This window comes from Parasphingorhabdus marina DSM 22363, assembly GCF_900128895.1.
In the GTDB taxonomy this organism is placed as follows: Bacteria; Pseudomonadota; Alphaproteobacteria; order Sphingomonadales; family Sphingomonadaceae; genus Parasphingorhabdus; species Parasphingorhabdus marina.
This window is the reverse complement of sequence record NZ_FSQW01000001.1, coordinates 1,756,925-1,814,595: the sequence shown is the minus strand read 5'-3', so window position 1 is coordinate 1,814,595 and position 57,671 is coordinate 1,756,925. Positions and strand designations below refer to the sequence as shown.

49 protein-coding genes (2 of these 49 running past the window's edge) are annotated in these 57,671 nt (G+C 54.4%); 18 read left to right on the top strand and 31 right to left on the bottom strand.

Annotated features, from left to right (window positions below; all coding sequences use genetic code 11):
• From BUQ90_RS08955 to BUQ90_RS08935, 5 genes are all read left to right on the top strand, one after another.
• Positions 1-1,709, top strand: the 3' portion of a protein-coding gene (locus BUQ90_RS08955; protein ID WP_074204651.1) for a S9 family peptidase. 247 nt of this gene lie to the left of the window's left edge; the window shows 1,709 of its 1,956 coding nt (coding positions 248-1,956); its start codon lies off the left edge, out of view; it ends in the stop codon at positions 1,707-1,709.
• Positions 1,709-4,348 carry a DUF2339 domain-containing protein gene (locus BUQ90_RS08950; protein WP_074204650.1) on the top strand — a complete coding sequence of 880 codons (2,640 nt, stop codon included), beginning with the start codon at positions 1,709-1,711 and terminating at the stop codon, positions 4,346-4,348. The genes BUQ90_RS08955 and BUQ90_RS08950 overlap by 1 nt, the downstream gene beginning before the upstream one ends.
• Before the next feature lie 21 nt (positions 4,349-4,369).
• Positions 4,370-4,780 (top strand): response regulator transcription factor, encoded by a 411-nt coding sequence (locus BUQ90_RS08945; RefSeq protein WP_074205005.1) that lies wholly within the window; start codon positions 4,370-4,372, stop codon positions 4,778-4,780.
• 93 nt (positions 4,781-4,873) lie between these two features.
• Positions 4,874-5,404, top strand: coding sequence for a DUF4199 domain-containing protein (locus tag BUQ90_RS08940; protein ID WP_074205004.1), 531 nt, complete (start codon positions 4,874-4,876; stop codon positions 5,402-5,404).
• A gap of 34 nt (positions 5,405-5,438) precedes the next feature.
• Entirely contained in the window at positions 5,439-5,816 is a 378-nt protein-coding gene (locus tag BUQ90_RS08935; RefSeq protein ID WP_074204649.1) for a VOC family protein, read from the top strand.
• Between the two features lie 16 nt (positions 5,817-5,832).
• On the opposite strand, the gene BUQ90_RS08930 is transcribed toward BUQ90_RS08935, so the two are convergent.
• Entirely contained in the window at positions 5,833-6,285 is a 453-nt protein-coding gene (locus BUQ90_RS08930; protein ID WP_074204648.1) for an Lrp/AsnC family transcriptional regulator, read from the bottom strand.
• A gap of 100 nt (positions 6,286-6,385) precedes the next feature.
• On the opposite strand from BUQ90_RS08930, the gene BUQ90_RS08925 reads away from it, so the two are divergent.
• On the top strand, positions 6,386-7,558 hold the full coding sequence (locus BUQ90_RS08925; RefSeq protein ID WP_074204647.1) for a PrnB family protein: 1,173 nt from the start codon (positions 6,386-6,388) through the stop codon (positions 7,556-7,558).
• A gap of 63 nt (positions 7,559-7,621) precedes the next feature.
• Here BUQ90_RS08925 and BUQ90_RS08920 read toward each other — a convergent pair whose 3' ends face one another.
• From BUQ90_RS08920 to BUQ90_RS08890, 7 genes are all read right to left on the bottom strand, one after another.
• Positions 7,622-8,314, bottom strand: a complete 693-nt coding sequence (locus BUQ90_RS08920; protein ID WP_074204646.1) for a PEPxxWA-CTERM sorting domain-containing protein — start codon at positions 8,312-8,314, stop codon at positions 7,622-7,624.
• A 316-nt stretch (positions 8,315-8,630) separates the two neighbouring features.
• Positions 8,631-9,797, bottom strand: a complete 1,167-nt coding sequence (locus BUQ90_RS08915; RefSeq protein ID WP_074204645.1) for an alanine racemase — start codon at positions 9,795-9,797, stop codon at positions 8,631-8,633.
• A gap of 83 nt (positions 9,798-9,880) precedes the next feature.
• On the bottom strand, positions 9,881-11,113 hold the full coding sequence (locus tag BUQ90_RS08910; protein WP_074204644.1) for a DUF819 family protein: 1,233 nt from the start codon (positions 11,111-11,113) through the stop codon (positions 9,881-9,883).
• A 2-nt stretch (positions 11,114-11,115) separates the two neighbouring features.
• Positions 11,116-13,239, bottom strand: coding sequence for a prolyl oligopeptidase family serine peptidase (locus BUQ90_RS08905; protein ID WP_084192582.1), 2,124 nt, complete (start codon positions 13,237-13,239; stop codon positions 11,116-11,118).
• 315 nt (positions 13,240-13,554) lie between these two features.
• A complete protein-coding gene (locus BUQ90_RS08900) occupies positions 13,555-15,171 on the bottom strand; it encodes an alpha/beta hydrolase (protein ID WP_074204642.1) in 1,617 nt (538 codons plus the stop codon).
• Positions 15,172-15,216: 45 nt separating this feature from the next.
• Positions 15,217-16,227 carry an NADP-dependent oxidoreductase gene (locus BUQ90_RS08895; RefSeq protein WP_204244756.1) on the bottom strand — a complete coding sequence of 337 codons (1,011 nt, stop codon included), beginning with the start codon at positions 16,225-16,227 and terminating at the stop codon, positions 15,217-15,219.
• Positions 16,228-16,330: 103 nt separating this feature from the next.
• Positions 16,331-17,164, bottom strand: a complete 834-nt coding sequence (locus tag BUQ90_RS08890) for an enoyl-CoA hydratase/isomerase family protein (RefSeq protein ID WP_074204641.1) — start codon at positions 17,162-17,164, stop codon at positions 16,331-16,333.
• An 88-nt stretch (positions 17,165-17,252) separates the two neighbouring features.
• Between BUQ90_RS08890 and BUQ90_RS08885 the strand changes: the two genes are divergently transcribed.
• Positions 17,253-18,416, top strand: a complete 1,164-nt coding sequence (locus BUQ90_RS08885; protein WP_074204640.1) for a lipocalin-like domain-containing protein — start codon at positions 17,253-17,255, stop codon at positions 18,414-18,416.
• A gap of 27 nt (positions 18,417-18,443) precedes the next feature.
• Here BUQ90_RS08885 and BUQ90_RS08880 read toward each other — a convergent pair whose 3' ends face one another.
• Positions 18,444-19,610: a cupin domain-containing protein gene (locus BUQ90_RS08880; protein ID WP_074205002.1), complete on the bottom strand. Its 1,167-nt coding sequence runs from the start codon at positions 19,608-19,610 to the stop codon at positions 18,444-18,446.
• 93 nt (positions 19,611-19,703) lie between these two features.
• Between BUQ90_RS08880 and BUQ90_RS08875 the strand changes: the two genes are divergently transcribed.
• Together BUQ90_RS08875 and BUQ90_RS08870 are read left to right on the top strand one after the other, a co-directional pair.
• Positions 19,704-20,249, top strand: coding sequence for a pseudouridine synthase (locus BUQ90_RS08875; protein WP_074204639.1), 546 nt, complete (start codon positions 19,704-19,706; stop codon positions 20,247-20,249).
• Between the two features lie 337 nt (positions 20,250-20,586).
• Positions 20,587-21,804: an FAD-dependent oxidoreductase gene (locus tag BUQ90_RS08870; RefSeq protein ID WP_074205001.1), complete on the top strand. Its 1,218-nt coding sequence runs from the start codon at positions 20,587-20,589 to the stop codon at positions 21,802-21,804.
• Here the strand turns inward: BUQ90_RS08870 and BUQ90_RS08865 are convergent.
• From BUQ90_RS08865 to BUQ90_RS08840, 6 genes are all read right to left on the bottom strand, one after another.
• The gene (locus BUQ90_RS08865; protein ID WP_074204638.1) at positions 21,801-23,039 is read right to left on the bottom strand and encodes a dicarboxylate/amino acid:cation symporter; all 1,239 of its coding nucleotides are present in this window, start codon (positions 23,037-23,039) and stop codon (positions 21,801-21,803) included. The genes BUQ90_RS08870 and BUQ90_RS08865 overlap by 4 nt on opposite strands.
• A complete protein-coding gene (locus tag BUQ90_RS08860; RefSeq protein WP_074204637.1) occupies positions 23,033-24,616 on the bottom strand; it encodes an N-acyl-D-amino-acid deacylase family protein in 1,584 nt (527 codons plus the stop codon). The genes BUQ90_RS08865 and BUQ90_RS08860 overlap by 7 nt, the downstream gene beginning before the upstream one ends.
• A gap of 19 nt (positions 24,617-24,635) precedes the next feature.
• Complete coding sequence (locus BUQ90_RS08855) at positions 24,636-25,886, bottom strand: M14 family metallopeptidase (RefSeq protein ID WP_159437078.1); 1,251 nt, start codon at positions 25,884-25,886, stop codon at positions 24,636-24,638.
• 52 nt (positions 25,887-25,938) lie between these two features.
• Positions 25,939-29,046, bottom strand: a complete 3,108-nt coding sequence (locus tag BUQ90_RS08850) for a TonB-dependent receptor domain-containing protein (protein ID WP_074204635.1) — start codon at positions 29,044-29,046, stop codon at positions 25,939-25,941.
• Positions 29,047-29,223: 177 nt separating this feature from the next.
• Positions 29,224-30,195 (bottom strand): LysR family transcriptional regulator, encoded by a 972-nt coding sequence (locus BUQ90_RS08845; RefSeq protein ID WP_159437077.1) that lies wholly within the window; start codon positions 30,193-30,195, stop codon positions 29,224-29,226.
• A 161-nt stretch (positions 30,196-30,356) separates the two neighbouring features.
• Positions 30,357-32,588 (bottom strand): TonB-dependent receptor, encoded by a 2,232-nt coding sequence (locus tag BUQ90_RS08840; RefSeq protein ID WP_074204633.1) that lies wholly within the window; start codon positions 32,586-32,588, stop codon positions 30,357-30,359.
• 177 nt (positions 32,589-32,765) lie between these two features.
• Here BUQ90_RS08840 and BUQ90_RS08835 point away from each other — a divergent pair, with 177 nt between their 5' ends.
• From BUQ90_RS08835 to BUQ90_RS08820, 4 genes are all read left to right on the top strand, one after another.
• On the top strand, positions 32,766-34,577 hold the full coding sequence (locus tag BUQ90_RS08835; RefSeq protein WP_074204632.1) for a DUF3604 domain-containing protein: 1,812 nt from the start codon (positions 32,766-32,768) through the stop codon (positions 34,575-34,577).
• Between the two features lie 70 nt (positions 34,578-34,647).
• Positions 34,648-35,241, top strand: a complete 594-nt coding sequence (locus tag BUQ90_RS08830; protein WP_074204631.1) for a TetR/AcrR family transcriptional regulator — start codon at positions 34,648-34,650, stop codon at positions 35,239-35,241.
• Positions 35,242-35,932: 691 nt separating this feature from the next.
• Positions 35,933-37,264 carry a site-specific DNA-methyltransferase gene (locus BUQ90_RS08825; RefSeq protein ID WP_159437076.1) on the top strand — a complete coding sequence of 444 codons (1,332 nt, stop codon included), beginning with the start codon at positions 35,933-35,935 and terminating at the stop codon, positions 37,262-37,264.
• Positions 37,264-37,983, top strand: coding sequence for a DUF5681 domain-containing protein (locus BUQ90_RS08820; protein WP_143182771.1), 720 nt, complete (start codon positions 37,264-37,266; stop codon positions 37,981-37,983). Before BUQ90_RS08825 ends, BUQ90_RS08820 begins: the two co-directional genes overlap by 1 nt.
• 8 nt (positions 37,984-37,991) lie before the next feature.
• Here the strand turns inward: BUQ90_RS08820 and BUQ90_RS08815 are convergent, their stop codons facing one another.
• A complete protein-coding gene (locus tag BUQ90_RS08815) occupies positions 37,992-38,336 on the bottom strand; it encodes a hypothetical protein (RefSeq protein ID WP_143182770.1) in 345 nt (114 codons plus the stop codon).
• A 64-nt stretch (positions 38,337-38,400) separates the two neighbouring features.
• Between BUQ90_RS08815 and BUQ90_RS08810 the strand changes: the two genes are divergently transcribed.
• On the top strand, positions 38,401-38,619 hold the full coding sequence (locus tag BUQ90_RS08810; RefSeq protein ID WP_338044524.1) for a helix-turn-helix transcriptional regulator: 219 nt from the start codon (positions 38,401-38,403) through the stop codon (positions 38,617-38,619).
• A gap of 351 nt (positions 38,620-38,970) precedes the next feature.
• Here BUQ90_RS08810 and BUQ90_RS08805 read toward each other — a convergent pair whose 3' ends face one another.
• The 3 genes from BUQ90_RS08805 to BUQ90_RS08795 all read right to left on the bottom strand — a co-directional run bounded on the left by BUQ90_RS08805 (position 38,971) and on the right by BUQ90_RS08795 (position 44,595).
• Entirely contained in the window at positions 38,971-41,337 is a 2,367-nt protein-coding gene (locus tag BUQ90_RS08805) for a TonB-dependent receptor (protein ID WP_074204627.1), read from the bottom strand.
• A gap of 156 nt (positions 41,338-41,493) precedes the next feature.
• Positions 41,494-43,305, bottom strand: coding sequence for an FAD-dependent oxidoreductase (locus BUQ90_RS08800; protein WP_074204626.1), 1,812 nt, complete (start codon positions 43,303-43,305; stop codon positions 41,494-41,496).
• Positions 43,306-43,692: 387 nt separating this feature from the next.
• Positions 43,693-44,595, bottom strand: coding sequence for a LysR substrate-binding domain-containing protein (locus BUQ90_RS08795; protein ID WP_074204625.1), 903 nt, complete (start codon positions 44,593-44,595; stop codon positions 43,693-43,695).
• A 179-nt stretch (positions 44,596-44,774) separates the two neighbouring features.
• On the opposite strand from BUQ90_RS08795, the gene BUQ90_RS08790 reads away from it, so the two are divergent.
• The 3 genes from BUQ90_RS08790 (at position 44,775) to BUQ90_RS08780 (ending at position 46,978) form a co-directional block, all read left to right on the top strand.
• Positions 44,775-45,926 (top strand): muconate cycloisomerase family protein, encoded by a 1,152-nt coding sequence (locus BUQ90_RS08790; RefSeq protein ID WP_074204999.1) that lies wholly within the window; start codon positions 44,775-44,777, stop codon positions 45,924-45,926.
• Positions 45,927-46,017: 91 nt separating this feature from the next.
• Positions 46,018-46,548: a redoxin domain-containing protein gene (locus tag BUQ90_RS08785; RefSeq protein WP_074204624.1), complete on the top strand. Its 531-nt coding sequence runs from the start codon at positions 46,018-46,020 to the stop codon at positions 46,546-46,548.
• A gap of 124 nt (positions 46,549-46,672) precedes the next feature.
• Positions 46,673-46,978, top strand: a complete 306-nt coding sequence (locus BUQ90_RS08780; protein WP_143182769.1) for a YciI family protein — start codon at positions 46,673-46,675, stop codon at positions 46,976-46,978.
• Between the two features lie 157 nt (positions 46,979-47,135).
• On the opposite strand, the gene BUQ90_RS08775 is transcribed toward BUQ90_RS08780, so the two are convergent.
• The 11 genes from BUQ90_RS08775 to BUQ90_RS08725 form a co-directional block, all read right to left on the bottom strand.
• Positions 47,136-47,762: a CoA transferase subunit B gene (locus tag BUQ90_RS08775; RefSeq protein WP_074204622.1), complete on the bottom strand. Its 627-nt coding sequence runs from the start codon at positions 47,760-47,762 to the stop codon at positions 47,136-47,138.
• Positions 47,763-47,767: 5 nt separating this feature from the next.
• A complete protein-coding gene (locus tag BUQ90_RS08770; protein ID WP_074204621.1) occupies positions 47,768-48,469 on the bottom strand; it encodes a CoA transferase subunit A in 702 nt (233 codons plus the stop codon).
• 1 nt (position 48,470) lies between these two features.
• Positions 48,471-48,716, bottom strand: a complete 246-nt coding sequence (gene nrtS / locus BUQ90_RS17985; RefSeq protein ID WP_074204620.1) for a nitrate/nitrite transporter NrtS — start codon at positions 48,714-48,716, stop codon at positions 48,471-48,473.
• 17 nt (positions 48,717-48,733) lie between these two features.
• The gene (gene pcaF, locus BUQ90_RS08760) at positions 48,734-49,966 is read right to left on the bottom strand and encodes a 3-oxoadipyl-CoA thiolase (RefSeq protein WP_239447374.1); all 1,233 of its coding nucleotides are present in this window, start codon (positions 49,964-49,966) and stop codon (positions 48,734-48,736) included.
• The gene (locus BUQ90_RS08755) at positions 49,942-51,024 is read right to left on the bottom strand and encodes a maleylacetate reductase (protein ID WP_074204619.1); all 1,083 of its coding nucleotides are present in this window, start codon (positions 51,022-51,024) and stop codon (positions 49,942-49,944) included. Before BUQ90_RS08755 ends, pcaF begins: the two co-directional genes overlap by 25 nt.
• Positions 51,021-51,716, bottom strand: a complete 696-nt coding sequence (locus BUQ90_RS08750) for a dienelactone hydrolase family protein (protein WP_074204618.1) — start codon at positions 51,714-51,716, stop codon at positions 51,021-51,023. The genes BUQ90_RS08755 and BUQ90_RS08750 overlap by 4 nt, the downstream gene beginning before the upstream one ends.
• A 52-nt stretch (positions 51,717-51,768) precedes the next feature.
• Positions 51,769-52,548 (bottom strand): dioxygenase family protein, encoded by a 780-nt coding sequence (locus tag BUQ90_RS08745; RefSeq protein WP_074204617.1) that lies wholly within the window; start codon positions 52,546-52,548, stop codon positions 51,769-51,771.
• Positions 52,549-52,885: 337 nt separating this feature from the next.
• Positions 52,886-53,206 (bottom strand): 2Fe-2S iron-sulfur cluster-binding protein, encoded by a 321-nt coding sequence (locus BUQ90_RS08740; protein ID WP_074204616.1) that lies wholly within the window; start codon positions 53,204-53,206, stop codon positions 52,886-52,888.
• A 124-nt stretch (positions 53,207-53,330) separates the two neighbouring features.
• The gene (fghA, locus tag BUQ90_RS08735; RefSeq protein WP_074204997.1) at positions 53,331-54,167 is read right to left on the bottom strand and encodes an S-formylglutathione hydrolase; all 837 of its coding nucleotides are present in this window, start codon (positions 54,165-54,167) and stop codon (positions 53,331-53,333) included.
• A 12-nt stretch (positions 54,168-54,179) separates the two neighbouring features.
• Positions 54,180-55,430, bottom strand: a complete 1,251-nt coding sequence (locus tag BUQ90_RS08730; RefSeq protein ID WP_074204615.1) for an NAD(P)/FAD-dependent oxidoreductase — start codon at positions 55,428-55,430, stop codon at positions 54,180-54,182.
• Between the two features lie 15 nt (positions 55,431-55,445).
• Positions 55,446-56,552 (bottom strand): S-(hydroxymethyl)glutathione dehydrogenase/class III alcohol dehydrogenase, encoded by a 1,107-nt coding sequence (locus BUQ90_RS08725; RefSeq protein ID WP_074204614.1) that lies wholly within the window; start codon positions 56,550-56,552, stop codon positions 55,446-55,448.
• A gap of 104 nt (positions 56,553-56,656) precedes the next feature.
• On the opposite strand from BUQ90_RS08725, the gene BUQ90_RS08720 reads away from it, so the two are divergent.
• The gene (locus tag BUQ90_RS08720) at positions 56,657-57,562 is read left to right on the top strand and encodes a LysR family transcriptional regulator (protein WP_074204613.1); all 906 of its coding nucleotides are present in this window, start codon (positions 56,657-56,659) and stop codon (positions 57,560-57,562) included.
• 93 nt (positions 57,563-57,655) lie between these two features.
• On the opposite strand, the gene BUQ90_RS08715 is transcribed toward BUQ90_RS08720, so the two are convergent.
• Positions 57,656-57,671, bottom strand: the 3' portion of a protein-coding gene (locus BUQ90_RS08715) for an aromatic ring-hydroxylating oxygenase subunit alpha (RefSeq protein WP_074204612.1). 1,103 nt of this gene lie beyond the right edge of the window; only the last 16 of its 1,119 coding nucleotides appear in the window; the start codon falls outside the window, past its right edge; it ends in the stop codon at positions 57,656-57,658.

The following is a 57,671-nucleotide window of genomic DNA, read 5'->3' as shown; positions in this document are numbered from 1 at the left end:
TGCACCGGGTGCGGAAACCCATGTCCACGCGCGAACAGCTGACTTTTGCCAGCGAACCGGTGCGATCCGCGAGCTATGCGCCTGACGGTTCATCACTGCTGTTTCAGAAAGACAGCGGCGGCAACGAGGTCAACCAGATCTTTGCTCTGAAAGACGGCCGTCCGAAATTGTTGACCGATGGCGAAAGCCGCAACAGCCTGGGTCCCTGGGCGAGCAACGGGAAAATTGTCGCCTTTGGTTCGAACAAGCGCACCGGGCTGTACAACGATATCTACCTGATGAACCCGGAAAATCCGGAAGGTGCGGTGATGCTGGTAGCATCGACCGGTGGCGGCTGGTTCCCGATTGATTTTTCCCCCGACAACAAGAAGCTGCTGGTGTTCAATTATGTCTCGATCACGGACAATCAGCTCTATCTCATCAATATTTTTGACGGCACCTCGACCAAGCTGACCAACAGCACCGAACCTGTCGCCTATAATGGCCTCAGCTTTGCGCCGGATGGTCAGCTTTGGGCAGCATCCGACTTTGGCAGCGATGTCCAGCGGGTCGGCGTGGTGGATCAGAAAACCGGCACGTTCACACCGGTTCTGGATGAGGAAAAATGGGATATCGCCGATTTCGATATCAACCCGGATGGCCGCTGGCTGGCCTATGAAGTCAATCAGGCCGGACGGTCGATGCTCAAAATCTATGACATGAAAAGAGGCCGTGTCCGGACCGTGAAGGCACTGCCTGCAGGGGTGATCAGCGATCTCAAATTTGCCCCCTGGGGCGAGCTCGGTTTCACGCTCAATGCCAACCGGACCGGCACAGATGCCTATAGTGTCGATCCGAAATCCCTCGACATCACCCGCTGGACGCGGAGCGAAACGGGCGGGCTGGATGCGGCGCGCAATGTTGCGCCCGAACTGATTGAGATTACGAGCTTCGATGGCGAAAAAATGTCGGGATATCTCTATCGTCCCGATCCGGATCGCCATTCCGGCCGGCGCCCGCTGATCATCAACATCCATGGCGGTCCGGAGGGACAGGCCACGCCCCGCTTTCTTGGCCGGAACAATTATCTGATCAACGAGCTGGGTGTCGCCATATTTTATCCCAATGTCCGCGGTTCGACCGGGTTCGGGAAACGGTTTGTGGCACTCGACAACGGGCCGTTCCTCCGGGAAAACAGCGTGCTCGACATCGGCGCGTTCCTGGAAAGACTGCAAAAGGACCGGCGCATTGACCGGAAGCGTATCGCGGTCACCGGCGGCAGCTATGGCGGCTACATGACGCTGGCGTCGATGTTGCGATACGGGGACCAGCTGAAAGCCGGACTGGAAGTCGTTGGTATCACCAATTTCGTCACCTTCCTGGAAAACACCCAGGCCTATCGCCGGAACCTGCGCCGCCGCGAATATGGCGACGAGCGGGATCCTGAACAGCGCGCGAAACTCGAGGAGATCAGCCCGCTGGGCCGCGCCGGTGAAATCGACCTGCCGCTAATGGTCGTGACCGGTGCCAATGATCCGCGGGTCCCCGCCAGTGAAGCGGACCAGCTCATTGAAGCGGTCCGCGCAAATGGCCGACCGGCCTGGCATCTGCTCGCAAAAAATGAGGGGCACGGTTTTCGCAAGAAGGCCAATGCCGATTATCAGTTCTGGGCCAGCCTGCTATTCTGGCAAAAGCATCTTCTCAATGACTCAGACGGAAAGGGGCGCTGATGGAACTGCTGCTGATTGGCGGGCTGCTTGCTCTCATCATCCTCGTCATCGACACCCGGCAAAAGCTCGCGGCGCTCAAGGATGAGATCATCCGGATGAAAAGCGAGACGCTGGACCGGCCCCGAGCCGACAGCGCTCCACCGCCCGAGCCGAAACCGGAGCCCGAAGTGCAGCCCCGGCCGACGGAAAAGCCTCGCCCTGTTGCCGTTCCGAAAGTTGCAAAACCGGCTCCCACCGCAAGAAAAGCGGCCGAACCGCTGCCCGACATTGTCCGCGAGAGCCCGCCGCCACCAGAAGAAATTGAACCGGAACCGCGCCCAAGTGCCGCCAAGCGCTTTGAGGAGCTGATCGGCGGCAAGCTGCCAATCTGGATTGGCGGAATTGCCCTGATCTTCGCGGGGTTTTTCCTCGTGCGCTTTTCGATTGAAGCCGGTCTGTTCGGTCCGACGGCGCGCTGCATCACCGCAACCCTGTTCGGAATCCTGCTGATCAGCCTCAGCGAATTCGGCTATCGCATCCCGCGTTTTGGCCAGATATTCCGTGACGACGCGCGCATTGGTCATTCCCTCGCCGGGGCCGGCATCGCCGTACTCTATGCGACATTGTACATGGCCAGCGAACTCTATGGTTTGCTGGGTCTGACCGGTGCCCTTGCCGGCGTGGTTGTCATCACCATCCTGGCTTTTGCGCTGTCGCAGAAACACGGTCCGCCGACGGCAATCATGGGGCTTATCGGCGGCTTTGCGGCGCCCTATGTTGCCGGACTCGGCGCTGAATCTGTTGCGCCGCTGTTGATCTATCTGGCCGTTTTCACGGCCGGGCTGTTCGGGCTCGCCATTTATCGCGGCTGGGCGTGGCTGGCGCTGCTGGCAACTGGCGGCAGCGTTATCTGGACCACCTTGCTGCTGTTTCTTGAAGTCAGCAGCACCGCGCCCTTCATCGGTGCATTCATTGTGCTGCTTGCCATTGGCGGCGTCCTGACCCTCGCCCGGACCGGCACCAGCTTTGCAATCGCACGCCCGGTCATGCAGTCCGTCCCTCTGGTGGTTGGCTTGCTGCAACTGATACTCCTCGCGCCGCTGATTGAGTTTTCACTATTGAGCTGGGCCTTTTTTGGAGTGCTGTCGGTCTTCAGCATTGCTCTGGCCTGGAAAGATCACAGTCTGACTCCGGCAGTGGCAGGTGCCCTGGGATTGTCGCTGACGATGACGGCCATCTCCTTCTGGAGTGACGGAGCCGGCCAGATGACGCTGACGGCGTCCGCCGGTTTGATCGCACTCTTCATGGTTGCGGGTCATCTGTTTCATGCGCGCCAGCAGGACGGGTGGATCTGGGCGGTCATTGGTGTCCTGGCGCCGGCTGCCTGGGCCATGGTTGCCGCCGCCGCCGGCAATCTCGACTGGAGCGAGAATATCTGGGCGCTGCTCTGTGCCCTTGTCGCGGCCAATGCGGCATTGCTGTCCTGGCGGGTCCGGATTCACGAAACCGGCCTTCCACAGCCTCTGGCGAGCGGAATCGCTGCGCTGTTCCTGGCATTCGCATTGTGGCTCTGGTTGCCGGAAGATGCAGCCGTGCTCGTCGCAGTCGCCGTAGCGGGCGGTCTCATCGCCTGGGCGGGTTTCGTCAATCGCCGATCTGTCAAAATCGAAGCGGGCCTGTTCATGGGGTTTGGCGGATTGTTGATGGCCGTTTTCGGCGCACCCTTGATTGAAACGCTGATGCAGTCCCTCGCTGGCGAAACTGATCTTTACAGCCTTCTTCCCGCAACTGGTGATATCGCGTTACAGGTTTTCGCTCCCGGCGTGGTCATGACGGCGCTCGCCTGGTTCTACCGCGATGTCTGGGGCAGACGCGGGTCACAGATCCTTGCCACCATCGGCCTGACCGCCTGCGGCGGATTTCTCTATCACCTCGCCAAGCAGCCACTGGCGATCGGGCCCATTCAGGCCTTTGCCCAATATGGCTTTGCGGAGCGTCTGGTCTTCACGCATCTGCTTGCGCTGGCCGGATGGCTGCTGTTGCGGCAGCCGTGGCCGGACCATCTCGCCCGGCCGCTGCATATGCTGGGCGCCGTGCTGGGCACACTGGCTCTGTTCCGCTTCCTCTGGTTTGACATCTTCCTCCTCAGCCCGATGGCGGAGATACAATATCTGGGAACCGCACCGGTCGCCAATCTGGGGTCCCTGCACTATGCCGCCATGGCGATCTGGTTGTGGGTTTTCGCGCGCACACCGGCAGTGCGCGATGCCCTCCCCAACCTGCCCCGGGCACTGGAAATCACCAGCCTGGTCGCGGCCATGGCTGCAGTGATGGTGACAGTCCGTCAGGCTGTGCATGGCTCGGACATTGCGTCTCCGGCCTTCACGTCGACCGAAACCTATCTTTACAGCGCGGCGCTGCTGATCCTCGCCATTGCCTGGCTGGCCCGGGGAATCCAGACCACCAATGTCGTCCTGCGCATTGCCGGTCTGCTGCTGATGACAGTGGTGACGTTCAAGGTATTCCTGTTCGATGCGGCCCAGCTGGACGGCCTGTTGCGGATCCTGTCCTTCCTTGGACTCGGCATCGCCCTGATCGGCATCGGCTGGATCTATGGCAAGGTCATGAAATCGGGAGAACCCGATCCGGAGAAAACGTGAATGCGGCTATCGGGTTCAACCATGAAGACCATCCTGTTTTATGCCATTGCCCTCGCGCTGGCCGCCTTCGCCCTCGAATGGCTGCAGTTTCAGTATTTTCTGAAACTCTATCCGGTTGAGATATATATCACCCTGATCGCGGTCGGCTTTGCGGCGCTGGGGGTCTGGGTCGGGTCGCGGCTGACGCGCAAAACGCCGCCGCAGCCCTTTGAACGCAATGATGCCGCGCTCCGGTCACTCGGCATTTCGGAGCGTGAACTGGAAGTGCTGGAAGCAATGACCCGGGGGGAGTCGAACAAGGAAATTGCCCGATCGCTGGAAATTTCGCCCAACACGGTGAAGACACATATCGCGCATCTGTTCGAAAAACTGCAGGTCAACGGCCGGGTACGGGCGATTGAGGAAGCGCGGAGCCTGCATCTGATACCCTGAGCAATTCGGGTGAAATGGCCCCGATCACCCGTCCGGGTGATTGGATTTCCGCCGGACCGATGTCATAACCAGCGCATCAGCGGAGGGGAAATCATGACAAGAACGGCACTTGTTTACGGAATCATTTCGGGGACCATTGTCATCCTGTCGATGCTGCTTGGCATCGTCACCAGCGGTGGCCAGGGCTTCTGGGCCTCCGAGCTGTTCGGCTATCTGATCATGCTGATTGCGCTGTCGATGATCTTTGTCGGAATCAAGCGGCATCGAGATCAGGAACTGGGCGGTGTGATCCGGTTTCTGCCGGCACTCGGACTGGGCCTCGCGATCTCTGCCATTGCCGCCTTTATGTATGTGTTCGTGTGGGAAATGTATCTGCTGTCATCCGACTATGCGTTTATCCACGAATATGCCGCCGGTGTGATTGAAAATGCCCGGGCGCGCGGAGTCACCGGCGAAGCGCTCGGCAAGGTCATCGCGGATACACAGCAGCTAACCGAAAACTATGGCAAGCCCTGGTACCGCTTGCCGATCACCTTCCTGGAGATTTTCCCTGTCGGTTTGCTGATTTCGCTGGTTTCAGCAGCCTTGCTGCGCAATCCGAAAATTCTGCCTGCGCGCAGCTGACCCTTCCAGACTTTCATCAGAAACGGAGACCAAAATGCAAATCGGAACCTTTTCACTCAGCCTCACCGTCAAGGATCTCAAAATCTCGCGCGCGTTTTACGAGAAACTCGGCTTCACGAAATTTCACGGCGAGGAAGCGCAAAACTGGCTGATCATGAAAAATGGCGACACGGTTATCGGCCTGTTCCAGGGGATGTTCCCGAAAAACATGCTGACCTTCAATCCCGGCTGGGACAGCAATGCCCAGACGCTGGAAAATTTCACCGATGTCCGGGACATCCAGAAGCAGCTCAAGGAAGCGGGTGTCGCATTTGATCAGGAAGCAGATCCGGACTCCAAGGGACCGGCGAGTTTCGTGATCACCGATCCGGACGGCAATCCGATCCTGTTTGACCAGCATGTCGAGGAATAGAATTCTGCCCGGCTAATCAGGCCCTTTTGTCGGTTGGCGAGCCCAGACAGATATGGGAGGTAATGCTCCCAACCTGGGGCAGTTCGCCGAGAATATCGGCATGGAACGCCTTGTAGGCGGCAAGATCCGCCACTTCGACGCGGAGCAGATATTCGACCGATCCCGTGATGTTGTGGCACTCGCGGACTTCGGGCGCCTCGGCAATCGCGTCCTCGAAAGCCAGGGCATCCTTTTTGAGATGTTCGGACAGGCCGACCATCACAAATATCGTGATCGCAGCGCCGCGTACCGCCGGATCGACAATCGCGCGATAGCCCTTGATCACGTCCCTGCGCTCCAGTTCCTGTACCCGGCGCAGACAGGCCGAAGGTGACAGGCCGACACGTCCCGCCAGATCGGAATTACTGATCCGGGCATTGATCTCCAGCTCACGCAATATCTTGCGGTTTATGAGGTCTATTTCCATCATTTATTGATATTTATCCCTATTCCATAGATCAAAAAGCAAGATATTTTCGGTCAATGTCGGCTATTATTGCAGAATAGTCAAATCCTGATGGAGCCCGGACATGATATCCTCTGATCCCGCCGCCTACGGCATTTCCAGCGACCGCGGTTTTCTCTCTCCGCACGATGCGCATGATGTGGTTTTGCCGGACCTTTTCGCGCCGGTCGTGAACCTGGCAATGGACCTGCCGCGGCTATTGGTGTCCGGCGAAGTCCGTCGGCATATCGCGACACTGCCCACACTGGACCTCAGTGATTTTTGTCAAGGTGCCAGTCTCGCCGAACAGCGTGCCGCCTTTGTGCATTACTCCTTCCTTGTTCAGTCCTATGTCTGGGGCGAACCGCAAGCCCCCCGATCCCTGCCGCCATCCATCGCCGTCCCGATCTGGCAGTTAAGCGATTCGATTGGCCAGCCACCGCTTCTGACCTATTCCGCCTATGTACTTGATAACTGGGGACGGATTGATTCCGGCAAAGAGATCGATCTGTCCAACGTCTACATGAATCAGCCGTTTCTCGGCGGGCAGGACGAAGCCTGGTTCGTACTGATTCACGTAGCGATTGAAGCCCGCGCGGGCGCAATGCTGGCGACCATTCCCGCATTGATCGCTGCCTGTGACAATGACGATACCGCCGCTCTGGAAAGCGGCCTCGCCGCCATGTCGACCGTCTGGGATGACATGAACGCCATTTTCAACCGGATGCCCGAACGCTGTGATCCCTATGTCTATTTCCATCGGGTTCGGCCCTGGATCCACGGCTGGAAGGACAATCCCGCGCTACCCGACGGACTGATATATGAAGGGGTCGCAGGGCTGAACGGAAAACCGCAAAGCTTTCGCGGTCAGACCGGCTCCCAGTCCTCAATTGTCCCTGCAATGGATGCCTTCCTGGGAGTCGATCATGCCGGTGATCCGCTGCGCACCTATCTTGATCAGCTGCATATCTATCGTCCGCCCGAACACCGGCGTTTCATTGACGATATCCGTGCGAACAGCCAGCTCCGCAATCATATTCAGAGGCAGGACAATGCCGCGCTGAAATCGCTCTATAATGACTGTATCGAAAATCTGACGCGCTTCCGGACCCGTCATCTGGAATATGCAGCAAGTTACATCAACAAACAGTCGCGCGGAGGATCCGGCAACACGTCCGATGTCGGCACCGGCGGAACACCGTTCATGAAATATCTGAAAAAACACCGCGACGAAGCGGACGCGCATCTGTTGCGCTAGGACAAAATGCAAAGGGGCCGGCGGAACGCACCGCCAGCCCCTTTTCTGCGAGCACTGAAATACTCAGGCGTATGCGAATGCCATAGCCGGTTTTTTTCTGCGGCGCATCGCACCACCAACCGCACCAAAGCCGATGATCATCATCGCCCAGGTTGTCGGTTCCGGTACCGCAGCGAGATTGAAGTTCACGTCCCAGTGCGCGAGGTTGCGGCCATTGGCATCCTCGACCAGAAGCCAGGACGAACCGCCAAAATCATTATTTTTGGCATTGGCACCCTGCCCCCACTGAAAAGCATAATTGCTGGCAAAAGGATTGGACCGGAGATTGAACTGGTTGCCGTCAATCGTGATCGAGCCCGTCGCGGTGGTGAAGAAATCGACATCCGGCGTATCGGTCAGCGGATCATAAGCGCCGCCACCTTCCTGCTTGTACTGAAAAGGCGAACCGTTGGTCGTCTCCAGAAACCCGCCGAGCAGGATGTTGATTTCCGCCACGGCATTGGATGGATTGATGGCCGTCCCGGTCAGAGAGCCGGTTCCGGCCACCGTGTCCACGGTAAAAATCATGTCTGACTGGAATTCGTAAAACCGGTCGGAACCGCTGTTCAGCGTATTGGTCCACAGACCGTGCTTGCCGGGCCCGCTTGTGTAGTTTGTTGCGTGGTAAACCAGCACCTCGGCTGAAGCCGCGGCAGGCATTGCCACCATGGCAATAGCTGCAGCAGACACTGCCAGCATCTTTTTCATTTTGTTCATTACATACCCCCGATTCCTTCCGGAGGTCTGGAAAACTGTCTGGAACGGGCCAGGACGCTTTCTCAGCGGTGTCCGGAAAGAATATCTCTTCCGTAAATCGACCCGGGTTCTTGCTAAAGGAGAAGCGGACGCAGAATCAAACCGCAACTGGTTGTTAAGGAAAGAATTTACTCCGTACGGCAGACTATTACCTGATTTTACTTGCTTAGCGCCAGTTTTGTCCCGTTTTGGCACATATCCCGTTAACCAGAATCCCAAGGATCAGGATCACCGTCTGTTTCCTTGAATCTTCAGAAATGAGGGTGTTCTGATGATTTTACCAGCCACCAAATCTTTGCCAGTTCGCAATGACCCGATTCTCGCTGTCGAGAACGTCATAGTGACCGTGCTGCGCAGCTGTTGAACAGGCATGGTTGGGCAGGATCCGCAGCTGGCTACCAACCGGAAAATCGGGCAATGAACCTGCCGACCCCGGCATCATCGCGATGATGCCGTGCTCCTGATTGGCACTCTCCATGATCAGATCCGGAATCGGCTGGCCGTCCGGATCACATACCAGGCCATATCCCTGATCAACGTCCTGGCTGGCTGTGCCCCTGTCCCGCGACATCGCCATCCAGCCGGCATCAACAATGATCCAGCCCTTGTCCGGCTGATGGCCGATCACGGTGGTCAGAACCGACAGCGCGATATCACGAACCCGGCATATCCCCAGCCCGGCCATGACAAGATCGAAAAACATGTACACACCGGCCCGGATCTCTGTCACTCCGGAGAGGTCAGCTACACTGAGAGCGGTTGGCGTGGAACCGATGCTAACAATCGGAACAGAATATCCTGCATCGCGCAGAATTTGTGCCGACTGCACAATGGCAGCCACTTCACCAGAAGCTGCCGCTGCGACTTCCTGTGAATTGCCCGCATCATACGACCCGCCGGCATGGGTCATCACTCCCGCCAGCTCTGCGCCATCGGTCAGCGCCTTTGCAACCGCAACAATGGCATCGGATTGCGCCGGTCGAAGGCCAGACCGGTGGCCATCACAATCGATTTCAATGAGGACGGGAATGGTCATATGGGTACGTGCCGCGAATTCGGAAATGCGGCGCGCGACGTCCGCATTGTCGGTAATGATCTTCAGATCCGCTCCCTGTTCTCGCACAGCCGCAACGCGCGCCAATTTGGACGGGACGATACCGACAGCATAGAGGATATCGCGGAACCCGGCCCGGGCAAAAATTTCGGCTTCCCGCAAGGTTGAAACGGTAATCGCTTGCTCCCGGCCACGCAGAACATGCTCGGCAATCTCCAGAGATTTGGCCGTCTTCAGATGCGGGCGATGCAGGATATCGGGTGCAACCTGGTCCAGATGCTTTTTCAGACGCGCGCTATTGGCGTCTAGCTTCGCCAGATCCAGCAGCAGCGCAGGTGTCTGGATTTCGGACAGAGGAACTGACGCAGTGGAACCGGATTCATTTTGCATGTCTCGATCCTGACGGGCCTCCGGAAACGGACAATAAAGTGCCGCAGGTCAAACAGCTAGCCCATTCCTGCCATCGCTTGCAATCACGGAGCGACCATGCGCATCAGTTCCGCGGTCATGATTGCGCCATAGGTCCCGAGTGCATATCCCAGAACGGCAAGCAAAACGCCCACCGGTGCCAGGGCCGGGTGAAAGGCGCCCGCAACCACGGGCGCCGAAGCGGCACCTCCGACATTCGCCTTGCTGCCAACCGCGATAAAGAAAAACGGCGCGCGGATGATCTTTGCAACAATGAACAGCAGGATCGTGTGGATCAGCATCCAGATAATCCCGACCAGCATCAGCAATGGCTGTTCCGCCATGCGAAAGATATCCATCTTCGTGCCGATAATGGCCACCAGAAGGAAAATCATCACGGTTCCGAATTTCGATGCCCCCGCTCCTTCAAGATCCCGCGCCCGCGTAAAGCTCAGCCCCAGACCCAGCGTGGTCGAGATCACCACAATCCAGAAGAAGCTGCTTGACAGCACACCCTCGGAGCTGCCGAAAGCTGATGCAAAGGCCGGGCCGATCAGACCCGCTCCGAAATGCGCCAGCCCCACCCCGCCAAAGGCAATGGCAAGCAGCACCATCAGTTCCTCCACCGTCGACTTGCGTTCGACGGCGAGGCTGAAATTCGCCATTTTGTCCCGCAGGGTTGCGATCGCGCTGGAATCGGCCTTCAGCCAGGCATCAATCTTGTCCGCATTGCCGGCACCGTAGAGCAGGAAGGCCATCCAGATATTGGCGACCACGATATCGATCGCCACCATCGCTGAATAGCGCTCGGGATTATAGCCATAGACCTCAAGCATGGCGGTCTGGTTCGCGCCGCCACCGATCCAGCTTCCGGCGAGCGTCGCCAGCCCTCGCCAGGTCGCATCGGCACCACTGCCTCCCACGGTTTCGGGACTGAACGATCCGACAATCATGATCGCCAGCGGACCGCCGATGATGATGCCCACCGTGGCAGTGAAGAACATGATCAGCGCTTTGGGTCCCAGTCCCCATACGGCCTTTAGATCAATGCTGAGTGTCAACAGGATCAGCGCCGCCGGAAGGAAATAGTTTTTGGCGATGTCCCACAGGCCGCTGTCTTCGGAGGATATGACACCGAAGCTGTTGAGCAGGGAGGGGATGAGGTAGCAGAGCAGAACGATCGGAACGAAAGTGAAAAACTTTGTCCATCCGCCACCGAGACTGCGGGCATAAAACAATACGCCCAGCATGATGGACAAGAGCCCGAAAGTGACGATGTCATTGGTAATCAGTGGCATGCTCAAGCTCCCGGGACCTGTTCCTGTTTTGGCTCGGCTTCGACCGGGTCCTCGACGATCTCAGGCGGTTGTTCTTCGGGTTTGACGTCGTCCTTCATCTCCACATCCGGCAGTTGCGGCTGATATGGCTCCCCTTTCACATGGGTTGCGTACCAGTCCAGCTCGGTGTTGATCTTGAACAGCTGATGGGAAGGCCTGCGGAAATTGTGCGGTTCGCCAGGCGCGAGATAAAGCGCGGTCGGCGTGCCGGTTTCCCGCACACCCCGATACATCATGATCACCTGTGTCGGCGGCACTCGCACATCGCGGGCGCCATTGAAAAACAGCGTCGGGGTGGTGACGCGCCAGGCATCCTTGAGCATCGACTGCTCCATATAGCTTTCCAGCGGGGCGTCCTTCTCCCAGGGCGAACCGCCGAACCAGGGCGTCCGGTTGTGGCGGACGTCGCTTTCGGCATATTGCGAAACCCAGTCCGAAGCCCCTGCTCCCGAAGACGCGGCCTTGAACCGGTCGGTAAAGGTTATGAGCTTGTTGGTCATGTGTCCGCCGGCGCTCCATCCCATTTTTACAAGCCTGTCCGGATCAGCCAGCCCGGCATCGATCAGGCTGTCAATGCCGTCGAGGACATCGAGATGGGCATTACGGAAATAGGCGCCGACCATGTCACGCATGAACGCGTCACCATATCCGGTGCCACCGCGATGATTGGGCAGGAACACACCATAGCCCTGACCAGCCAGCACCGACACATAACGGGACGTGTTCCACGACCCGAACTGGGACGATGATCGCGGGCCGCCATGGGTAATAGTAACCAGCGGGAATGCCTCGCTCGCGTCATGATCGACCGGATAGACGAGAACCCCTTCGAGATCTGTCCCGTCACGCCCTTTCCATCTATAGGCTTCCTGTTTTGGCAGGCGGATCCTTTGTGGCAGGTCCTCATATACCCGGGTTAACTGCCTGAATCTCCTGTCAGATCTCCGCTTGATATGGATCTCTCCAGGATTGCTGGCCGAGGTGATCCGCGCCAGATGGGTGCCGGTTTGCCGGTCGAACGTCCAGCTGCCGACGACATGATCGCCGCGAGTCAGGCGATCCAGTTTCCCGTTTTCAATGGTCAGCCGGTACAATTCCGTCCGCACGCCCGTATTGCCCAGCAGATAAATTCCGTCGCCAGTTTCATCCCATTCAAAGTCGACAATTTCCATCGGCACATCGGGCAGCATCAGCTCCGGTTCGGCCGCGCCGACATCCTGAATGAACAGATTGTCCTCATAATATTGTTCGCCCTTCTCATTGACCGTGGCGATGAAGGCAAACTGGCTGTTGTCCGGCGAGAGGCGAACTCCCGCTTCCTGATAGTCATTGTCGGTCAGGCGTACGCTGCTGTTGTCCGCCAGCCGGTAAAGCCAGACCTCATTGTCCTGACTGGCATAGCCGGCCCCTTCCGGGCGGCGAATGTGAATGATCGAGGCGCCGTCATCCGACAGGGCATAACCACGGATCGAAAATGCGCCGCTGATGACCGGACCCGACGCTTTCTCCTTCAGATCGTGCCACCAGATTTCCCGTGGCGTTGAGACATCATAGGGTTTCAGTTGCCACTGTTTGATCTCTTCCGGGGTGTCATCATTTCGGCCCGCGACGAAGAAGAAACCGGTGCTGTCCCTCAGCCATTTCAGATCTGAAACACTGGTTGGATGATCGGTCAGCCGGGACAGGCTGCCGCTGCCTGCATCGTAAAAATAGGCCTGACTGGTCTTCTCTTTCCGCCTCTTCAAGGTGGTGACAAAACCCGATCCGTCCGGTGCCCAGTACGCGGGGTTGCGATCAGAGCTATATCCCCGCCATCGCGGAAGATCGCGAACCTCCCCTGTCTCGATTTCGAGCAGTTGCAGATCGCGGATCTTTTTGTTTTTCTTCCAGTCCGTCCGGGTAAGGGCCAGGATCAGTTGCTCGCCATCAGGTGACAGGCCGGTATAGCCCACCCGCGGAAGCTCGACAAAGTCCACCGGCGACATGACTTGCGGTCCCGGATCGACCTCTGTTTCCTGTTCCTGCGCCGCTGCCGGAACCGCACAAAAACACAAAAGCCCCGCGAGAAACCCGTATCGTACAGACATAAATACCCCCAAGCATGACGGAGCGCGCAATCCCCGTCACGCTCACAACTACGCCGAAAACCGGAGTCATCAATGCGTTCGCGATGAGCTGTGCGCAAATTCGTAATTCGAAACGGGGCATGAATATTTCGCAAGACGCTGAAATACCGTGTTTAATTCAGGATAAATGCGCGAATATTTGTACCGGCAATTCATCGCAAAAGTCCGCACTGTGATCCACAGACCACAGTTTCTTGCGCATTTGACCGGGATCACTCGGCCCCGGAATCGTCCGTCCTTGACATCAAATCCGATAACTCCGGACCTTGCGGGTGGTCAGTTTGCTGTCCGCACCTGCCAGCTGTCCAGCCGATCCGGACAGGGATGACGGTCGCTCAGGATCACGTCCGCAGGCCGCTCGAGGCCATCAAACACTTGCCGCCAGTCAACGGACATGCCCAGCCGGATCAGATCTGCGCAGGCCAAACCGGTGCGCAGCATATCGCTGACCCGCAGATGCAGCCATTCCGGATTGAGGCAGGCATCGGACGTGCGCACGCCGGCAGGAGTGTTGTTGAACCAGGGCCAGTAAAATTCACTGTCAATTACCATCGCCCAGGCCTTGCTCAAATGGGAGCCATCCATTTCCGGGCTCAGGTCGATAACGGCTGATGATTCCGCCTCGTTTCGTTCTGCGTCGGTGAAGGGGACTGGGTCGACCAGCTGCACGTTCTGGACCGGGACAAGTCGTGACAATTCGGCGGCGATGGCGCCGCCCAGTCCGACCCCCTCAACATCTGCTGCTGTACCGGTGAACGCCGCGATCGCGGGCGCGACCGCTTGCGCAAAGGATTTCGCAGAGCCAGGTATTGCCTCTGCATTCTCCGTCGAAGCACCATGGCCGGGCAGGTCCACCAGCATGGCCGGCCGCTTGCCGACATGCCTTTCTGCCTGCGCACGGATCTGGTCACTGGAACCCAGCGCGTCGTGAATCAGGATCAGCGGCCGACCTTCTCCTTCGCGATTGATCTGTGCATGGATCTGCATGTCTCCGGAAGCGAAATAGCAGCGCTCCAGTTTCCCGGCCGGGCAGGTGTTCCGTTGCGGCTGCAGGGCCGGAGTATCGCCATGTGCGGCGATCCCCTTGCGCAACGCTTCGACCTGAACGCGGTAACGATCTTCGAGCGCAGGCCCGGCATGGAGGATCTCGAGGCAGTCCGGGACACCTTCCGCAATCAGCGCATCGGTGATCGCCAGCGCAATACTGCCTTCCCAGCGCATCATGGTCGTCGGCACATTCAGACCGTCCATATGCGCCCGCTTCTCGGTTTCAAACGCCGGACGGTAGGCCCTGGCATAACCGGATCCCGCCCGCAGATAGCGCAGGAATATTGTCTGGATCACCTCCACCGGCGGCAACGGGACGCCCAACCGGTCCTCCACCCGCTCCGATTGCCAGGGAAAGCTGACAAACAGGTGCCGGCACATGTCCCAGTAAGTCATCAGATGGCCGCCATCCCTGCGCGGCGTGACATCGGGGAAATAGCCGTCCAGCACACGGCAGCGATCCTCGTCAGACACATGCCCGTTGGTATCGAGCATGATCATTTTCACCCGGTCGGGATAGCGTTTGCCCAGCTCAATCGCGATCTGCGATCCGGTCGCCGCGCCATAGAGATAGAATTGTTCCATGCCCAGCGCATCTGCTGTGGCAATGACGCTGTCGGCATAATGGCCCATGTCCGGTTGCGCTTCGCTGATATCATCCGACAAACCGTAGCCGGGCGTGTCCAGTGCATGGCATTCACAGACCTCCGAAAGGGCCATGAGCGCCGGGACAATCGCTTCGGAACATTGCGGAGACGGGTGAAGCAAAAGCATCGCCGGTCCCTGCCCGGCGTGGCGGTAGTGCACCTGGCGGCCGTCGCTCAATGTTACATATTTGCGCTGCATCTTTGAATTCCCATGGTTTCGGGTCCGCGACCCCGGAAAATGCTATCAAATTGTCTCCGGGCCAACCGCCACGATCGCCTTGCCGATATTCTGGCCCGCCATCAGCTTTTCGAAAAGGACCGGCGCCTGATCCAGGCCTTCGACCCGATCCTCGACATAAGCCAGTTTTCCATCCGCGATCCATTGACCGATTTTTCGGGTAACATTCGGCTGTTCCTCCAGAAAATCATAGACAACTAGCCCCATCACCTTGGCCCGCTTGACGATGAATATCGCCGGATTGGGTCCAGCTGGACGCTCATCTGCCTGATATTGCGACGCCAGTCCGCAGAGCACCACCCGGCCATAGTCGGACAAATTCTGCAAGGCCGTGTCGAGCAACTCACCGCCGACATTGTCATGATAAACACTGATGCCTTCCGGCATGGCGCTTGCTAGCTGCTCTTTCCAGTCCGCATCGCGATAGTTGATGCAGGCATCGAAACCGTAGCTGTTCGTTACCAGTGCGCATTTTTCCTCGGACCCGGCAATGCCGACCACACGCGTGGCGCCCAATATGCGGGCAATCTGGCCCACGGTCCCGCCCACCGGGCCGGCGGCGGAAGAGACCAGCACCTGATCGCCCGGCCGGACGTCCGCCAGATGATGCATGCTCGCCCAGGCCGTCAGTCCGGGCATGCCCGCCACCCCGATTTGCGCGGAAAGCGGTGCCATTTCCTTATCAACCTTGCGCATGTCGCCAGCCGGGACCAGCACATGATCGCGCCATCCCATTTCGCCCGTCACATAATCGCCCACTGCAAAATCCGGATCGGCAGAAGCGACGATCTGGCCTATGCCTTTTCCGGGAATCAGGTCTCCAGGCAGGGGTTGCGGTGTCATGTGCCGTCCGCGCAGGGCGGAGCCGACATAGGGATCGAGCGAAAGATAAATGACGCGGACGAGCAGTTCACCGGCTGCGGGATCTGCCAGCACCTCTTCTGCAAGTTCAAAATCCGCCGCCACCGGGCTTGCGGTGATCTCGCGTCGCAGAATGATCTTCCCTGAAACTGTCACGCTTGCCCTCCGGTTGTCACATGTCCGATGCAGAATCACATCCTGACAACCGCTTTAAATTTGTCCGGACAAATTGGAAAGCCCGATTTGCAAAAACCCGCGCCTATTCCGAACCCAGCTGGCGCACCAGCTCATCGACCCGCAATTCGCCATCTCTTGTCTGTCCGCCAATTTCGAGGAACCGGGTCATGTTCGCCCGGGCGTCCGGTGTACGGATCAGCTGCTGGAACAAATAGGCTTCTTCCGACAGCCCTGCATCGGTATCTGCAGTAGCATTGTTGACCGACTGTTTGGCCAGCCGCACGGCATCTGGCGGATATCCGGCGATTTTGCGCGTCAACTGCTCCACCTTCTCGCCTATCTCGTCTGGTGCGAAAATCCGGTTCAGATAACCCCATTTTTCTGCCGTTTCCGCGTCGATATCTTCGGCCCCGACTATGATTTCAAGCGCCCGGCCACGGCCAACGATATCGGGCAAAGTCTGCGTCCCCGTTCCGCCTGGCAGGATTCCCAGCGGCACTTCCATCTGGCTGATCCGGGTTCGTCCTTTCACACCAAAACGCATGTCCATATTGGACGCGATCTCGTTGCCACCGCCGCCAATTCTTCCTTCGATCTGTGCGATCGTGACCTTGTCCATCGTGCGGAACCGGCGGCACAGAACATGAAACGGATTCGGCTCCGTGCTCTTTTCCGCCTCTCCCTCGACCGGAAAAGACAGGATGAGTTCAACGTCGAAATGGGCAATGAAAAAATCCGGGTCTGCACTCTTGAACAGCACCACGGTCAGATCCGGATCGGATTCGAGTTCAGCCGTTAGCCCCTGCAGTTCCTCATACATTTGCACGGTTATGAGATTGACCGGGGGATTTTCGATGGTGACTGTTGCCAGCCGGCCTTGCCGCGAAACTTTAAAAAGCGCATAATTATAGGCCATATAAAATCCTTTCCTGGAGAAGCGCTGTGTCAGGTGCTCTCTATCGCCACTCAGATTACAGAAGGGCCTGAAAATGGGAACCAGGCAAATGAAAACCGGGCAAATAGCATCCGGATTGGGCAAGTGGATTGTAGTGGTTGCGATCATTCAGATCCTGCCCCCGCTGGCCCTGGCCGAACCGGCCGCCATCGCACCTTCGGACTGGACCCGGTCGCAAAATGGGGAGATGACCGTCTACCGGTCCGGCACCGGTCGGGAAGCGATGATCTTCCGGAACGTAGCGGACGTAACCGATCCGGCACTGGCCGTGAAACTGATCGCAGACGGGCTGACGGCACGGGCCAATATCGTGGTCACATCCCGGGCGCGATCGGAAAGCGGGCTCGCAATCCATGACATCGAATATCAGAGTCGCAATATCGTCATGAAGGGCAAGGTCATTGGCGTACGGCAGGCTGACGGCAAATTCCTTGTCCTGGCCCATCTGGCGCCCCGCTCGGAGCCGGGCCTGACGGAACGGCTGCAGACCAGCACAGAGAAAATGGCGAGCCTGGCTTCAGCAGGTCCGAATATGGCAAGCCACCCGGCCAAACTAGCCACAGCGGTTCCCGCGGCAACAGGCAAATCCGTCCCCGCGTCCGAAATTCTGTTTGACCTCAGCTATAATTATGGTGTCGGAGGCGCTGCCTATCCGGTTTATGATCTGGTCGCGCTGTACAAGGATGGCACCGCCGCGAAACTCGGCGGATATCCGGTAGACGGCGTCGATTTCGCAGCGCTCCGCCGGAACAGCAAGGGCGGTATCGGGCAAAGGCGGCAATCAGGTGGCCAGATAGTGGTCAACTGGTCGGACGGCGACAGCTCAAAGCTCAAAAGAACCGTCGGTCCGCCTCGACCGCTGCCGGGACCGCAAGCGCTGGTGGGCCGGTTTCAGGCAATTGGCGGCGGCGGAAATACGGCGCTGGGCGGCAGCGTCCTGACTGCGCAGGTCAAGCAATTCACCTTTGCCGCAGATGGCCGATTTTCACATGCTTCCACTACCAGCGTGAGCTCCAATGCTGCGGTCGGCGGATCGCGATCCGGGACAGCAGGACGCTGGACACTGAACGGCCCAACCCTCACGCTGGCCTATAATGATGGCCGTACCATCAGAACATCGGTCTTCTATAGCGGGTCTCGCAAAGCCACTGCCCGCAACGGACGCTTCGGCGTCCTGTGGATTGGGGGAGAGGATTTTCGGCGGACGAGATAGAAAGTCTCTCGCCCCTTTGCGACCGATTCAGTCCTGGTCGTCCCAAAAGACAAGACTGCCCTGATTGACCAATGCGGTGACAAGCGACAAAATATTCTCGTCCGGGCCGGGTTCGATCGTTCCCTGCCCCGCTGGAACCGCACAAAGCTGTTCGGCAAACCGCGCTCGCGCTCCGGAACAGTCATGAGAATGACCGTTGGCAAACAGGGTCAGGCTATTGTCGCCCTTCCGGACAAACAGAAACCTGCTGGAGGGGTTGCGGAACAGTCTCGAGCCGGCATCCAGTCGCGCCGCAATGTCAGTTTCCGACTGTTCGGTATTCGGCGCATCGACATGCTCGGCATATTTTGGAATGCTGCCATATTGCCCAAACCAGCGGCGAAAGGCGTCGCGGTCATCGAACCTGCTGCGGATCATCTCATGCATCCGGTCGAGCGCCTCTGCCCGGATCTCTCCCGGGTTTTCCTGCAGCATGAGGTCGGGATCGGCAAAACGCGCATCCTTTACCAGATCCGCCAGCATGTCATCACTCCAGTAACCGATCAGTTCGCTGGTGGATGGCGCGCGGAATCCGATTGAATAGGTCAAGCAGTCATCTCCCACGGCTGTGCCATTATGCGCAATGCCGGGTGGGAGGTAGAGAATATCGCCCGGCCCACATATCCATTCCTCTTGCGGTTCAAATTCGGCAAGCAGACGCAGATCGTCATGGGGCAGGAGGAGCGTCTCTTCGTCGCAGGCTTGTCCGATTTGCCAGCGCCGCTGGCCAGCGCCCTGAATCAGGAAGACGTCATATTGATCGAAATGCGGACCCACACCACCGCCATCGGCTGCGTAACTGACCATGATGTCGTCGATGCGCCAGTCCGGAATGAATCGGAATGGCTCGATCAGTGCCGCAACTTCCGGCACATATTGATCAACGGCCTGGACCAGAAGCGTCCAGTCGCTTTCGCCCAGCGTGGAAAAGCGCTGTTCCGGAATCGGGCCATGTTCCAGCGCCCATCCGGTCTCCCGCCCTTCCGCTCCGGACGTCACCAGACGAGATTCCACCTCTTCCTCGCAAGCGAGACCTGCCAGTTCATCGGCGGACAGCGGATTGCGCCAGGCCTCCCACGGATTGGGAATCATCAGTGGTTTCTTCTGCCAGTGATCCTGCACAAAGGCAGGAATGTCGAAATTGCTCAGTTTCATTTGCGCTCTTGTCGCTGGCGGAAAAAACAGACCCGGATCCGGACGATCCGCAATTTCATTGCCGAGTTCCGGTGCGGCTGTCAAAGAAGCATCATGTCCCGGCTAATCCTGTTCAACAAGCCTTTTGGCGTCCTGTCCCAGTTTACCGACCGGGGCACCACCACCAAACGACCAACCCTGTCTGCCTATATCGATGTGAAAGGCGTCTATCCTGCGGGACGGCTCGACCGGGACAGCGAAGGTCTTTTGCTGCTGACAGATGATGGCAAATTACAGGCGCGCATTGCCGATCCCAAATATAAGCTGCCCAAGACTTATCTGGTCCAGGTAGAAGGAGAACCGGACGAAGAGAGCCTCGACCTGTTGCGAAATGGCCTTGAGTTGAAAGATGGTCGCACCCGTCCGGCGGCGGTCGAGCGAATTGCCGATCCCGGCCTCTGGCTTCGCGATCCCCCGATACGAGTCCGCAAATCCATCCCCGATTGCTGGCTGGAACTGACGATAAGCGAAGGACGCAACCGACAGGTCCGCCGCATGACGGCAGCGATTGGTCATCCGACCTTGCGGCTGGTCAGATCACGGATCGGGGACTGGTCACTGGGAGACCTGCAACCGGGAGAATGGGAAGTTGCGCCCTGAGCCTGCCCGGCCGATTGGCAGGCTTGCCTTGTCAATGGCGAGAGAGAGAGAGAGAGAGAGGAAAAATGTCCGGGGTGACCATTTTGTACAATCCGGCCGTAACGGACTGCGCTAATAGAATTCCCGGAACGATAATTGCGACCCGTTGTTCCAACGCCCCGTCAGCTCCTCAAGCTGGCGGGGCATATTTTTTGCCCGCTTTGTGGCATCGGCTGCGAAACGGCCGGACCTGCTCCGCATTTCATCCATAGACAGCGGCTATAATATGGCGTCGCTTCGCTGTTGGTGTCGGTCGCGCTTCTCTTCCATTCTGTATCTGAAATGGAAACAGATTCAGATGGTTAGGGCACGTTCTGCAGTGATTATCGGTGCCGGTGCAGTTGGCATGGCCACCGCCTATGCCCTCGCCCGGCGCGGATTGTCCGTCACCATTATCGATGAGAATCCGCAGCCGGCCATGGGGGCATCTCATGCGAATGGCGCCCAGCTCAGCTATTGCTATACCGACGCCCTCGCCAGTCCTGCGATTCTGAAAAACATGCCCGGTTTGCTGTTGCGCCGCGATCCGGCCTTCCGCCTGCACTGTCGACCTGACTGGCGATATCTGGCCTGGCTGGCCCGGTTCCTGAGCAACTGCACGCCGAGGAGATTTGAAAAGCACACACTGGCAGGACTCCGGCTGGCACGAGAGTCCTTCCGGGCGATGGACGATCTAACGGCAGCACATGATATCGACTTCGGGCTCCGGACAAACGGAAAGATGCACCTGCTGGATGACCAGCAAAGTCTCGAGAGAGCCAGATATACGGTCAATCTGAAAAACGGACAATGTGGCAAGCAGGAGATACTTTCGCCCGGCGAAGCCATTGCGATCGAACCTGCGCTGGAAGACCGGCGCGCGGACATCGCGGGTGCCGTATATTCCCCCGGTGAGCAGGTCGGAGATGCATTTCGTTTTTGCCAGCAAATGGCCGGGATCCTGGCCGCTTCCTATCATGTACAAACCTGTTTCGGACAAAGGGTTGCGAGGGTTGATCCCGGACAAGCCGATACCCGGATCGAACTGGCAAGTGGCGACATATTGACGGCGGACCTCGCCATCATCTGTGCGGCCAGCTCTTCCGGCAGCCTGCTGACCCCACTGGGGATCACACTGCCGGTTGAACCCATGAAAGGCTATTCCTTCGAGATGCCGATGGGTAACGGGTCGCCGACCACCAGCATTACCGATACCCGCAGGCGGCTGGTTTTTACCAACCTGGGCGACCGGATGCGTGTGGCCGGACTGGCAGATCTGGGTGATCGCCAGGCCGTCCTTCGCGAAAATCGCATGGAAACACTGATCAAGCTGGCGCGACAGTCGCTGCCTGATGCCGGCCGCTTTGATCAGGCATCGAGTTTCTGGGCGGGATTGCGGCCCATGACGCCGGACTCCCTGCCGATCATTTCCCGTCCCATGCCGGGTCTGGCCATCAATACGGGGCATGGCATGCTGGGCTGGACGCTGGCGATGGGATCGGGAGAGCGTCTCGCCAAACTGGTCGGCGCGGACTAGATATCTTCGTCCGAGCGATATTCCTCGACATCGATTTCACCCACCATGCGTCCTACCGCCACTGACACGGTGGCATCACCCGTGACATTGGTCATCGTTCGCATCATGTCCATGATATGGTTGATGCCCGCGACAAAGGCGATGGTTTCGAGCGGCACGCCAATGGCCGTCAGCACCAGGCTCATCATGATCAGCCCCGACCCCGGAATTCCCGCCGCCCCCACCGAACCCAGCGTGGCGGTCAGCGCGATAAGGACGTAGGACATCCAGGTCAGTTCAATGCCGTATAGCTGCGCGCCGAACAAAGCCACCAGTCCCAGATACATGGCGGTTCCGTCCATATTGATCGTCGCGCCAAGCGAGACCGTGAAGCTGGACACACTCTTGGAAACGCCCAGATTGCGCTGAATGCAGCGCAACGTGACCGGTAACGCAGCGTTGGAGGATGCGGTCGAAAAGGCCACTGCCTGGGCATCGATAATCCCGCGGTAAAAATCAGCCAGATTGAGCCTGGCAATGGTCTTCAAGATGATCGGGTACAGGGCCAGTATCAGGATGAAACAGCCGGCATAATTGAGCAGCACCATCTGCGCGAGCGGCAACAGGGCATCAAACCCGAACGTCCCGGCGACCCAGGCCATGAGGGCAAACACCCCGAACGGCGTCAGCTCCATCACCAGCATCGTCATTTTCTGCATTACCGCAGCACCGGCATCTGCTGCGCGGACAATCGGAGCCGCATCCGGTCCGGCCATCAGCAGCGAAATGCCGAACAGCATCGCAAAAATGATCAACGGTAATATCTGTCCCTCGGCCATGGTCATCACCGGATTTTCCGGAATCAGCGAGAGGATCATCTGGGTGACCGAAGTGGTTGCCGGCTCGGGAATCGCAACACCCTCGGGCATCGAAATGTCGAGGCCGACACCGGGTTCGAATATCGTCCCCATGGTCAGACCGATGGATACCGAAATCAGGCCAGTGGCGACGAACAGGGCGATCGCCTTGCCGCCGACATCGCCAAGCTTTTTCAGGTCTCCCAGCGCGGCGATGCCCGACACCAGCGAAAAGAAAATCAGCGGCACGACCAGCATCTTGATCGCCCGGATGAACAGGTCGCCGATCCATTTGATATTCTCGGCTTCCGGTCCCCAGAACAGACCGGCAAGGATACCCAGAACCAGCGCACCGAGAACGCGTTGCCACAACGGAATGGCGAACCAGAATTTCAGCACGCGCTGTCCTTGAGCAGCGATCGACCCGGCAGAGCGCCCGTGTGCTCGCCGCGCTCAATCAGCAGCGAGCCGTTGACGAGCAGATAGCGCACGCCCGAACTCCATTTTTTCGGCTGCTGATAAGTCGCATTTGGTGCAAATTTGTCCGGGTCAAAGATCACGATATCCGCCGCCATGCCCGCCTTGACATATCCCCGATCAGCCAGACCGGCAATATCGGCGACCTGTCCGCTGCTGCGGCGGACGAACCGTGCCATCGTTATCAGTTTCTCCTCCCGGACGAAATCGCGATAGGCCTTTGGAAAGCTGCCATATTTGCGCGGGTGGCCGGTGCTGCCATCGGAACCTGTGACTACCCAGTCCTGCACGGCAAAAGCATGGATGTCTGCGGGATCCATATTGAACGAGGCCAGTCGGGCATCCCCGGTTTCCAGAATCCGGATAGCCGCATCGACCGGTTCCTGGCCGCTGCGTTCCGCAATCTCTGCCAGAGTGAGTCCCGTCTCCACCTGCGCCTTGCCAAGTTTGCCGGTGACCAGAAGTTTCGCCGCGCCCCCGCGCCGCTTCAGTCCGGCCAGCATGCCTTCGCGAATCTCGCTACGCTTAATCGGATCAGCCAGCCTTTCGCGCAAGCCAGCCAGCCCGCCATCCAGAGCCCAGCGCGGCACCAGTGCATTGCTGATCCGCGTACCCGAGGCCGCCCAGGGATACTGGTCGGCGGTCACCTTCTGCCCATCGGCCCGGGCTGCCTCAATGCGGGAGATAATTTTCGCACTGTGACCCCAGACCGCCGGCCCCAATGCCTTGATATGCGCAATATGAACAGCAGCTCCCGATTGCCTGCCAATTTCCAGTGTTTCTTCCACTGCTCCGCTCAGGCCGATGTTATAAGTGCTCTCATCCCGCATGTGAGTATCATAATATCCGCCATGACGGGCGGCGACTTTTGCCAGCTCGACGACTTCCCCGGTTTTCGCAAAATTTTGCGGTGTATAATATAATCCCGTCGAAAGTCCCACGGCCCCCTCGCACATCGCACGGGATATCATGGCTTTCATCTGCTCCATCTCGCTGGCCGAAGGCGCCCGGTCGGCATCGCCGATCACGCTTTTCCGGACATGGCCAAAACCCGCGAGATAGGCGACATTGGTCCCGATCTTTTGGGCCCGCGCCCGGTTCGCCAGCTCTCTGATATCGGTGCGACCATGGCCGTCATTGCCCACGAGCACCGTGGTGACGCCCTGATAGGCAAATGGCAGATTGCGCCGGCGTTCTATGTTCGCGGAATTCAGGTCGCTACCGGCATGGGTGTGCGGGTCGATGAAACCCGGCGCGACGATCAGACCGCTGGCATCAATTGCCCTCGCGTTCGCATGTTTCGCAGCAGCCGCCTTTCCCACGTGCAGGATCCGGTCCCCCGCGATGACGATATCGGCGAGCCGACCGGGACTGCCAGTGCCATCATACAGGGTTCCGTTTCGGATGATCAGGGTCGCCTGTTCCTCCGCAACACTGCTGGCTCCGGTCGACTGGCATGCCATCAATGCAAGAAGCGCGAAACCGGCTGCCCATCTCATGACCGGAGGCTCCTGTTGCTCATTCCGGTTCGGGAGCCAGCAGAGTTTCCATCATCGCGACGGCTGCCTCCTGTGCGACTTTCCGGATCAGCTCGCGGTCGGTTTCATCTCCCATTTCATAGGTCACGGTGGGGACACCATAAGTCCGGTAAACATAATTTTTCGAATTGGCCTGGGAGAGATTTTTGTTGACGCTGCGGCGGACTTCAAAATCGGGCATGCGCGTCTCAAGCAGCCCCAGCCACCGTTTGATGAACAGTTTCGGCCGGGTCGGAAACTCGTCCGGGATCGTGTAGAAGATATCACGCTGGGTCGAATGGAAATCCGCGAAGAAGCTGAGCTCGCGGTCGGGATCTGCGGCCATATCTTTCAGGAGCCGGTCCATCAGTCGCGTCTCGGGTTGTTTGAACGGGCCCCAGTCGCGGTTCAGGTCGGTGCTGCCCGTATTGTGCCGCCAGTAGCCGCGGACCACGCCGTCAGGGTTGAGCATCGGCACAACCGTTGTCGCAAAGCGGGCGCGATATTTTCTGGCAAGCGGGGTGTCGGCAAGCAGGGTTTCCACAAAAGGGAACATCGCAAGCGCACCCGTGATTTCCGGCGGATGCTGTCGGCCGACCAGGACCACTTGTTCCTTCGGCTCTTGCCCAAGTGCGACAATGGACAGGGCCGGAATATCGCGGCCCTCGGCCGATTTGCCCAGTTCAAAAGCTGTCACTTCGTCGGCTGCGGACACACGTTCAATCCAGGCATCATAGGTTGCCGGAACCAGAATCTCCTGAGCGGCGACAAACAGGGGCGTGCCTGGTTCCAGATCAACCTTGAACGTCGCACGCGGGGCGAGCCTGGTCCCTTCCGAACTTCCCAGCTTGTAGTTCAATTCCAACTGCTTGTTGCTTAGCCGTGTCCATATGTTCCCATCAGAACTGGTCTTCGGCCAGTATCGATGGCCACAGGCCTCATAATCCAGAGATATGCTGACTTTCTGCGCCTCGTTGCCCGCGCGTGGCGTTAGCCGGAAGGCATACCAGGCGCTGCAATTGATCGGCGGTGCGTCCTCCGGTGTGATTGTGAGCGTGAAGGCGTTCGAACCGGTCACCTGGCACGAACCGACATTTCCCGCAGGAAAATCGATGTCGAGTACCACCCCGTTCGTCTGGCACAATCCCTGCCGGCTCTCCACAGCGGCAACGGGCGGCTGATCTGTTGTCGCGCAACCTGCCAGCACAATGATCGACGCAAGAGTAACGGCACGAAGGCTTCCGGCTGTCATGGACATCATCCCATATGAAAGAGGCGACCCTTGGGCCGCCTCTGTTTTTCAATCAGAACTTCTTCTGGATTTCAAAGCTGAACTGGCGGCCACGGGCGCTGTGCAGTTCCCCGAAGAAGCCATAGCTTTCGTCGGCAATTGGCGGATCCTGATTGAAAATATTGTTGAAACCGAACTTGATGCGGGTGCCATCAAGGCCCGTATCATTTTCAATCGTGTAGCTGATCGACGCATTGAGCGTGAACCAGTCATCACCGCGGAACAGCGCGCCGGTGTCATTTTGCGTGGCGCTCGGATCATCCCATTCGCCGACATAGCGTCCGAACAGGCTGAACCGGACCGGGCCGTTGCGCAGGTTCATCGAACCGGAAAGACGCCATTTCGGCCGGCCATCCCGTTCAAGCAGTTCACCAAATCCTTCGGCTGCCAGTGTCGCGACATCACCGGCCGACAGTTCCGGAATACCCGACAATACGGATTCCAGATCAGCCAGCGGCGCACCGGATTGTCCAGGCGACTGGTTGAAGCTGATCAGCCGGGCCGCATTGACCTGGAACTTGAGGTCTCCGAACGGCGTGCTGCCAACATCATAGATAATGCTGAAATCGGCCCCTTCAGATGTCCGGCTGTCCAGGTTCTGATAGGGGTTCAGGATCTGGATAATGTCACCAGCCGGATTGATTCCCGTCCCGGCATAGAGCGCTAACTGGCCGGCATCCGGGTCGTCCCGGACAACATTGGGATTGAAGCTGCCCTGGAGGCGCTGGAGCAAGTCAAGATAGAGCGCATTCTGGTTGCCAAGGATGCCGACAATACCGTTCTGACGCACCCGCCAGTAGTCTGCGGTGATGGTCAGGCCAGGCAGGAATTCCGGTGCGAGCACGACACCCAGATTGATGCTCTCCGTTTTCTCCGGTTCCAGGTCCGGGCCGCCGGAACGGAAGTCGATCAGACCTCTTGTACCGCAATCGGCGACTTCGTCTTCGATCCCCTGAATGATCTCGGCGACACATTCCACCGCCGGAATTTCGGAGTTGGAACGGGTTGTCCCCTGATCATTCACCTGCACAAGGTTGGGAGCGCGGAAACCGCGCGACCAGGCACCACGGAGAATGATCCCGCGAACCGGCGTCCAGGATGCGGCGACGCGCGGCACAAACGTGCTTCCCGAGTCCGAGAAACTCTCAAAGCGACCAGCCAGCTGCAGGTTCAGCTCGCTGACCAGCGGGATATCCATGTCCTCGGAAACAATGGGAATGAAGGCTTCCGCATATCCGGAATAGACTTCCCGGTTGCCGCTCGTATCCGGAGACGGACTGGATCCGATGACGTCACTGCCGAAAAAGTCGCCATTAACTGCATTGGTAAAGGTGATCGTGCCATCCAGCCGGGGATCCCGGTCATCGATAAAGGTTTCGCGGCGGAATTCGATACCCGCAGCGAGACCGACATCACCGCCCGGAAGCGTGAAGATGTCCGGACGCGACACCTTGAAGTCCCACAGGGCGAGAGTGGTCTCGCCTTTCCGGAAGACGTCGATCCGCGCGCTGTCGATGGTCGCCGCATTGCTCGGCGTACAATCCGCCAGATTGGGTCCAAGACCCTGCCCCTCGAAACAGCCGCCGTTGAACGGATTATAGGCCGTCGGATCATTCCGGTTGATCGCATCCTGCAGCAATGTGCCGGAAATACGATTCGCGGTGAAATCCGTCGTATTGGCCTGCGAATAGAGAAATCCGGTATCAAAATCCCAGCCCCAGAGATCGCCTCGCAATCCGGTTACCAGCCGGTAGGTATCCTTGGTGACGCGTCCCATACGTGGGCCGAAATCAACAAAGCGATAATCCTCCAGCAGCAGGTCACGCCCGGCATCGGTTACGCCGCTGCCCAGCCCGTTGGTGATGCGGTTGGGGTTGGGTGAACCGTCAGCCAGCGTGGTCGCGCCGAGCGGGTTGTAATAGGCGGATGCGAGTATCCCGATCGGCACCGCGCTGAGCATGGTGTTCTGCTCGCGCTGGCGGCTGGATTCCGAGCGGTAGTAGGACCCCTCGAAATAGAGTTCCACTGCATCGCTCAGTTCATGGTTGAAGAGCGCCTGGAGATTGTAGCGGTCCTTTTCCGAAAAGAGGTCGCGATCCGCGCCGATATCATAGCGGATGGAGCGGTCAATCGTTCCGCCATTGTCAGCACATAATCCATTGCCCAGATCGAGGAACCGGCCATCACCAGGCTGCCCGCTGGCACCAAAAAGGCTGCAGGGTTGCAGGTGAAAGTCATCGTCGCGCAGGACTGTAGTGTTGGAGGAGCTGGCACTGGAGCCTTGAATATCGAATGCACCGAATGGCGAATTGATCGAGCGGTTATCAAACTGGGTATCGCCTTCGAAATCAGTGCCTTCGACAAATGGCCGCAAATCGCTGCTGCGCGAATAGTCACGAATGGACGACGGAGCCCCGTTTTCGTGGAAATAATAGCCGTAGAGCGTCAGATTGCTGCGGCCTTCGTTGAAATCAAATCCGATCCCGCCGCGAATGCTGTAGTTGAACAGGCTGGTACCGGTGGATGCCCTGTAATTGCCGCGCAGAAATCCGCCGTCGAGATTGTCCTTGAGCTGAGTATTGACCACGCCGGCAACGGCATCGGCGCCGTAAAGAGCGGACGCGCCATCACGCAGCACTTCGACCCGGCGTACACCACCGGGAGGGATGGAGTTGGTGTCCGGGGAAACAACCGGCACGAAAAGCTCCGTTTGAAATCCCGGATTCAGAACCATCCTGCGTCCGTTGATCAGCAACAGGGTGTTGCCGGTGCCCAGGCCACGCAGGTTGATCGAGGCAATATCGCCGCGTGCGCCATTGACGCCACCCGCGGTACTTTGTTCATTGAATGCCACCTGGCCAGCCTGGGGGATGGAGCGGAACAGCTCGTCCCCCGATGCCGCATCCGTGGTTTCGATGGCCTCCTCATCCAGAACCGTGACGGGCAGAACATCATCAATCTTCGCGCCGCGGATCTGGGACCCGGTGACGACGATGATATTTTCTTCTTCCGCTGCCGTATCCTGTACTGCGGCGTCCTGCGCCATTGCGGTGCCTGACGTAAATGAAACCAGCGCTGTCGTGCATGCCAGCGCAATAAATCTGTTGCGTGATTCCCTCATCTCTAACTCCCTGTGTCCCGGCCCGTTTTTCGGTGCATTCGAGTTTGCCCCGGTTTAACCGGCGACAGGTGGAAGCTGGCATGAAAGCCGCGCGCATTGCAAGCTTCGAGAACCAACTATCAGAGCGATGGTCCATAACAGAAGGTTATACGTGGCTATTGTGCAACAAATCTCTGGTCAGAATCGGCCAATAACGTTGCCGACCTCATCAATTGTTTCGTCGATCAGACTCCGCTGGGGGTGATCAGCGAGGCTGGCGGCGTAGATCGAGAAAGGCGGGATATCCTTGATCGGGTAGCGAAACAGATCAGCTCCCAGATAGGAATTCGCAGTAAATTCGTCGATGATCGCCATGCCGACACCCTTGCGCACCAGCGCCAGTGCAACGTGATACGTGTGCACGGTCACGATTTCCAGCGGGTTGATGTCCTGCTTGTTCAGCGCGGTTGCGAGAAGAGAGGCCAGCGGGCCGCTATCTTTCATTCCGATATATTCGGCACCATCAAGAAGCTTTGCCTCCACCCCGCCCGCAGAGGACGCAATTTCTTCCGCAGACACCAGTACCAGACGACCTGTACCCAGCTGCCGCGTGGCGATGCGATCATCGCGCAATTCCTCAAAACCAACGCAGGCGTCGCACTTTTTTTCAAGCAGTGAGGAATGGATCTGGTCAGAATGCAGGGTGCGGAGTTCAAAACTCAGATCCGGCATGTCCTCACGGATCTGTGCAATCGCATTTGGCAGGACCGTCAGGCTCAGGGAGGGCAGCACCCCGAAACGGACATGGCCGCCCTTGCGGTGCCGGATGTTGCTGGCGGTCCGGTTAAAGGCCGAGATGCGTCCGTAAATCTCCTGCACCTCGCCGAACAGCTCGTCCGCCTCGGGTGTTGGAAAGAGCCGCCCCTTGCTCCGTACGAAAAGATCAAACCCCAGTTGGTCCTCGGCATAGCGCAAGACCTTGCTGACCGACGGCTGCGATACGTGGAGATCGCGTGCCGCCCCGCTGATCGAGCCAGCGCGATATACATGGTAGAAAATTTCAATCTGGCGCAATCGCATGGTGCCGGAGGAATGGACAAAAGCATCCGCTATTGCAAGTTCGGCCTTCAGCTTTGCGGTATCACGAGGCCGATGGCCCTGCCCCTGCACCACTATATTCCGATCATGAATTGCAATCGTCCCGATGGCTTCGTGAAAAGGAACGTCGCGTTCAAAAACAGGCCCCGCATAAGCGGGGCCAGAGGACACCTTTGGGAGGTGTTGGGGATGAATTTGCAAAGCCTTCCCAGGTTACACCGGGTCGGCGGGCTTCAGTATTTGAACCCAACCGTCACCCCATATTGGCGCGGCGGGATCGCGGTGCCGAATGTGAACAGTCCGGCAACGGGCAGCGCCGAAGACAGGCCCACTTCATCGGTCAGATTTCTGCCGAACACCCGGACATAGACGTCGGCGTTTTCTCCGACGGAGTGGGTATAGGTCAGAGCTGCCGACAAGTCGGATTGCGCCTGGTGCAGGCCGCGCGGATCATTCTGTCCGAAGTTTCCGGGAGCAGCCACAATAGTCGTCTGATAGGAGCTGGTGTTGCTGAACCGGACATTGAAACCGAGCTTGCCATCATCCGCGACCGGCAACTCATAATTGGCAGCAACGGAGAAGGTGACATCGGGAGTCCGGCGCAATTGCCGGCTGGACGCATCCTCACCCGCATCCTGGACCCCATTGACGTTGAGATCGACGAAGAAACTGTCATAGCTGGCATCGAGCAGGCCGAGCGAGCCGACCACCGTGAACCCTTCGAACAATTCCGCCCGCAAATCGGCTTCTGCGCCAAAGATCGTTGCGCTGGCGGCGTTGAGTGTCACGGTTTCCTGGGGATTTGCGGATCCCGGCGGCGTGGCCTGGACGACATCTTCCTGCTTGTCGTCATATTTGGAATAGAAGCCAGCCAGATTCAGCGTAACCGCACCATCGGCAAATTCGGTCTTGGCTCCGATCTCGAAAGAATCCACCGTCTCCGGATCAAATGAAGTGGCGACGGCCGAAGGACTGTTTGCCCGCCCGTTAAATCCGCCAGACCGGTATCCCCTGGCATAGGAAGCGTAGAGGAGCACATCATCACTGGCCCGGTAGTCGAGGCTGATCCTTGGCGTAAATTGGCTCCAGTCATCGTCGTTGCTGAACGCGACGCCGGGGGCCAGTGTTCGGGTGAATTCCTTCTCATCAAAAGAATAGCGTCCACCCAGACTCAGCCTGAGGGCATCGGTCAGCTCGACATCAAAATCGGCAAATACCGCATAGGACTTTGTCTGATGATCAGTCATCGGATTAACCTGTGCACCACCGGGCAAGGTGGTTGTCTGATCCAGCTGATACTCGTTTTCGAAATAGAACAGGCCGATCACCCCGCCCAGGCCGTCGGTGAATTCACCGGACAGTCTCAGTTCCTGTGAAAACTGCCGATAGTCCTGCGCACGATCGGTCTGAAAGAAGGGGATCGAAGTGCCATCAAAGTCCTGGATCACCCGCTCGTCTGAATCTTTGAGCGCGGTAATCGAGGTCAGAGTCAGATCGCCGAAATCATAGTTGATCTGCCCCGAAAACGACCATTCTTCAAACTGAATGTCGCCCAGTTCATTGGCAAAAACCGTCAACAGGTCTTCGCGCCGGTTGCGGTTGCACTGTTCCGGAATGACCATTGCGAAACCCAGACAAATGGCATCCGTATTGTCGGACAGTGATGCCACGGCTGTGTCTCCGCCGATATCCGAATATTCCGCGGTCAACAGAATTTCGAGGTTGCTGTCGGGTTCGATCAGTGCGGTCGCACCAACATTGGTGTTCGAATTGGCGCCGGTGTCCACGCCAAGTGTGACATTATTGTAGAATCCGTCGAAAGTCCGGTCATAGCCGAACAGTTTCAGTCCGAAGATATCGCCATCGCCGAAATTGACGACGCCGTTAAATTCCTGTCGTCCAAAATTCCCGAAAGTGGCTTCGGCCTTGATCCCAAGTTCCTTGGTCGGCCGCGACCGCCGGACATTGATCACACCGCCGATCGTGTTGCGGCCAAAGAGGGTTCCCTGGGGACCGCGAAGCACTTCCACCTGCTCAAAGTCAAACGCGTTGGTGAGCTGGGCGGAGTTGGTGCCGATGAACACGCCGTCAATGACGACGCCTACCGTCGGTTCAAAGCTCCGTTCAATGTCCTCGAAACTGACCCCTCGCAAGGATATGGCTCCTCCACCCGGGCCTGCGCCAACCGGATCGATCACGAGATTGGGTGACAGTGTTTCCACATCCTCGATGGTCAGCGAACCCTGTTCGGCGAGCTGCTGCGGGCTGACAACGGTGACCGCGAGCGGGACGTCCTGAACCGACTCATTTCCCCGCAGACGACCGGTGACGACAATGACATTATCGTCGTCCTCAGTTACCTGTTCCGCGGTCTGTGCCAGTGCCGGTGAACCGGCACCAGCCAACAGTCCGAGAACCGTACCGCTTACCAGTGTATTTTTGAATGCGAGCAACCCCTTGGTCATTTCAATAATCCTCCCTCTTTTACAGGTGGGCGCTTTTTGGCACGCCCTATCTCTAGTAATAAATGAACATACGTTCTATTATTGCTAGTTCCTATCATCAAAACTGACAGGAAATGGCGAGAAGCCAGTTTAGAGCTGCACTGGATGGGTCTACGGGCCGGAGAAACGGGGAGTGGAATGACAGATTTTTCAAAGGCAGCATGGTCGGGAGTCCTGCTCATTTCCCTGTTTTTGACAGCGTGTCAGGACGCCCCGAATGCTCCACCCGATGCCGCTGATCTTGTTGCTGTAGATCCTGACAGTGTTCCCGAACAGGTGTATTGGGGCGATCTGCACGTCCATTCCAGCCTGTCCTTTGACGCCCACAGCTTTGGAAATCGCAATTTGGGTCCTGAGGCGGCCTATCGCTTTGCGCGCGGAGAAACGGTCCGGTCATCTTCCGGGCAGGAAGCAAAATTGCAGCGCCCGCTGGATTTTCTTCTTGTCGCGGATCATGCCGAATATCTGGGTTTTCTGAGCGGCATAGAAGAGAATGATGCGCTGGCTCTTGCCACGCCGCTGGGCAAGCGATGGCAGTCTTATCTCGCGGGAAAGGAAGGCATGGGGCCGATCATGACGGAATATGTCGACATGGTCACCGGCGTCCGGCCGCGCGAAACTCCAGGTAAGAAATTCGCGCAGTCCATCTGGTCAGATGTCATCGAAATCGCCGAGCGCTATAATGAACCGGGACGGTTCACAACATTTGCGGGATATGAATGGACGTCCATGCCCGGTGGCCGCAATCTGCACCGGGTCGTGGTTTTCCGCGATGGCCCGGACAAGACAGGCCAGATCATTCCCTTCTCGGCACTGGATAGCGATGATCCGGAGCGACTGTGGGCCTTTCTGGATCAGTATGAACAGAACACGTCAGGCTCCGTTCTTGCTATTCCCCACAATGGCAATCTTTCCGGTGGAATCATGTTTGCCGACGAAACTTTGTCCGGATCCGCACTGTCTCGGGAATATGCCAAAGCCCGGGTTCGCTGGGAACCGGTATATGAGGTGACGCAGGTCAAGGGAGATGGCGAGGCGCATCCACTGTTGTCGCCGGACGACGAATATGCCGATTTCGAAACCTGGGATGAAACCGACATCTCCCTAACCCCTAAACCGACGGATCCGGAAGCGAAGAAGCGTATGCTGCAGGGCGAATATGCCCGGAGCGGGCTGAAAAAGGGGCTGGCATATGAAGCAGAGCTGGGCATGAATCCCTATCAGTTCGGGATGATCGGTTCGACCGATTCACACACAAGCCTGTCCACCGCCGATGACAATAATTTCTGGGGAAAGTTCAAGGATTCCGAGCCATCAGATGATCGACTGGAATCGGACATGGGCGGCGCATTATGGCCCAACGCAAAGCTGACCGCATCCGGATATACTGGAATCTGGGCACGGGCCAATACCAGAGCGGAGCTATTTGCTGCCATCAAGCGGAGAGAAGTCTATGCGACCACCGGACCCCGGATTCGCCTGCGCGTATTTGCCGGCTGGCAGCTGGAAGCTACCGATCTGGATCGCGAAGATTTTGCTGCCCGGGGGTATCGTCGTGGCGTGCCAATGGGGGGAATTCTTGCACAAGGGGGCGAGAACGGAGCCCCCGATTTTCTCATTCGGGTGATGAAGGACCCCGACGATGCCAATCTCGAAAGGGTTCAGATTATCAAAGGCTGGCGAACCGTGGACGGAGAAGTGAAAGAGAAAGTGCATGATGTTGGGGTGGCGGAGACCGAGAAGGGAGCAGTGACATTTGCAATCCACTGGTCTGATCCGGATTTTAATGTGAGGGAAAACGCGTTCTATTATGTTCGGGTGTTGCAGAAACCGACGGAACGTTGGACAGCATATGACAAGGAGAATTTCGGCGTGCGCGGCTCTTCGGATTATCCCGACTTTATTCAGGAAAGGGTTTACAGTTCACCGATATGGTATCAGCCTGAATAGTCAGTCCCTTTGACGACATGGAGCAACCATTCTGAAACTCGAACAGCATGATTCTGCCAGGCAAAAACGCATGCCGGGCCGGCCGAAAGGCAATTCGGGAGAGCGCACCAAGACGGAGATCATGGACGTCGCCGCCGGCCTCTTCGCCAAACATGACTATGCCGACGTCAATCTGCGACTGATCGCGCGGGAAGCCGGGCTTTCGACATCGGCAATCTACAATCATTTCGATTCCAAAGATGATCTGTTCTCGCAGATCATGCTGAGAATCATGTCGAACACCAGGCAGGCCCTGACTGCAGCCGTCAACAAACCCGGCAGCTGGAGTGATCGACTCGGCTATGTTCTCGACGAGGCGGTCAAGGCGTACAGAGACCAGAATGCCGGCCAGATATTGACGAGCACATCCCAGATAAAGATGGCCCGGGAATCGGAAAAATTTGGTGCCCTGCTCGACGCCCGGAACGAGATTGGACTCGTGTTTCAGGATATTGTCAGACAGGCGGTGGAAAGCGGAGAACTCCCGCCAGATGTCAATGTCCGGCTGGCCGGGGACATGCTGATGGCATTTTCATTCAACGCGATCGGAGCAGTCACATTGCACTGGGATCCCGAAAAGCATATCGACGAAATTCTCTCTGTTTTTAAGCTGTTTGTAAAATAGATATCGTGAAAGTTCTCGACCGCCTTGCCTCGCTCACTGCCGGCTTTGCCGATGACAGACACCCGGCAGCTCCATGCAGAATGGAGTGTCTGTTGCATGCCGGACCGTGAAATGTCAGCTGATATTCGGACGACGGACAGAAGTCAGCTTCAAAGGAGAACAGCCGGCATGATCTGTGCCCGTGTTCCTGAATAGACGTCCAGCGCTGGCGCCAAAGCAAAATCCGGAGACATCAAAACTTAGGAAAAAAGTGGTGCGTGACGCAGTCTGTCGAGAACGGGTCTCTGACCGCAAATCCCTAGTTTTACCCTGTTTTCGGAGATAACAGGGAGCCGATTGCGCCTTTCGCCACCGCTATTCCATTCCGGCTCGCGATGCTCCGCCGGATTGTCCACTTGGAGGCCAAAGTTCGACCTGCAAAAACAGGGAGTCGTTGGTCTTGGATCAGTGAACAAAGCCAGCCTCGTTCATATTGAAACAGGATTGAAGTCATTGATATTGGGGCGAATCCAACGGCTAAAGCCGAACAATAGAAACAGGCGGCTCCTTAGTCCGGAACGGCGTTCCGCTTTTCGCAAAAAGAAGGTTTTTTGATCAATGAGTTGTCAAAAACCCCTACCTGTCAGCCTGTCGGAACTCCTTTTGATCGAGCACAATGCCCTCGCTTTTCAACTCAATGGACGGGCAAATCATGAATGATCTGGAAGTTACATATCTTACGCCTGATGAAATCAAACCCCGGGTTCACGCCTATCGCAAACATAGCGATCATCAGATCAATCTGATCGCAAAGTCGATCCAGACCAACGGTATGATTGATCCTCTTTTGGTGGATGCAAACAATCGCATAGTTTGTGGGGAGGCGGTAATTGAAGCTGCGAAGAAGATCCGGCTAAACCGGGTTCCCGTCATTCGCATAGAACATCTAAGTGAAGCAAAGCTTCGTGCCTATGGGCTGGCGGCTAACAAGCTGGCTGAGTTGTCTGGCTATGATGAAGATATCCTGGCGCTTGAACTTGCCGATATCAATCAACTGCTCGATGATCCGGATCTGACCGATCTTGGATTTGAAACCGCTGACCTTGATCGGATAATGGGACTGACCGTGGTCGAGGCCGAACGTGTCGCCGCTTTGCCGGTCAACATAGATTCTGCAAACATAGTGACCAAGCCAGGCGATCTGTGGGGACTTGGAAAGCATAAACTCTACTGCGGCGATGCCAAAGACGAGACGAGCTATGCGCGGTTAATGGGTGAGGATCGTGCCCAGCTGACACCTGCCGATGTCCCCTACAATGTCAGAGTTGCAGACATCTCAGGACTCGGAAAACACAAGCATAAGGAGTTTATAGAAGGTTCTGGTGAGCTATCGTCAAACGAATTCGCACGGTTCCTAACGCTCTCCATGCGATTGATGCGGGGCTATAGTGCTGATGGCTCCCTGCACATGGTCTTCATGTCCTGGCCGCATCTGCTTGAGCTGCTTCGGGCAGGAAAAATTGTTTTTGACGAGCTCAAAAACATCATTACCTGGGTCAAGAGCAATGGGGGTATGGGAAGCCTGTATCGTTCCCAAACTGAATTTGTGGCCTTGTTCAAAAATGGCACTGCACCGCATGTCAACAATATCGAGCTAGGTCGACATGGTCGCAATCGCTCCAATGCATGGCACTATGATGGCCTGAACAGTTTTGTCGCTGATCGGGATGAACTGCTGGCTATGCACCCAACGATTAAGCCGCTCGAAATGATCAAAGATGCGATTCTGGATTGCAGCAATCAAAACGATATCATTCTTGATCCATTTGTTGGTTCTGGAACAACTATCGTTGCTTGCGAGCAGGTTCGACGCCGGTGCCGGGCTATTGAACTCGATCCGCTCTATGTCGATGCATCGCTTCGCCGCTTCATACAGGTGACCGGCGTTGAGCCAACTCATCTCCCATCCGGCCAGTCATTCTCGGAGCGAGAAGCAGCAGTCCCTCAGCCAATCTTGGAATCTAGCATGGAGGTAGCCAATTGATGTCCAATCCAGCTCACACCAAAAAGCCATATAAAGTCGGCCCCGGTTTCCCACCTCCAGAACATCAATGGCCTAAAGGAACATCAGGAAATCCCAAAGGAAGGCCACCCAAAAAGCAAAAGGAAAAGCTGTCTGTGTTAGCGGACCCGCTTACGCAAATGATCGTTTCGCACGGCGACAAGAAGCTCCCTGTTCCTGTCGGCGGAGATATTCAGAAAATTTCAGCGATAGAGGCGGCTTTAAACAAACTCTTCAAAATGGGAATGGAAGGCCATAGTCCTTCGCTCAGACTTTATCTTGAAATACAAGCAGAAGCTCAACGCAGTTTGCATGCGGCGAATGATGAGTTTACAATGGCTGCGATCATATGGCGCAATCGCTATCTAGAGCAGTTTCTGGAAAGTGACCGACTAAACAAACCTCTGCCTGATATTCTGCCAGATCCGCGAGACATTATTTTTGATGAAACAGGCATGGCGAGGATTGTTGGGCCGGTAAATTATCAAGACAAATTGGAAATGGATAGCATTGTTGAGCATCAAGAAACGGTACTGACCTGTTTGGATGACTTGGCCAGCAATTCCCGAAAAGCTGACATTCTGGAAAAAGAGATCCGGCGGCTCAAGAGAAGGTTGACTAAATGTAATGCGGCATTGCCTCCCAGATTGCGGAAACTCTGGCAGCGGGCGCCGCATAAGGACCATCAATCGACCAACTAATCCTATGTTCAATACAAGGGAACTCCAGATTCTCGAATCTGTATGTCAAAATACCGACTGGTGTGGCTGCGCGAACACTTTTCGAAGAAGAGATTGCTTCCTCGCACTTTTGGATTTTTGATCAAGTAGGCATTGTCTCCATCATAAACAAAGGCCGTCCAACCGGCATATCCACCCATTCGATTTCGGGAGTTTACAAACCCACATGTGACAGTCCCCTTCCCTGCCCAAGCAAGGTCATCAAATTTAGCTGAGTCCGGATCGATCAGCTGTTCGCGTACCGCATCCTTGGCACCGCCTTGACATCCCGTGACCATCATCAGCATAGCCAATCCAAGTATCGAATGGCGCATTCCCACTCTCCCATACATCAAATTACATACTATAGTTGATAAACAAGATTGCAGATGATCGCCAATGGTTACTGGCATGGATATGCGGAAACTTGTGGGCGACAACGTCTGTCGGATCCGAAAGGAACGAGGCTTGACCCAAGAAAAGCTCAGCGAGCTTTCCGGCTTGTCGCAGCAGTACATAAGTGATCTAGAACGAGGTAAGCGGAACCCCACGATCGTGACGATCTATGAGATCGCTATGGCGCTGGAAGTTGAGCACTTGGACCTAGTTTCGCCGTAAGAGCCAATGCCTGTTGTATCCCGGAAGCGGACATTGGCATTTGCATCGTAAAGCGTATAACGGATCTACTTGGACTACCTGCCATGCTGGCAACAAACAACAGAGGCGTTGTTTGTTGCCACGGCATAACTGGACTCATTTTGAAATTCTGTCGGTAAGCTGGTTAGATAGAGATTCAATAGATTCTGCAACTTTGATGGCCGCAACATTTTGTCCATGCTGGTCGAGTTTCGCAAGTATACTTTCCATCTGGGCAAGCAGTTCCGCGATAACCACATTTTCCCGCATGGATCGAATATCTCGCTCCCGGATAACGCCGGATTGATCCAGAAAAACCGGCCAGAGTGTTCACTAAAACCTATAGCTCAACCGGAGGATCATCTCCCTGGGCTCGTTGGGTGCAACGAACGTTCCAGGACCGGCTTGCAAACCCCAGGCCAGAACATGCTCTTCCGTCAGGTTCTTGCCAATCAATGAGATTGTGAGTTCATCGCCCGGCGTGGTGAGGCTCACATTGGCGTTGAAAGTTGCATAGGATCCCTGGCGCAGCACATCCACATATTCCAGTTCCACGAAATACTCGCTCGAAAAGTTGACGTCTGCACGGAATCCCAAATCCCACTCACCCAGGAAATCAGGCTGATCGAGTGCGATATAAGCGGCACCCTTCCAGTCGGGTGCAAAGATCAATGGAAGCCCGGCATAGTTACACAGAATGTCACCTGTCAAAGGATCTGGCTCCAATGCCCCTCCTATAGTTGGGCAATTTTCCGACGCACCAGGAAAATCATCATAGCGGGCGTTGGTGTAAGCAACATTTCCGCCCAAGGTCCAGTTTTCCGAGAGTTCCACAGTAGCATCTAATTCGACGCCCCAAACGGTTGCCTCAGCAGCATTTTGAACCTGGAATTGGGTGGTAAACTGGCCAGGAAGGGCACGTGCAACCTGCAAGTCTTCTACGAGCATGTAAAAGGCTGCAGCATTCACTTGAAGTGGCCCGAACACACCCTTGGCACCAAGTTCAAACGCAGTGTTTAACTCATTAGAAAACTCGCTGATTTCCAAATTGCCGGCAACGTTTTCCTCGGGTCGGTCAGAGAATCCACCGGTTTTGTGCCCTTGTGATGCAGAGGCAAATATTGTCAGATCAGGATTGGGTTCCCAACGCAGGGTAACTGACGGAGTAAAGCGATTCTCATCGCGATTCAAATCAGAGATAAAGTCATTCGGGCCTGTGCCGGGATCTGCACGTAGTACTGCAGGATCCGCCCCTCCTGCGCCAACGCGCCGGAAGAAAGAGAAGTCTTTTTCTTCATAGGACCAGCGGCCGCCAAAGATGGCCGACCATTCGTCACTGAAGCGCCAACGAACTTGTCCGAACAAAGCGGCGGTCTTCGTATCCTGAGACCAATCTTCAATAAGTGAATTTACCGGGCCACCTCCGAAGAAGGTCGCTACATCAAAATCGTCAAACTGTAATCTGGTGACTTCGCTGGTTTCAAAATAGCCGCCGACGATAAAATCAAATGTCTCGAATTCTTCTGATGTCAAACGCAATTCCTGCGTAAAACCTTCATATTGTTCGTTGCGGGTAGCGCGTAATCCGCCACCTGTCACACCACCCTCAATTGCAAGAAACTGATGGAAGAATTCCACAGATTGATAGGCACTCACCGATGTGAGAGTTCCAAGACCCTCAAATTCATGATTGATTTCAAGCGTTGCGTTGTAAGTGTCTTGGTTGCGGTTAGGGCAGAATGTTCTACCGTTCAAGACAGCTGTGCAATCATAATCACTCTTCCAGTCCCTATCAAAAGAGAAATTTGGCGAGAAACGTTGGAAGAAAGATTCTGGTACTGGCTGTCCGGCGAATGGGCCTCCAGGGAAAATCGAGCTTGTAACTTCGGATGGCGTCTGCCCTTCTTCGTCGAAGGTTAGAAATTCGCCTTTCAAATCAATTGTCGTATTGGGGCCAATGTCGAATTGCAGCTTTCCTCTAAGTCCAAAATCTTCGCGAGTGCCGCCATCGGGGCCCGGGAGCCGGTTTTCTATAAATCCATCCCGATCGCGGTAAAGAGCCGCTATACGGAAGCCTGCGCTGTCGCCTATCGGTCCAGAAAGAAATGCTTCGCCGCCCCAAGAGCCGCCAACCGTGCTGTAATCGCTTATGTAAGCGTCAAAACCGCCCTCGAAACTGTTGGTTGGATCCTTCGTGTTGATGATGACCGCGCCAGCAATAGTGTTTTTACCGAACAGTGTCCCTTGCGGTCCGCGCAATACCTCTACGTTCCCCACGTCGAATAGGGGATGGAGGTTGATTGCAGCACGGCCGATATAGACTTCGTCGATGAAACGGCCAACGGATTGTTCAATAGAATGGGTCGTACCTGAACCAATTCCGCGCACATATAGATTGGGCAAGATGCTCGCATCAGAAAACTCAAAATTGGGAACATATGTAGAAATGTCTGCAATATCTATTGATCCGGTATCCGAAATTTCCTCCGATCCGAACGAACTCACCGATACCGGCACATCCTGAATGCTTTCTGGTCGCCGTGTGGCTGTGACGATGATTGTATTGTCATCTTCCTGCCCCGCGACCTCTTGTTGGCTAGTATCATTCAGTTGAGCATTCGCTGTTGCAGGGTAAATTGGTATTGATGCACAAATAGCACTTGCGCTGGTCAGCAAAACGAATTTTGAAAACTTCTTCATAATATCCTCCCGGTCCTATTTTTTTCAACTCTAGTTGTTTTCGAATTTCTTTCTGTTTTTGACCGAGGTAACTCCCGGTATGTCAGCAGCAGTGCTTCGTCTTCAGAAACGCATTTACATTTGTTGACGGAACCTCAGATGGCATGCTGCATTCGCCTAAACGGCAACCTCCCCCTCTTTTTCCTCAATATCCGAAGCCTCGGCTGCTGGGCCGTCTTCCGCGCTTAGAATAGCTTTCATGGCATCCATTAGCGCCGCCGGGCCATCCGCTGACCAACCCTGCGCCCGCCAGGCAATATGATGATCTGGGCGTACAACGACCGCGCCAGATTCATCAATTTCGCGAACGCGCGACCATTCTCCATAAATGTCTTGAACCTCTCGCATCGCGCCGATCTGAATGACATTGATCTGCACGCCCAGAGCGTCGTGAACAGCCTTTGCAGCACCAATCCAGCCGGAGCCAGAAACGCCAGTCAAGATAGTGAATTTCGTTCCACCACATAGGTAGAGAAGCGATTGGCGTATCCCATTCACCGTGATCCATGCATGCGGCAAGCGGGCACCCGGATAGGTTGTTTGTTCGACAAAGACTTCTGGATCGCCTTTATATCCAGGATCTTCACTACCATCGTCTGCAACGGCTGAAGAACTGTAGCGATGCTGGATCTCTATACCAGGGTTATCGAAAACATCACGCGTGCCATAAATCGCCTTATCCAGCGCTGCACGCTTCGTTTTGCCTTCTTCGGAGTCATCCCCCATCGACATCATGGCCTTGCGCATCTGATCGGGTGTCTCTGCTTTATCTAGGCCAAGCGCCCCCATAATCTCGTAAAACCGAGAGATCGAACGGTTGGCTCCGGTCACAATTTGCTTGGCAACGGGCGCTCGCTCTTCCGAATAGCTGGAAAGCAATCCAGGCCCGGCCTGCCCCTTTAGGACCATCGAAATTTTCCAAGACAGATTGAAAGCATCCTGGATGGATGTGTTTGATCCAAGCCCCTTAGTGGGTGGGTGGCGATGAACAGCATCGCCCATGCAAAATACTCGGCCTTTGCTCAGCTTTGTGGCATATACTTCATTGACAGTCCAAAACGATATCGAGTCAATTGATACAGGAACACTATTGTCGCCAATTAGATTGTGAACAACTTTGATTGCTTTCGCTTCGTCTACGTCGGGCTGTCCAGCAGCCAAATCATAACCCCAGATCGCAAGCCAGCGGTTCCATGGCTCAACCATACGAACCACGCCCATGCCAAGTCCACCAACGTCGGACCCATCCTGCATTATCCAGTATAAAACGCTAGGGCGGTGCTCAACAAATCGGGACAGGTCAGCGTCGAATACGATATTCATCGAACCTTCCTTGCCCTGCACACCCTCAAGCGGAAGATCGGCGATCTTTGCGACAGTCGAATTCGCTCCGTCAGCGCCAATCAGATATTTGCAAAGCACGGCAAATTCTTCGCCGGTAAGACGGTTTTTCAACCTGGCAGAAACACCTTCGCTATCCTGTTTGTAATCCAGCAACTCGGTATGAAACATCACTTTCGCCCCGGCATGGGCCGCCGAACCGATCAAAACCTGCTCCATATAATTCTGGGTAATGTCACAATTCTCTTCTGGGCTGGCGATTGCGTAATTATGGGCCTGGTCAGGACACGTACCCCAAGTTCGAATACGACCTACCTCTAAGCCGGCAAGACTTGTGCAAAAGGTATTTTCGCCCATAAACTCTTTGGAGAATGAATGCTTTAGCGCTTCATCATAGACGCCCAAGTCGTGCAGAACTTCCATCGTCCTTGGATTGGTTATATGCGCCCGCGGGGTCCGAGCCGTCCATCCAAATTTGTTAATGACCAAAGCGTTCACGCCGTTTCTGGCAAGACTTAAGGCGGCAGCAGAACCTGCGGGCCCTGTGCCTACGACAAGCACATCTGTCTCCACGGTCGCCGCCATCATCGTCCTCTTGTTCCTAGTTGCTCTTATTTATCGCTACCTAATTGGGAACTTCCGTTTGCCGACGCCAATACCTTGTTGATCACAAATCGATACCGAAACCCAATCGGTTCGACTTGAAAGTTAGAGTGCTGGATAATCGCTATGAGAAGGAATGACGTGTGGCACGCAATTGGCATTAAGCAGATCAGATAGTCGGATACTTCGGAAAGCTGACGCTCAATTTGCAGGGGCACGAAGAGGGTCGCCCTGTTCCGGAACAGAGCGTATCGAAACTGAATCGCAATCGCCAGGATCGGTCGGGTGACTCAGCGCTACAAACTTGGACAGTGAAATTCTATAAGGACAGGAGATTCAGTGTGGCGCTGGTCCTTTCGATCTCAGCCTTACCTAGATTTCAATTTTTGCGGAAGATTCCTGAAAGTGTTGGATTGAATGAATAAGTTTTCTCAAATGTGGACTGGTATCCGATTTGCGATAAATAATACTGATTGGACAGTCATCTGAAAGTGCCGCGAGTTTGACGAATCGCACACCAAACCAGCGCATTTCCGTAACTGAATTGGGAACTATCATTGCACCAGTGCCAATAGCGACCTGCATCAGGCCCGCCCGAATGTCTTCTGAAACATTTGCCACTTCGGGATCAACACCCTCTCTCTTCAAAATTGCCAAAATCTCATCAGCAAAATTGGGACGGCCAGAAGCCGGAAACAATATGAGTGGTATTTGGCTGAAAACCGAATGCCAGTTAGAATTATCAATCTCCATTGAAAAGTCCGCTGGAAGACAAAGCGCCATTCCTTCATTGAAAATATGCTCTACGCACAGATCATGCTCCTGATTGTAATAACGTCCAAAGCCAATATGAATTTGGCCGGTCTTGAGCGCATCCATCTGTTCCTTTTTTGATAGTCTATGGAGATAAAGTTCCAGACCAGGATTTTCGCCTTTAAAAAGCTTCAATATCTTGGGAAGCAAAAGATATGATGGCGTTCCAAAATAGCCGATTTCTAAAGTTCCAATCTCGCCTCTTTGCGCTGCCTGACCTCGCTCGACTCCGATTTTCACCTGATTCAAAATCTTCCGTGCATCTTCCAAAAACGCCTGCCCTGCAGATGTCAACTCGGAGCCTTTGCTCGTTCGCTTGAACAAAACGACACTCATCTCATCTTCTAGTTTTTTGATTTGGCGAGTTATCGGGGGTTGTGAGACATTCAATTTCTGAGCGGCTAAACCAAAGTTTCGCTCTTCGGCCACAGCCACAAAGTATCTCAATTGCCGTAGTTCCATGTAACCAAACTCCAATCTAGATATACCAATATGGTATGGATTAGGCCTTGCCAATATAAAATAGGTATCCTTCGCTATTAATACGTATTCGGTATCCACATGGGCGACAGATGGTATTTTACCAAAAATGCAGATGGTATCAGGCTACAATGGAAGTTCGCGCAATTTTTGGAGGCGCTATGAGCAACTATAAAATAAGATCTGTTGAGACTATAATCATAGACCTTCCCCTGCACAGGATCCAAAAATTTGCAGCAGTTGGAGCACGGACCACTGCGGTCGTTTTAATCCGTATTACTACTGAGGATGGTTTGGAAGGTATTGGTGAGTGCTGCACTCCATCCGGGCCCTGGTGGGCTGGAGAAAGCGTTGAATCAATCAAATTGATGATTGACGATCACATTACTCCTCAAATTGTTGGAGAGGATGTCTTCAATATTCGAGGAATTGTTCGAAAAGTCGACAGGGTTCTTTTTGGAAATGCATTTGCCAAGGCCGGTGTTGAAATGGCTTTTCTTGATCTGCAAGGCAAGATCGCAAATATTCCTGTGTGCAACATATTAGGCGGCAAGCAGCGAAGTTCATTGCAATGTTCATGGCCATTAGCCACTGGTTTGGCCGAGGCTGAAATAGAAGAAGCTGAAAGTCAGATTGCCAGCGGCCGGTTCAACCTGTTCAAATTGAAGATGGGATTTCTTGATCCCGAACAGGATGTCGCGCGGGCTTGTACAGTAGCGCGTAGCTTAGAAGGCAAGGCCAAGGTGAGAGCTGATCCAAATGAAAGTTGGGATGAGGCAACGTGCAAATGGGCAATACCCAAAATGGAAAATGCTGGCATCGATATGATCGAGCAGCCAGTGGCTCGATGGAATTTTGACGGTACGGCGCGCATAACGGAAAGGTCCAACTCAGCCATCATGATGGACGAGAGCGTTTGCACCGTTCAAGATATGCTCCGCATAGCACAACTCCATGCCTGTGACCTAGTCTCCCTGAAGATTATGAAATCAGCCGGGCTTTGGAATTCACGGAGAATTGCTGACATTGCTCTGTCGAGTGGAATCTCTATTTATATGGGAACATTTTTAGAGTGCTCAATTGGCACCGCAGCAGGTATGCAGCTAGCGGCCACTTTAGAATCATTACCTTATGGAGGGGAATTATCTGGTCCCTGTTTGATTGCAGAAGACATTGCAGTTAGGCCCGCAAGATATGAGAATTTTGAACTCCAGCTCGAAGATGGAGTGGGATTGGCTGTCGAAGTTGACGAAGACAAAGTCAGCGCTTTGCGACGAGATCGCAACTATACTGTGCATGCAGCGTCAGGTTGATAGATAGAAGCTAGTGGAATTATCGAGCCTGTTGTCTGGAAAATTCTAATTTCACCGCAAGCGGCAGCCTGAAACGACAAAGAACGAATTCATGACCATGCACTCCACATTGCTTCCTGGGCAGATTGCTCCAGATCTTATCGTGCCAAAAGTTGGTGGAGGCAATTGGAGCCTTGCCGATACTGAATCCGAAAATTTCGTTATAATCGATTTTTATCGCGGTTGGCACTGTCCCCGGTGCAAGCTTCATATTCTTGATCTGAAAACCAAGTTGGCGCGTTTTGAAGATAGGGGGGTTGCTTGTGTGGCAATCTCTATGGATGCGCAAGATCGCGCAGAACGGGCAGTCGCCGAATGGGGCTTGGAAGGAATGGAGATTGGATATGAACTCAGTGAAGAACAGGCGAGAGCCTGGGGCTTATATTTGACCGATGCCATAAATGAGTGCGAACCTCGACGATTTAGCGAACCTGCTACAATCATGGTCTTTCCGAAAACAGGCGAAATTTACTCGGTGGTGTACGGGTCCAATCCGTTCAACCGAATTCATGCTACGGACGTCTTGGAAGGCTTAGATGCCGTGTTGGCGCGAAATTACCCTGCCCGGGGCTCCGCAATCTGATGACCGCGCTATCGCGTGCAGACATGATTGGTATCGCCATCAACCCATATTTCGGTTCAATCAACACGCAGCAAGTCAAACAGTCGTAACCTGGTGATCGCAGCGAAATAAGGGAGCTACAGACGTGTTTTTTTGTATCAAGACGACTATGACGGGAAAAAAGCCAACAGAGGAAGAGCAGTCCGCTCATAGACGATTTCTTAGCGAGAGTCGCGACATACTGCTGGCAGCAGGCCCAACTTTTGATGAAAATAATAGCTTTCCGGAGGGATCTATATTCCTGATTGAAGCGCATGATTTTACGGAAGCTCACGCTTTCGCCGAAAGCGACCCCTATTATGGTGCCGGAATTCGCGCAAAAATCGACGTTTCCCGCTGGGCGCCAGTTGGTTATGGCAGATCTTACCCTGTTAATCCAACTGATCTCTAGGGTGAATGAGTTTGAATATTCAATGCGAGTTCAAGCTTTCTAAGTTTGGTCTCGCCAAACACATCAGCGAAGCTTGCTGAGATACTCATAGGATGGGATAGAATATCGCCTATTTCCCTCAGCTGATTTTTGTACAATGGCGACGTCGCTCAATCGCTTAGACGATATTAGCCTCTGTTTTCGCTCTAACTTCTTCCTCCGTGACACCGGGTGCCAGTTCTGCGATTTTCAAACCATCGCCCAGCACGTCAAACACACCCAGATCACTGATGATCCTATCGACGCAGCCTTTTCCGGTAAGCGGCAAACTGCATTTCTTCAGGAGCTTGGCATCGCCAGATTTTGTGGTGTGATCGGTAATGACCACCACACGCTGGACGCCAGCGACCAAGTCCATCGCACCACCCATTCCCTTGACCATTTTTCCGGGTATCATCCAGTTGGCTAAGTCACCATTTTGGGCAACTTCCATCGCTCCCAGGATCGCAATATTGATATGTCCGCCGCGTATCATGCCAAAGCTATCAGCAGACGAAAAATAAGAACTTTCATCACGTTCGGTGATGGTTTGCTTTCCCGCATTGATTAAGTCCGGGTCTTCCTCCCCTGGAAGAGGAAACGGGCCCATAGCCAACATGCCGTTTTCTGATTGCAAAACTACCTTCATGTCTTCCGGTATATGGTTGGCAACCAGAGTTGGGATGCCAATCCCGAGGTTAACATAAAAGCCGTCTTCGAGCTCCGCAGCTGCTTTGCTAGCCATATCATCTCTATTCCAGGGCATGCGGATCAGCCTTCTTCTCTGTTAGTCACAAACTCTATGCGCTTGGGAATGGTCGACTTGACGATGCGTTGGACAAATATCCCGGGTATGTGAACATGGTCCGGATCGATTTCTCCAGCTGGCACAATTTCTTCCACCTCAACAATGGTGATTTTTCCCGAGGCGGCCATCATCGGATTGAAATTCCGTGCCGTTTTGCGAAACACAAGATTGCCTTCCTCATCGGCAATCTCCGCCCTGATTAGCGCAAGATCAGCCCTGATACCTCGCTCCTGTACAAAAGTTTCACCGTCAAACTTCTCATGCGGTTTTCCTTCTGCAACCAGCGTTCCAACACCTGTACGCGTATAGAATGCGGGAATACCCGCACCGCCTGCACGAAGCCTTTCGGACATTGTTCCTTGCGGACTAAATTCCAGATCAATGTCGCCGTTCAAATAGGCTTTTTCGAACGTCTTGTTGTTCCCAACATAAGACGAGATCATCTTGGCGATCTGCCCTTTTTCAATAAGTTTAGCCAGCCCGATTCCATCGATTCCTGCATTGTTAGAAACGACGGTAAGTTTATTGACTTCCGTCTCGCATAGGGCATCGATCAGGCTTTCCGGCATTCCGCAAAGCCCAAACCCGCCACATGCCACGAGCATGCCATTTTCACAGATTCCCTTTAGAGCTTCATGAGGAGAAGCAAATATCTTAGATTTCATTCTATTTATCCGTGACCAGATGGATGACATCCTTCCGGGCGAGATCCATCAGAAATGCAGCTGTTGAGTATGATGAGACAGAATATGGTACCAGGTAAGTAAGCGGAATTTTCCACCAAACAGGCCAATTGCCTGTGGCGATATTATCGCCGTGGTTGAGAGCGATTAACAATGTGCCAACAACGATCGCAACTTTGATTGCCCGAACCACAGTAACGCGTGCAATCAGAGCATCCTTAATATGCATAGGTGCATCTGCCGAATTCACACAGCCTCCAAAGACAGTGCGGTTCCTTGACCAACACCAACACACATAGTCGCAAGGGCACGATTCCCCCCCCTCCGCTTCAATTCCCTTGCGGCAGTGAGGGCCAAGCGAGCGCCGCTCATGCCCAGAGGGTGGCCCAGCGCTATGGCGCCTCCATTGGGATTAACATGTTCCGCATCATCTTCTAAGCCGAGTTCTCTGAGAACGGCCAATGCCTGGGCAGCGAACGCTTCGTTTAATTCAACCACATCGAAATCTGAGATAGTTCGAGATTGTTTGGCCAGCAATTTCCTTACTGCTGGAACCGGGCCGACACCCATTACTCGTGGGGCAACTCCTGCGCTAACCATGCCTGATATGCGCGCAATGGGGTTTAGACCGTGTCTTTTTACAGCCTCATCTGAAACTATCAACATGGCTGCAGCGCCATCATTGACACCTGATGCATTTCCAGCGGTTACAGATCCACCTTTTCGGAATGGCGCTTTAAGCGAAGATAGTTTTTCAAGCGTGGTATCGACACGGATATGTTCGTCATGCTCCATCACCGACATGCTATTTTTTCTTCCGGCTATCTCCAATGGAGTAATTTCTTCTGAGAAAATGCCAGATTTTTGGGCATTGCCTGCCCGCTGCTGAGATCGCAGGGCAAAGGAATCTTGGTCTTCCCGGGAAACACCATAATCCTCCGCGACATTTTCTGCAGTTTCTGGCATGCTATCTGTACCAAATTTTTCGTCCATCCTGCGGTTGATAAATCGCCAACCGATTGTTGTGTCGAAAACTTCAGCATTACGCGACCATGCTGCATCTGACTTACCCATTACGAATGGCGCCCTACTCATTGACTCTACGCCACCAGCCACAATCAAATCGGCGTCTCCAGAGACAATGGCCTGTGCGGCCGTTCCCACAGCCACCAGGCCGGAAGCGCACAATCGATTAACGGTAACTCCAGGAACATTTTCGGGCAGCCCTGCAAGCAACGCAGACATGCGAGCAACATTTCGATTGTCCTCACCCGCCTGATTGGCACATCCCAGAATCACATCATCAATCTGACTGGTATCAAGCCCTGAACAGCTTTCGATCACAGATTTAATGGCCGCCGCCGCCAGATCATCGGGCCGGACCGCAGCGAGGCCGCCGCCGTACCTGCCAATTGGCGTACGGATATTCTCGCACAAAAAGGCGTGTCTTTGCGTCAAGATGGTCTGTTTCCGTGCCAAGCGCTCTCCAGAAGCTGAGTGAGCCCCTCTGCCTCCAACTCGCGCGGATTAAAGTAAGGATTGTCGAGCGTGGATCTCACCGCTGAAGCGATACCTTCGGCCGGCATTCCGAGTTCGCGAAGCGATACAGGCGCGCCGCCTTGCTTGGCGATGTCATATAATCTGCCCGCAGGATCATCGGTTCCCATTGCACGTTTCAAGCGATCCATTGGTTCGGCGATTGCTGGCGCATTATACGCCAGTGCATGCGGCAGAACCACGGTATGCGTTTCTGCATGTGGCAGATCAAAGCTTCCGCCAAGCACATGACACAGCTTATGATGCAATGCGACACCGCCGAGCCCAAGGCATGTTCCGCAAAGCCATGCCCCGTATAGAGCATCGGTTCTTGCTTCAAGCAACTCTTCACCCGCAATAGTTTGGCCGGCTTCCGAAAGCTTGCCCAAAGCGCTGACCATCGATGAAACTGCTTCTTCGGCGAGCATGCATAGCACCGGGTTTGCAGATTCCGAATATAGCGCTTCAACAGCATGCGCCACCGCATTCATACCGCTCGCCAAAGTCATAGAGTGCGGCAGGGATAATGTATAATTGACGTCATACAGAACCGTTTCCGGCAGCACTTTGGGAGATGAAAGCGTTTTCTTCACACCTCCTTCTGTCTGGCCCAAAATCGGGGTCATTTCAGACCCCGCATAACTGGTTGGAATAACTATTTGTGGTGCGTCATTTCGATATGCGATCGCTTTGCCCAAGCCGATCGTAGACCCTCCACCGCAAGAAACTATTCCATCAGCCCCACATTCTGCGAAAACGCGCATAGTATCTTCGGTAACGGTAACCGGCGTGTGCATTTGGGCGTTCGAGCAAAGTCCCGCTGCCCGGCCCCCCAGCCGCTCGACAATTTCCCGACCCTGTTCTTGTTGTGCGCTTGTTGTCAAAACGAGAGCTCGGTTAATGCCAAGCGCCTCTGCTTCATCCTCCAGTTTAGCAATCGTTCCAACTCCAAAAACCACTCTGGCCGGATTGGAATTGTAGATGAAATTTCGACTGCTCATCCAGCGACGTTCTCAATGTGTCGCAAAGCATCCTCAGCCACTGCCTTTAGTTCAGCCTGGTCGCTATCCAGGAGAGGCAAGAAATTGTGACCTACGCCTTCATAGATTGTCAGGTTCATGGCCGGAACATTTGGTGTCATCTCAGCCAATCGGCCTATATTATCTTTTCCGACAGACTCGTCATCCGCTCCAAGCAACATGCTGAAAGGTTGCTCAACATCGGAAAGATATTCGAACGGGACAGGCAAGGCGTCTTGATTTGGCAATCCCTGAGGGAATCCATAAAGACCAAGTAGATCCGCCCTCACCCCTCTCCGCGCAAGTTCAAAGACATATAGACCACCCAAACAGAAGCCAATGACGCCATCAATCGCCACATCGGCACAAAAATCTTCGAAAGAATCGAGAAACGTTTTGTCCGCAACCCTGTTCCTACGTGCAAATGCAGCCTCACGAGTTTGCTCGGACAGATCACCTAAACCGGCAAAGGTATCCACAAGATATACTTGCTTGCCCTTTTGGGCCAAGTGGGCGGATAAGCCTTGATAGAACTCGTTGCATCCATAGATATCAGGCAAAATCGCAACAGACTTACCCGATGAATCCCCAAACCGATAACCAGAAACGCCCTGATCAAACGGGGTAGGAGTTGTCGGTTCCGGGAACGCCTCTACCGCCTGCCCATGACACATTTACAGTCTCCATTGACTTCAAGAAAGAACCTAAATTTCCATTTAGGGAAGATCAGGCAGCTTGTTTTTCCGAAACTTTTTCAATGAATAAATCTGTTTCGAGAACCCGTTTTCCGTCTTCGATAACTTTGTCAAAAACGAACTCCTGTGGAACGGTTCCCTCACAGCAATCATCATGAACATATTCGCCTTCGGCAAAATAAAGCTGCGTAATGAGGTCACGATACCCCTCATGACGGACCTTGATATGAACATGTGCTGGCCGCCAACTGTGGCGCCCCATTGCCTTCAGCATTGCACCTACCGGCCCATTATCTTTGATACGATATGGAACCGGAACTGTGCTTTCAAAGCGGAAATGTCCATTTTCATCTGTGCGGACTTTACCACGATAGTGATCCACCGGCACACCCTCATGAATTCCGCCATATTTCCCATCAGGAGTCGCATTCCACATATCAACCAGAACGCCAGGCATTGCAGCGCCGTCGACATCGCGCACCGTTCCGCGCACGATCAGCGGTTCGTCATTCTCATAGCCGTCCATCAGCTTCATTTTCCCGTCCTCAAGCATCGGCGATTCATCCAGGAAGTAGGGGCCCTCCATATCTTGGAGAGAAGCTTTGCTGTGGGCATTCTCATTGATCACGCGGCACATGGTTGCATTCAAAAAGAGATCGATAAACAAAGCCAGCTCGCCCGCATCGGCAACTTTCATCATATAGCCGACAGCTGCGCGATATTCTTCGTAGGAAACTTTTTCTTCCCTTACGCCGTCACGAACCTTCTCAACAATTGTAGAAACAACTTGATCTAAGCGATTATTGGCCATGGCAACATCCTCTCTTTAGCAGATTTGTGTGAAAATTATCGCCAACTCGCCATACCGTCCAATACCTATTATCTCGTTAGGAAATACGCAATTGATATGGCTGACATATTACGTGTTTCGAATGCCAAAAAATGGATTACACTTTGAACGGCCCGCTCATCATTGACCCTTTAAGAACTTACGGATTGATGTGGCTATTTTCTCCGTCGCAATTGACCTTACCTAAACTCCAGTCGATTGGCGCTTTGCACGCAAAGGAGAATACTCCTTCAGCCCCTGCGATGCCATATAGCTTTCCGGAGCATGAGTGGATCAGGGTCACAGCAGGTCACCAACTTCAATATTGAGATTCTGGTAGACGAACCACCAGGCCGTCCAAATCATCTGTTATTGTGATCTGACAACTTAAGCGGCTATTTGGTTCGGGGGACGGCACAAAATCCAACAGGCTTCTTTCCATGTCATCAACAGGTCCTGTTTTTTCAAACCATTCTTCTTGTATATAGCAATGACAAGTGGCGCAGCTACAAGCGCCACCACATTCTGCAACTATAGCTTCGATATCATTATTAACAGCAGCCTGCATAACCGACTGCCCGTTTTGGGCAGTAACTTTATGTTCAGTTCCATCATGTTCAATATATGTTATTTGAGGCATTTTTATTCTTCTTTTATTCTAACATAAAAATTCAAATTTTGCTTGTCGAAGAAAAATATCAAATTTTATCCATAAGGAGTTCCATAATGGTCTTTCACGACGTTACATTATCAGTATTTACTGGTCATGACTGTGCCAATAATCGTTTAGAGTGCCACTCAATATGATCAGTTAGAAAGGTCGAGATGAAATAGTAGCTATGGTCATATCCTTCGTGCCGGCGCAGGCGAAGATTAATATTTGTATCTTTGCAAGCCTCTTCGAGCAGATTTGGTTTCAACTGCTCACTCAAGAACTCATCAGCCAACCCTTGATCAATCAGCAACGCATCTGGTGTCGCTCCTTTTTTGATTAGTTCGCAACTGTCATATTCTGCCCACGCCGCCTGATCACCGCCTAGATAACTAGACAATGCTGCTTCTCCCCAAGGGCAGTTCATGGGAGAAGTGATAGGCGCGAAGGCAGAAATGGAACGAAATTTGCCAGGGTTTCGCAACCCTATCATCAACGCGCCATGCCCCCCCATAGAATGCCCCGTTATACCTTGGCGGGAAGTATCTGCCATTAAAAATTCTCGCGCGACAAGTTCAGGCAGCTCATTCTCAACATAGCTTTTCATTTGAAAATGCTCTTTCCATGGAGCTTGTGTGGCATCTATATAAAAACTGGCCCCTTGCCCCATCGAATAGGTCTCTCCGTTAGCAACGGATTCGCCGCGGGGGCTGGTGTCTGGTGCAACAAAAATAATGCCATGTTCTGCGCAGGCTTTCCGATATTCACCTTTTTCAGTCACATTGGCATGGCTACAGGTCAGGCCTGATAGATACCATAAAACAGGAAAGGGACCATCGCCGTGCGGCACAAAAACTGAGAACAGCATCTCCGTTTTCGTTGCGATGGACGGATGGGAGCACACATATTGTGTTCCGTGATGCGATTTATTGGCGGATATTGTTTCCATCGACCACGCCACCTAGATAAACTCCGCAATGATGTCTTTAAGCGAGTGCTCCATATCCGCGATCATACTAGGCGAGACTTTTGCCTTGGCCGAAATGAGACGTTTGGCGGACATAAATTCCGGTGGGCTGTTAATTGCATCCGCAGCTAACATGACATCATTTTTGAAGTAAAAGACGGCGAATTTCTCACTCTCGTAATCTCCCCGAATGACATAATCATCATAACCTGTGAACAAGCCTGCGATTTGTAATTTTACGTTATATTGATCGGACCAGAACCAAGGGCAATCTATCTTCGGGCTGGGTTTATCTAGAATGGACGCCGCAACCTGCTTTCCCTGCTCTATCGCGTTGTGGACACTCTCTAGGCGCCCTAAACGACTAAAGGGCTGGATCAGGCGTTTCGCACAATCACCGGCGGCATAAACCCCGGGGAGGTTTGTACGCCCTCTTTCATCGACTAAAATGCCGTCTTCACAAGCTACCCCGGCCTCTGCGGCCACCTCGATATTCGGCAAGATGCCAATGCCGATCAATAAAGCATCGCAGGGCAAAACGTCTCCGTTGGAAAGCGTAACACTAACTGCCTTGCCCTCTGATTCATTGATGGATGATGTTGCGCAGTTGGTTCTAATTGTGACGCCATGAGAGTTATGAAGCTTTTCATAAAAACTGCTGATGACTGGGCTTGTGACGCGGGAGAGGACTCGATCTGCCGCCTCCAATACTGTAACATTCGTACCTAAGCTATTCGCGACGGCGGCCGTCTCCAGGCCGATATAGCCCGCCCCAATAATAACCAGATTTTTACGGGGGCCTACATGTGGCCGCAATGCATCGACATCGGAAAGGTCTCGTAAGCCAAAAACATTTTCAAGCTCAGCACCCTTCATTGGCAGGCGTCTATTGCGGGAACCCGTTGCAAAAACAAGGTGGTCGAACCCGATCGTCCTTCCGTCATTTGTCATGGCAGACTGTTTTACGGTACTTACGGAATCAATCGAGGTGCTGGTTAGCACTTCGACATTCTGCATTTCATACCAGGCTGAATTTTTGAAATAGAGATTTTCTCTCTCTAGCTCACCTTTCAAATAGGTTTTTGAGAGAGGTGGACGCTGATAGGGCAGGAACGGTTCATCGCCAGCGATTACGATCTGACCTTCAAATCCGCCTTGGCGCAGCGACGTAGCTGTTTGCGCAGCTGCTTGTCCTGCGCCAATGATCAGCACAGCTTCTTCGGACAGGTTTCGATCTGCTTCCATTTAGCGGCGCCAGCGTTAAAATAGCACTACGCTGCGGATGCTTTTGCCCTCGTGCATCAAATCGAAAGCATCATTGATTTTCTCAAGTCCCATGACATGGGTGATCATGGGATCAATTTGAATTTTTCCTTGCATATACCAGTCGACGATCTTGGGCACATCAGTTCTGCCTTTCGCCCCACCAAAGGCACTGCCCCTCCAATTTCGACCGGTCACAAGCTGGAATGGACGCGTTGCGATTTCTTTACCTGCCTCAGCAACGCCGATAATAACGCTTGTCCCCCAACCGCGATGACAGCATTCAAGGGCTTGCCTCATGGCTTCAGTATTGCCGGTGCAATCAAATGAATAATCCGCACCGCCGTCCGTCAATTCCACAATAAGGTCGACGACATCAGTTATTTCACGAGGATTGATAAAATCCGTCATGCCAAATTTCTCGGCCCATTTCTTCTTGGAAGGATTGAGATCCACCCCAATAATCTTGTCCGCACCAACCATTTTTGCGCCTTGAATGACATTCAGACCAATTCCGCCAAGGCCAAAAACAACGACATTGTCGCCAGCTTGCACTTTAGCAGTATTCGTCACAGCGCCTACGCCAGTCGTGACACCGCAACCGACGTAGCAAGCTTTTTCAAATGGCGCGTCTTCGCGAATTTTTGCGACTGCAATTTCCGGCAAAACAGTAAAGTTAGAAAAGGTTGAACAGCCCATGTAATGATAGATAGGCCGACCGTTATATGAAAAGCGCGTTGTCCCGTCTGGCATTACACCCTTGCCCTGAGTGGCCCGAATGGCTGTGCATAGGTTGGTTTTGCCGGAAAGACAGCTCTTACACTGACGACATTCAGGCGTGTAAAGCGGGATAACATGATCGCCAGGCTTCACGCTTTCCACGCCCGGCCCCACTTCTCGTACAATACCTGCGCCTTCATGCCCTAAGATACTTGGGAAAATCCCTTCACTGTCTAAACCATCAAGCGTGTAGGCATCGGTATGACAAATGCCTGTCGCCATAATTTCGACCAGCACTTCTCCATGTTTGGGGCCTTCAAGGTCTAATTCCACAATTTCTAGAGGTTTTTTGGCTTCAAACGCCACCGCTGCACGCGTTTTCATAATTGTTCTCATGGTTCATAATCAGTGTTTCTAGTCCTAGACTAATGTCATAAATGAAATAAAGTGCGATTTTTGAAATACATTAATGCAATAATGGGATAATCATGAAAGCTTGGCGAGGTTTGGAAGAGTTTGTTGCAGTTGCTAAGGCGGGATCCTTCACAGGAGCCGCGAAAAATTTACGCGTCTCATCATCTCACGTCAGCAGGGCCATTGCCTCTTTTGAGCAAAGACTTGGGGGGCCTCTATTTATCAGATCAACGCGTCAGGTCAGATTGACTGATATAGGCCAATCATTGTTACCCCAGTGCGAGCGTTTAGTGCAGGAGCGAAATGAAATCTATGCAATGGCTTCCGGGTCAGGAGAGCCACGTGGACATCTCAGGGTTACCTGTTCAACTTCAATCGGGGAAAAGTTCATAGCTTCAATTCTAATGAAATACGCTGACCTCTATTCTAACGTTTCTATAGATATGTACCTGACCAATAGAGTGCTTGATATCGCGGGTGAGGGCTATGATATCGCGATCAGAACAGGAAACATGAAGGACTCCCGGCTGTTAAGAACAAGAGTGGCCGTACGAAATCTGGTTGTTTGCGGCTCGCCAAATTATCTTGAAAAGAGAGGGTTTCCGAAATCAATAGAGGATCTCGCCAATCATGATTGTTTAGTTGGCACTCAACCCACTTGGCATTTCAAGGACCAAAATGGAGAACGGACTTGGAACGTGAAAGGTCGATGGAGGGCTAATAGCGGCCAGGCGCTTTTGGATGCCTGCCTCTCGGGTTTAGGTCTTTCCCAACTTCCTTATTATTATGTTGCTAACGATGTGCTCACAGGTCGGTTGAAGCCTGTATTGGAAGTCTATCAAAAATTGGCTGAACCCATTTGGGCTGTTTATCCGCAGCAGCGACATGTGCTTCCAAAAGTATCCAGATTTGTGGAGTTGCTGGGAACCGATCTTCAGCCAGCAATGGACATAGTTGCGGTACAAAATTCCAAAAATTAAACTGCTTTGTGTTGTTTTGCACTGATACGTCGCAAGAAGTGAGAAGACAGCCCCTCAACCCTATTTTGATTTTCGACAACTAAGCGTCTGTTCTTACGCGGTGCGCTCT

What these genes read in the sequence shown, in the direction of transcription:
- BUQ90_RS08785 (WP_074204624.1), top strand. Translation starts at nt 46,018, where the DNA reads ATGACCATGCACTCCACATTGCTTCCTGGGCAGATTGCTCCAGATCTT.
- BUQ90_RS08825 (WP_159437076.1), top strand. Translation starts at nt 35,933, where the DNA reads ATGAATGATCTGGAAGTTACATATCTTACGCCTGATGAAATCAAACCC.
- BUQ90_RS08795 (WP_074204625.1), bottom strand. Translation starts at nt 44,595, where the DNA reads ATGGAACTACGGCAATTGAGATACTTTGTGGCTGTGGCCGAAGAGCGA.
- BUQ90_RS08745 (WP_074204617.1), bottom strand. Translation starts at nt 52,548, where the DNA reads ATGGCCAATAATCGCTTAGATCAAGTTGTTTCTACAATTGTTGAGAAG.
- BUQ90_RS08875 (WP_074204639.1), top strand. Translation starts at nt 19,704, where the DNA reads ATGTCCCGGCTAATCCTGTTCAACAAGCCTTTTGGCGTCCTGTCCCAG.
- BUQ90_RS08950 (WP_074204650.1), top strand. Translation starts at nt 1,709, where the DNA reads ATGGAACTGCTGCTGATTGGCGGGCTGCTTGCTCTCATCATCCTCGTC.
- BUQ90_RS08740 (WP_074204616.1), bottom strand. Translation starts at nt 53,206, where the DNA reads ATGCCTCAAATAACATATATTGAACATGATGGAACTGAACATAAAGTT.
- BUQ90_RS08820 (WP_143182771.1), top strand. Translation starts at nt 37,264, where the DNA reads ATGTCCAATCCAGCTCACACCAAAAAGCCATATAAAGTCGGCCCCGGT.
- BUQ90_RS08855 (WP_159437078.1), bottom strand. Translation starts at nt 25,886, where the DNA reads ATGACAGCCGGAAGCCTTCGTGCCGTTACTCTTGCGTCGATCATTGTG.
- BUQ90_RS08860 (WP_074204637.1), bottom strand. Translation starts at nt 24,616, where the DNA reads ATGAGATGGGCAGCCGGTTTCGCGCTTCTTGCATTGATGGCATGCCAG.
- BUQ90_RS08835 (WP_074204632.1), top strand. Translation starts at nt 32,766, where the DNA reads ATGACAGATTTTTCAAAGGCAGCATGGTCGGGAGTCCTGCTCATTTCC.
- BUQ90_RS08880 (WP_074205002.1), bottom strand. Translation starts at nt 19,610, where the DNA reads ATGAAACTGAGCAATTTCGACATTCCTGCCTTTGTGCAGGATCACTGG.
- BUQ90_RS08920 (WP_074204646.1), bottom strand. Translation starts at nt 8,314, where the DNA reads ATGAACAAAATGAAAAAGATGCTGGCAGTGTCTGCTGCAGCTATTGCC.
- BUQ90_RS08815 (WP_143182770.1), bottom strand. Translation starts at nt 38,336, where the DNA reads ATGCGCCATTCGATACTTGGATTGGCTATGCTGATGATGGTCACGGGA.
- BUQ90_RS08935 (WP_074204649.1), top strand. Translation starts at nt 5,439, where the DNA reads ATGCAAATCGGAACCTTTTCACTCAGCCTCACCGTCAAGGATCTCAAA.
- BUQ90_RS08850 (WP_074204635.1), bottom strand. Translation starts at nt 29,046, where the DNA reads ATGAGGGAATCACGCAACAGATTTATTGCGCTGGCATGCACGACAGCG.
- BUQ90_RS08945 (WP_074205005.1), top strand. Translation starts at nt 4,370, where the DNA reads ATGAAGACCATCCTGTTTTATGCCATTGCCCTCGCGCTGGCCGCCTTC.
- BUQ90_RS08810 (WP_338044524.1), top strand. Translation starts at nt 38,401, where the DNA reads ATGGTTACTGGCATGGATATGCGGAAACTTGTGGGCGACAACGTCTGT.
- nrtS (WP_074204620.1), bottom strand. Translation starts at nt 48,716, where the DNA reads ATGCATATTAAGGATGCTCTGATTGCACGCGTTACTGTGGTTCGGGCA.
- BUQ90_RS08725 (WP_074204614.1), bottom strand. Translation starts at nt 56,552, where the DNA reads ATGAAAACGCGTGCAGCGGTGGCGTTTGAAGCCAAAAAACCTCTAGAA.
- BUQ90_RS08905 (WP_084192582.1), bottom strand. Translation starts at nt 13,239, where the DNA reads ATGTCTGTACGATACGGGTTTCTCGCGGGGCTTTTGTGTTTTTGTGCG.
- BUQ90_RS08755 (WP_074204619.1), bottom strand. Translation starts at nt 51,024, where the DNA reads ATGAGCAGTCGAAATTTCATCTACAATTCCAATCCGGCCAGAGTGGTT.
- BUQ90_RS08770 (WP_074204621.1), bottom strand. Translation starts at nt 48,469, where the DNA reads ATGAAATCTAAGATATTTGCTTCTCCTCATGAAGCTCTAAAGGGAATC.
- BUQ90_RS08790 (WP_074204999.1), top strand. Translation starts at nt 44,775, where the DNA reads ATGAGCAACTATAAAATAAGATCTGTTGAGACTATAATCATAGACCTT.
- BUQ90_RS08890 (WP_074204641.1), bottom strand. Translation starts at nt 17,164, where the DNA reads ATGGCCTATAATTATGCGCTTTTTAAAGTTTCGCGGCAAGGCCGGCTG.
- BUQ90_RS08840 (WP_074204633.1), bottom strand. Translation starts at nt 32,588, where the DNA reads ATGACCAAGGGGTTGCTCGCATTCAAAAATACACTGGTAAGCGGTACG.
- BUQ90_RS08930 (WP_074204648.1), bottom strand. Translation starts at nt 6,285, where the DNA reads ATGATGGAAATAGACCTCATAAACCGCAAGATATTGCGTGAGCTGGAG.
- BUQ90_RS08870 (WP_074205001.1), top strand. Translation starts at nt 20,587, where the DNA reads ATGGTTAGGGCACGTTCTGCAGTGATTATCGGTGCCGGTGCAGTTGGC.
- BUQ90_RS08940 (WP_074205004.1), top strand. Translation starts at nt 4,874, where the DNA reads ATGACAAGAACGGCACTTGTTTACGGAATCATTTCGGGGACCATTGTC.
- BUQ90_RS08730 (WP_074204615.1), bottom strand. Translation starts at nt 55,430, where the DNA reads ATGGAAGCAGATCGAAACCTGTCCGAAGAAGCTGTGCTGATCATTGGC.
- BUQ90_RS08910 (WP_074204644.1), bottom strand. Translation starts at nt 11,113, where the DNA reads ATGCCACTGATTACCAATGACATCGTCACTTTCGGGCTCTTGTCCATC.
- BUQ90_RS08900 (WP_074204642.1), bottom strand. Translation starts at nt 15,171, where the DNA reads ATGCAGCGCAAATATGTAACATTGAGCGACGGCCGCCAGGTGCACTAC.
- BUQ90_RS08720 (WP_074204613.1), top strand. Translation starts at nt 56,657, where the DNA reads ATGAAAGCTTGGCGAGGTTTGGAAGAGTTTGTTGCAGTTGCTAAGGCG.
- BUQ90_RS08750 (WP_074204618.1), bottom strand. Translation starts at nt 51,716, where the DNA reads ATGTGTCATGGGCAGGCGGTAGAGGCGTTCCCGGAACCGACAACTCCT.
- BUQ90_RS08830 (WP_074204631.1), top strand. Translation starts at nt 34,648, where the DNA reads ATGCCGGGCCGGCCGAAAGGCAATTCGGGAGAGCGCACCAAGACGGAG.
- fghA (WP_074204997.1), bottom strand. Translation starts at nt 54,167, where the DNA reads ATGGAAACAATATCCGCCAATAAATCGCATCACGGAACACAATATGTG.
- BUQ90_RS08885 (WP_074204640.1), top strand. Translation starts at nt 17,253, where the DNA reads ATGAAAACCGGGCAAATAGCATCCGGATTGGGCAAGTGGATTGTAGTG.
- BUQ90_RS08925 (WP_074204647.1), top strand. Translation starts at nt 6,386, where the DNA reads ATGATATCCTCTGATCCCGCCGCCTACGGCATTTCCAGCGACCGCGGT.
- BUQ90_RS08805 (WP_074204627.1), bottom strand. Translation starts at nt 41,337, where the DNA reads ATGAAGAAGTTTTCAAAATTCGTTTTGCTGACCAGCGCAAGTGCTATT.
- BUQ90_RS08915 (WP_074204645.1), bottom strand. Translation starts at nt 9,797, where the DNA reads ATGCAAAATGAATCCGGTTCCACTGCGTCAGTTCCTCTGTCCGAAATC.
- BUQ90_RS08800 (WP_074204626.1), bottom strand. Translation starts at nt 43,305, where the DNA reads ATGATGGCGGCGACCGTGGAGACAGATGTGCTTGTCGTAGGCACAGGG.
- BUQ90_RS08775 (WP_074204622.1), bottom strand. Translation starts at nt 47,762, where the DNA reads ATGCCCTGGAATAGAGATGATATGGCTAGCAAAGCAGCTGCGGAGCTC.